52 protein-coding genes and 8 tRNA genes (2 of these 60 running past the window's edge) are annotated in these 57,265 nt (G+C 60.3%); 20 read left to right on the forward strand and 40 right to left on the reverse strand.

What is annotated here, in order from left to right; genetic code table 11:
• Positions 1-739 carry the end of a DNA cytosine methyltransferase gene (locus tag D8U73_RS18325; RefSeq protein ID WP_130905346.1) on the forward strand. 824 nt of this gene lie to the left of the window's left edge, so 739 of the gene's 1,563 nt are visible here — the last part of the coding sequence; its start codon lies off the left edge, out of view; it ends in the stop codon at positions 737-739.
• Here the strand turns inward: D8U73_RS18325 and D8U73_RS18330 are convergent.
• Both D8U73_RS18330 and D8U73_RS18335 read right to left on the reverse strand, forming a co-directional pair.
• A complete protein-coding gene (locus tag D8U73_RS18330) occupies positions 723-1,001 on the reverse strand; it encodes a hypothetical protein (RefSeq protein WP_130905347.1) in 279 nt (92 codons plus the stop codon). The two genes, D8U73_RS18325 and D8U73_RS18330, sit on opposite strands and share 17 nt — an antisense overlap.
• Before the next feature lie 108 nt (positions 1,002-1,109).
• Positions 1,110-1,391 (reverse strand): hypothetical protein, encoded by a 282-nt coding sequence (locus D8U73_RS18335; protein ID WP_130905348.1) that lies wholly within the window; start codon positions 1,389-1,391, stop codon positions 1,110-1,112.
• 89 nt (positions 1,392-1,480) lie between these two features.
• Between D8U73_RS18335 and D8U73_RS18340 the strand changes: the two genes are divergently transcribed.
• The 9 genes from D8U73_RS18340 (at position 1,481) to D8U73_RS18385 (ending at position 6,170) form a co-directional block, all read left to right on the forward strand.
• A complete protein-coding gene (locus D8U73_RS18340; protein ID WP_130905349.1) occupies positions 1,481-1,885 on the forward strand; it encodes a DUF1937 family protein in 405 nt (134 codons plus the stop codon).
• Positions 1,886-1,896: 11 nt separating this feature from the next.
• Positions 1,897-2,352, forward strand: coding sequence for a hypothetical protein (locus D8U73_RS18345; RefSeq protein WP_130905350.1), 456 nt, complete (start codon positions 1,897-1,899; stop codon positions 2,350-2,352).
• Positions 2,349-2,645 carry a hypothetical protein gene (locus D8U73_RS18350; protein WP_130905351.1) on the forward strand — a complete coding sequence of 99 codons (297 nt, stop codon included), beginning with the start codon at positions 2,349-2,351 and terminating at the stop codon, positions 2,643-2,645. Before D8U73_RS18345 ends, D8U73_RS18350 begins: the two co-directional genes overlap by 4 nt.
• A gap of 409 nt (positions 2,646-3,054) precedes the next feature.
• Positions 3,055-3,492 carry a hypothetical protein gene (locus tag D8U73_RS18360; protein ID WP_130905353.1) on the forward strand — a complete coding sequence of 146 codons (438 nt, stop codon included), beginning with the start codon at positions 3,055-3,057 and terminating at the stop codon, positions 3,490-3,492.
• Positions 3,493-3,541: 49 nt separating this feature from the next.
• Positions 3,542-3,739: a hypothetical protein gene (locus D8U73_RS18365; protein WP_130905354.1), complete on the forward strand. Its 198-nt coding sequence runs from the start codon at positions 3,542-3,544 to the stop codon at positions 3,737-3,739.
• A 50-nt stretch (positions 3,740-3,789) separates the two neighbouring features.
• Positions 3,790-4,035, forward strand: a complete 246-nt coding sequence (locus D8U73_RS18370) for a hypothetical protein (protein ID WP_130905355.1) — start codon at positions 3,790-3,792, stop codon at positions 4,033-4,035.
• Positions 4,032-4,757: a hypothetical protein gene (locus D8U73_RS18375; RefSeq protein WP_130905356.1), complete on the forward strand. Its 726-nt coding sequence runs from the start codon at positions 4,032-4,034 to the stop codon at positions 4,755-4,757. The genes D8U73_RS18370 and D8U73_RS18375 overlap by 4 nt, the downstream gene beginning before the upstream one ends.
• A 40-nt stretch (positions 4,758-4,797) precedes the next feature.
• Positions 4,798-5,031, forward strand: a complete 234-nt coding sequence (locus D8U73_RS18380) for a hypothetical protein (protein ID WP_130905357.1) — start codon at positions 4,798-4,800, stop codon at positions 5,029-5,031.
• Positions 5,031-6,170: a tyrosine-type recombinase/integrase gene (locus tag D8U73_RS18385; protein WP_130905358.1), complete on the forward strand. Its 1,140-nt coding sequence runs from the start codon at positions 5,031-5,033 to the stop codon at positions 6,168-6,170. The genes D8U73_RS18380 and D8U73_RS18385 overlap by 1 nt, the downstream gene beginning before the upstream one ends.
• Before the next feature lie 112 nt (positions 6,171-6,282).
• Here the strand turns inward: D8U73_RS18385 and D8U73_RS18390 are convergent.
• Positions 6,283-6,359: transfer RNA gene (locus D8U73_RS18390), tRNA-Val, on the reverse strand.
• A 183-nt stretch (positions 6,360-6,542) separates the two neighbouring features.
• On the opposite strand from D8U73_RS18390, the gene D8U73_RS18395 reads away from it, so the two are divergent.
• A complete protein-coding gene (locus D8U73_RS18395) occupies positions 6,543-7,826 on the forward strand; it encodes an FAD-binding oxidoreductase (RefSeq protein WP_130905359.1) in 1,284 nt (427 codons plus the stop codon).
• Between the two features lie 75 nt (positions 7,827-7,901).
• On the opposite strand, the gene D8U73_RS18400 is transcribed toward D8U73_RS18395, so the two are convergent.
• From D8U73_RS18400 to D8U73_RS18420, 5 genes are all read right to left on the reverse strand, one after another.
• A complete protein-coding gene (locus D8U73_RS18400; RefSeq protein ID WP_130905360.1) occupies positions 7,902-8,873 on the reverse strand; it encodes an XdhC family protein in 972 nt (323 codons plus the stop codon).
• 1 nt (position 8,874) lies between these two features.
• Positions 8,875-10,110, reverse strand: coding sequence for a cytochrome c (locus D8U73_RS18405; RefSeq protein ID WP_130905361.1), 1,236 nt, complete (start codon positions 10,108-10,110; stop codon positions 8,875-8,877).
• 2 nt (positions 10,111-10,112) lie between these two features.
• Positions 10,113-10,652 (reverse strand): (2Fe-2S)-binding protein, encoded by a 540-nt coding sequence (locus tag D8U73_RS18410; protein WP_007982256.1) that lies wholly within the window; start codon positions 10,650-10,652, stop codon positions 10,113-10,115.
• Entirely contained in the window at positions 10,645-13,476 is a 2,832-nt protein-coding gene (locus D8U73_RS18415) for a xanthine dehydrogenase family protein molybdopterin-binding subunit (protein WP_130905362.1), read from the reverse strand. The genes D8U73_RS18410 and D8U73_RS18415 overlap by 8 nt, the downstream gene beginning before the upstream one ends.
• A 175-nt stretch (positions 13,477-13,651) precedes the next feature.
• The gene (locus D8U73_RS18420) at positions 13,652-14,593 is read right to left on the reverse strand and encodes a LysR family transcriptional regulator (RefSeq protein ID WP_056853690.1); all 942 of its coding nucleotides are present in this window, start codon (positions 14,591-14,593) and stop codon (positions 13,652-13,654) included.
• 124 nt (positions 14,594-14,717) lie between these two features.
• Between D8U73_RS18420 and D8U73_RS18425 the strand changes: the two genes are divergently transcribed.
• Genes D8U73_RS18425 through aldA form a run of 4 tightly spaced genes read left to right on the forward strand, consistent with a single transcriptional unit; the run spans position 14,718 to position 19,499 of the window.
• Entirely contained in the window at positions 14,718-16,013 is a 1,296-nt protein-coding gene (locus tag D8U73_RS18425) for an MFS transporter (protein ID WP_056853691.1), read from the forward strand.
• 32 nt (positions 16,014-16,045) lie between these two features.
• A complete protein-coding gene (gene rhmD, locus D8U73_RS18430) occupies positions 16,046-17,230 on the forward strand; it encodes an L-rhamnonate dehydratase (protein ID WP_130905363.1) in 1,185 nt (394 codons plus the stop codon).
• Positions 17,231-17,244: 14 nt separating this feature from the next.
• Positions 17,245-18,045: an HpcH/HpaI aldolase/citrate lyase family protein gene (locus tag D8U73_RS18435; RefSeq protein WP_130905364.1), complete on the forward strand. Its 801-nt coding sequence runs from the start codon at positions 17,245-17,247 to the stop codon at positions 18,043-18,045.
• Between the two features lie 20 nt (positions 18,046-18,065).
• Positions 18,066-19,499, forward strand: a complete 1,434-nt coding sequence (gene aldA / locus D8U73_RS18440) for an aldehyde dehydrogenase (protein WP_130905365.1) — start codon at positions 18,066-18,068, stop codon at positions 19,497-19,499.
• A 117-nt stretch (positions 19,500-19,616) separates the two neighbouring features.
• On the opposite strand, the gene D8U73_RS18445 is transcribed toward aldA, so the two are convergent.
• From D8U73_RS18445 to D8U73_RS18455, 3 genes are all read right to left on the reverse strand, one after another.
• Positions 19,617-22,040 (reverse strand): TonB-dependent receptor, encoded by a 2,424-nt coding sequence (locus tag D8U73_RS18445; protein ID WP_130905366.1) that lies wholly within the window; start codon positions 22,038-22,040, stop codon positions 19,617-19,619.
• Between the two features lie 67 nt (positions 22,041-22,107).
• Positions 22,108-23,052 (reverse strand): FecR domain-containing protein, encoded by a 945-nt coding sequence (locus tag D8U73_RS18450; protein WP_130905367.1) that lies wholly within the window; start codon positions 23,050-23,052, stop codon positions 22,108-22,110.
• Positions 23,049-23,558: a sigma-70 family RNA polymerase sigma factor gene (locus tag D8U73_RS18455; RefSeq protein WP_056853697.1), complete on the reverse strand. Its 510-nt coding sequence runs from the start codon at positions 23,556-23,558 to the stop codon at positions 23,049-23,051. Before D8U73_RS18455 ends, D8U73_RS18450 begins: the two co-directional genes overlap by 4 nt.
• Before the next feature lie 29 nt (positions 23,559-23,587).
• On the opposite strand from D8U73_RS18455, the gene D8U73_RS18460 reads away from it, so the two are divergent.
• Positions 23,588-23,767, forward strand: a complete 180-nt coding sequence (locus D8U73_RS18460; RefSeq protein WP_130905368.1) for a hypothetical protein — start codon at positions 23,588-23,590, stop codon at positions 23,765-23,767.
• A gap of 33 nt (positions 23,768-23,800) precedes the next feature.
• Here the strand turns inward: D8U73_RS18460 and D8U73_RS18465 are convergent.
• From D8U73_RS18465 to leuC, 19 genes are all read right to left on the reverse strand, one after another.
• Positions 23,801-23,877, reverse strand: a tRNA-Asp gene (locus D8U73_RS18465).
• Between the two features lie 94 nt (positions 23,878-23,971).
• Positions 23,972-24,048 (reverse strand) — tRNA-Asp (locus D8U73_RS18470).
• 53 nt (positions 24,049-24,101) lie between these two features.
• Positions 24,102-24,177, reverse strand: a tRNA-Val gene (locus D8U73_RS18475).
• A 129-nt stretch (positions 24,178-24,306) separates the two neighbouring features.
• Positions 24,307-25,080 (reverse strand): SDR family oxidoreductase, encoded by a 774-nt coding sequence (locus D8U73_RS18480; RefSeq protein WP_056853698.1) that lies wholly within the window; start codon positions 25,078-25,080, stop codon positions 24,307-24,309.
• Positions 25,077-26,288 carry an O-succinylhomoserine sulfhydrylase gene (locus D8U73_RS18485; RefSeq protein ID WP_130905369.1) on the reverse strand — a complete coding sequence of 404 codons (1,212 nt, stop codon included), beginning with the start codon at positions 26,286-26,288 and terminating at the stop codon, positions 25,077-25,079. Before D8U73_RS18485 ends, D8U73_RS18480 begins: the two co-directional genes overlap by 4 nt.
• A 132-nt stretch (positions 26,289-26,420) precedes the next feature.
• Positions 26,421-27,926 (reverse strand): amidophosphoribosyltransferase, encoded by a 1,506-nt coding sequence (gene purF, locus D8U73_RS18490; RefSeq protein ID WP_034150926.1) that lies wholly within the window; start codon positions 27,924-27,926, stop codon positions 26,421-26,423.
• 41 nt (positions 27,927-27,967) lie between these two features.
• On the reverse strand, positions 27,968-28,528 hold the full coding sequence (locus tag D8U73_RS18495) for a CvpA family protein (protein ID WP_056853700.1): 561 nt from the start codon (positions 28,526-28,528) through the stop codon (positions 27,968-27,970).
• Positions 28,529-28,626: 98 nt separating this feature from the next.
• Positions 28,627-29,319, reverse strand: a complete 693-nt coding sequence (locus D8U73_RS18500; RefSeq protein WP_130905370.1) for an SPOR domain-containing protein — start codon at positions 29,317-29,319, stop codon at positions 28,627-28,629.
• Positions 29,303-30,610: a bifunctional tetrahydrofolate synthase/dihydrofolate synthase gene (gene folC / locus D8U73_RS18505; RefSeq protein ID WP_130905371.1), complete on the reverse strand. Its 1,308-nt coding sequence runs from the start codon at positions 30,608-30,610 to the stop codon at positions 29,303-29,305. Before folC ends, D8U73_RS18500 begins: the two co-directional genes overlap by 17 nt.
• Positions 30,607-31,527 (reverse strand): acetyl-CoA carboxylase, carboxyltransferase subunit beta, encoded by a 921-nt coding sequence (accD, locus tag D8U73_RS18510; RefSeq protein ID WP_056853703.1) that lies wholly within the window; start codon positions 31,525-31,527, stop codon positions 30,607-30,609. Before accD ends, folC begins: the two co-directional genes overlap by 4 nt.
• A gap of 238 nt (positions 31,528-31,765) precedes the next feature.
• Complete coding sequence (locus D8U73_RS18515; protein WP_130905372.1) at positions 31,766-32,392, reverse strand: phosphoribosylanthranilate isomerase; 627 nt, start codon at positions 32,390-32,392, stop codon at positions 31,766-31,768.
• Positions 32,393-32,455: 63 nt separating this feature from the next.
• A complete protein-coding gene (truA, locus tag D8U73_RS18520) occupies positions 32,456-33,280 on the reverse strand; it encodes a tRNA pseudouridine(38-40) synthase TruA (protein ID WP_130905381.1) in 825 nt (274 codons plus the stop codon).
• 332 nt (positions 33,281-33,612) lie between these two features.
• Positions 33,613-36,339 (reverse strand): FimV/HubP family polar landmark protein, encoded by a 2,727-nt coding sequence (locus tag D8U73_RS18525; RefSeq protein ID WP_130905373.1) that lies wholly within the window; start codon positions 36,337-36,339, stop codon positions 33,613-33,615.
• 205 nt (positions 36,340-36,544) lie between these two features.
• A complete protein-coding gene (locus D8U73_RS18530) occupies positions 36,545-37,555 on the reverse strand; it encodes an aspartate-semialdehyde dehydrogenase (protein ID WP_130905374.1) in 1,011 nt (336 codons plus the stop codon).
• 190 nt (positions 37,556-37,745) lie between these two features.
• Positions 37,746-38,858, reverse strand: a complete 1,113-nt coding sequence (gene asd / locus D8U73_RS18535) for an aspartate-semialdehyde dehydrogenase (protein WP_056853708.1) — start codon at positions 38,856-38,858, stop codon at positions 37,746-37,748.
• Between the two features lie 68 nt (positions 38,859-38,926).
• The gene (gene leuB / locus D8U73_RS18540; RefSeq protein WP_130905375.1) at positions 38,927-40,009 is read right to left on the reverse strand and encodes a 3-isopropylmalate dehydrogenase; all 1,083 of its coding nucleotides are present in this window, start codon (positions 40,007-40,009) and stop codon (positions 38,927-38,929) included.
• 69 nt (positions 40,010-40,078) lie between these two features.
• Entirely contained in the window at positions 40,079-40,846 is a 768-nt protein-coding gene (locus D8U73_RS18545) for a class I SAM-dependent methyltransferase (RefSeq protein ID WP_056853710.1), read from the reverse strand.
• Between the two features lie 151 nt (positions 40,847-40,997).
• On the reverse strand, positions 40,998-41,642 hold the full coding sequence (leuD, locus tag D8U73_RS18550; protein WP_056853711.1) for a 3-isopropylmalate dehydratase small subunit: 645 nt from the start codon (positions 41,640-41,642) through the stop codon (positions 40,998-41,000).
• A 10-nt stretch (positions 41,643-41,652) separates the two neighbouring features.
• A complete protein-coding gene (leuC, locus tag D8U73_RS18555; protein ID WP_056853712.1) occupies positions 41,653-43,071 on the reverse strand; it encodes a 3-isopropylmalate dehydratase large subunit in 1,419 nt (472 codons plus the stop codon).
• A gap of 147 nt (positions 43,072-43,218) precedes the next feature.
• On the opposite strand from leuC, the gene D8U73_RS18560 reads away from it, so the two are divergent.
• The 3 genes from D8U73_RS18560 to D8U73_RS18570 all read left to right on the forward strand — a co-directional run bounded on the left by D8U73_RS18560 (position 43,219) and on the right by D8U73_RS18570 (position 50,086).
• Positions 43,219-44,109 carry a LysR family transcriptional regulator gene (locus D8U73_RS18560; RefSeq protein ID WP_130905376.1) on the forward strand — a complete coding sequence of 297 codons (891 nt, stop codon included), beginning with the start codon at positions 43,219-43,221 and terminating at the stop codon, positions 44,107-44,109.
• A gap of 66 nt (positions 44,110-44,175) precedes the next feature.
• The gene (locus D8U73_RS18565; RefSeq protein WP_056853714.1) at positions 44,176-47,454 is read left to right on the forward strand and encodes a PAS domain S-box protein; all 3,279 of its coding nucleotides are present in this window, start codon (positions 44,176-44,178) and stop codon (positions 47,452-47,454) included.
• 355 nt (positions 47,455-47,809) lie between these two features.
• Positions 47,810-50,086 (forward strand): nitric-oxide reductase large subunit, encoded by a 2,277-nt coding sequence (locus D8U73_RS18570; RefSeq protein WP_130905377.1) that lies wholly within the window; start codon positions 47,810-47,812, stop codon positions 50,084-50,086.
• Between the two features lie 51 nt (positions 50,087-50,137).
• On the opposite strand, the gene D8U73_RS18575 is transcribed toward D8U73_RS18570, so the two are convergent.
• The 10 genes from D8U73_RS18575 to gltX form a co-directional block, all read right to left on the reverse strand.
• Entirely contained in the window at positions 50,138-50,584 is a 447-nt protein-coding gene (locus D8U73_RS18575; RefSeq protein WP_056853716.1) for an Hsp20 family protein, read from the reverse strand.
• Between the two features lie 132 nt (positions 50,585-50,716).
• Entirely contained in the window at positions 50,717-51,676 is a 960-nt protein-coding gene (locus tag D8U73_RS18580) for a tRNA-dihydrouridine synthase (protein WP_130905378.1), read from the reverse strand.
• A gap of 75 nt (positions 51,677-51,751) precedes the next feature.
• Positions 51,752-52,189, reverse strand: a complete 438-nt coding sequence (locus tag D8U73_RS18585) for a thioesterase family protein (protein WP_056853718.1) — start codon at positions 52,187-52,189, stop codon at positions 51,752-51,754.
• Between the two features lie 48 nt (positions 52,190-52,237).
• Complete coding sequence (locus D8U73_RS18590) at positions 52,238-53,071, reverse strand: alpha/beta hydrolase (protein ID WP_056853719.1); 834 nt, start codon at positions 53,069-53,071, stop codon at positions 52,238-52,240.
• 29 nt (positions 53,072-53,100) lie between these two features.
• A complete protein-coding gene (locus D8U73_RS18595; RefSeq protein WP_056853720.1) occupies positions 53,101-53,640 on the reverse strand; it encodes a TetR/AcrR family transcriptional regulator in 540 nt (179 codons plus the stop codon).
• A gap of 184 nt (positions 53,641-53,824) precedes the next feature.
• Positions 53,825-53,900 (reverse strand) — tRNA-Glu (locus D8U73_RS18600).
• Positions 53,901-53,980: 80 nt separating this feature from the next.
• Positions 53,981-54,056: transfer RNA gene (locus tag D8U73_RS18605), tRNA-Ala, on the reverse strand.
• A gap of 53 nt (positions 54,057-54,109) precedes the next feature.
• Positions 54,110-54,185 (reverse strand) — tRNA-Glu (locus tag D8U73_RS18610).
• 79 nt (positions 54,186-54,264) lie between these two features.
• Positions 54,265-54,340: transfer RNA gene (locus tag D8U73_RS18615), tRNA-Ala, on the reverse strand.
• A 201-nt stretch (positions 54,341-54,541) separates the two neighbouring features.
• A complete protein-coding gene (gene gltX / locus D8U73_RS18620; RefSeq protein ID WP_056853721.1) occupies positions 54,542-56,023 on the reverse strand; it encodes a glutamate--tRNA ligase in 1,482 nt (493 codons plus the stop codon).
• Positions 56,024-56,243: 220 nt separating this feature from the next.
• Here gltX and D8U73_RS18625 point away from each other — a divergent pair, with 220 nt between their 5' ends.
• A protein-coding gene (locus D8U73_RS18625; RefSeq protein WP_130905379.1) for an HlyD family secretion protein crosses the window boundary here: on the forward strand, positions 56,244-57,265 show its 5' portion. The gene runs 67 nt beyond the window's last position; only the first 1,022 of its 1,089 coding nucleotides appear in the window; its start codon is at positions 56,244-56,246; its stop codon lies beyond the right edge, outside the window.

The raw sequence follows: 57,265 nt of genomic DNA on the forward strand, positions 1-57,265 counted from the left end.
GCACAGCCTGGTTGGGTCGATCGAGCAGGCGGCGACGCTCACCGCAAAGGACACCCGCATGGACATGGAAAGCGAGACGTTCTTCGTCGCACCGACGCTTGCCGGAGGTGCGCGCAAGTCTGGCGGATACAGCTACGACGATGTGCCCTGCGTTGCCGCGACACTCGACGCGAGCTATGGCCGGCTTCAGGGCTGCTCGGGTCAGGATGCGAACCACGGCCACAGCCACCTGGTTGTGCACGGCACGCAAGATCCCTGCATCAACATCGATCAGGCACACGCATTGGGCCGGAATAATGGTCAGGAGAACGCGGTGCTGGCATTCACCCAGAACAGCCGCAGCGAGTTTCGCAAGATCGGAGGTGACGGCCAAGTTGTCGGGGCGCTCGCCGCCGAAGCTGGCGCACAGCAGCAAAACTACCTCGCCTACTCCACAAAGCTGCACCACACCTCAGCCTGCGGCGCCGGCAAGCTCTACGAGGAATACACCGCGTCGCTCGATGCGTGCAGTCCTCCGCCTGCATTACTGATCCCATCGCAGGTCCGGCGCTTGGTTCCGCGTGAGTGCGAGCGCCTCCAAGGTATGCCAGACGACTACACGCTGATCCCTTGGCGCGGCAAGCCTGCCGAGGATTGCCCGGACGGACCGCGCTACAAGGCGATCGGGAACAGTAAGGCGGTCACTGTCGTTCGCTGGATTGGCCGACGCATCCTGCGGCAGATTACTCCGGATCGATGAGCAGCTCCCGATCATAAGAGTTAAGCGTCGGCTCTAAATCCTGAGGACGGTTTGGATCTTGCGGTCCTCGCCTCTTTTGTTCTCGATCTGCATCGAGGCGCTCCCTAGACCGGTCAATATCAAAGACCTTTCCTTCGAGATATGTCTCAAGAGTGGAGGAAATTCTAAAAAATCCACCACATGGCTGGCAATGGAAACGCAGCCCGCCGCCAAACGTTTGATGTTCAACAGCCGCTTCGTTTCCGCAAATTGGACAGGCCATACCACAACTCCTTTTTGTTGATCGCTGAACTGTAGCTGATTCCTCACCTCCCTCCACCGCCCGGGCATGACCCGGATAGGGGGCCCAGCAGATATAAAATCTTGGGTTTTAGGGCCATATCAGCGGAATGCCGGCAAGCGCGGCCTGGGCCAAAGCGGCAATGGCCGCCGATATTGCCGCATACCCACTTACTTCGCTTTGCTTGCGGGCACTTGCCAACTCGCAGATATCAACGCCTTTGTGGGTGTAAATGGCTTGGACATGCATTGTAGATGCCTTGCTTGCCGGAACTTTCAACCTGGCCGAATAGATCCATAGCGCGCATGACATAAGGCCGAAGCAGGCCGCCGCAACTCCAAGCCACATCTGAACAACCTTTATCTCTTCCATTCATCAGTCTCTGAATCTCTCCGACACATGTCGGACCTGCGGAACCTACCCCACACCCACCTTTTCCGCCACCCTGGCGAGGTATCCCCATGCCCACAAAAAACAAAATTCCGGTCATCTATGTGGCCGGGCCTTACCGAGCCGCGACCCGCGAATTGATCGTGGAGAACATCGCAGTGGCCAGGTCAGTTGCCGTAAGCACCGCGCGCCTCGGCTGGTTCCCAATCTGCCCGCACACGAACACTGCGCACTTCGACGACGACTTGCCGGATCAGGATCAGTACTTCCTCGATGGCACCCTGGCGCTGATGGAGCGGTGTGATGCAGTAGTGTTGATAAATGGCTGGCGATACAGCGCCGGCACCCTGGGTGAAGTCCACCGCGCCCGCGAGCTTGGCATGCCGATCTTTGCCTGCCTGGAAGATCTACCGAGCGCGGCCGAGTTCAGCGGGGCCAAGGTCCCTTGGCGCACCTACACGGGTACGGACAATTGAAGGGGTTCAAAGTGAGCGAGCCAAAAATTACTTACCTTGGCCCGGCGGGCGAGGCTGATACCAGAGATCGCAGAATGAACACACAGTGGAAACTGGTGCCGGTTGAGCCGACCAGCGAACAGCGGCTTGCAGTATGCATGCACCCTGATCTTGCTGCTGCCCTGTACCGCTCGATGATCAAGGCCGCCCCTGAGCCTGCTGGCGCGCAGCCGGAAGTGGTCGCTGTGATCGATGAGGAAGGCGAGCACTTCAAGGAAACAGTTGTGGTGCATCGCCCGGGTATTGACGCGCTGCCTGTTGGTACCGAGCTCGTCGACCGTGCCCATGTCACCCGACTCACCGCCGAGCGTAACGCCCTTCAGCAGCTCCTGAACGCAGCGGATCAGCGGGTTGATGAGCTGACCGCAGAGCTCGCAAAATTCCGCCAAGGCCCTTGCAAATTGATCGTCGGGGACGAACTGCCATGACCCACAAAAGCTACAGGCTCGACCCGAACATGAGAACCATCACCGACCTGGTGACTGATGAGCAGGTCCAGAGCTCATTCCAGGGCACCAACTTCGGCCACGATGACTTTCGCGGGCTACTGGCCCAGGGTTGCATAAAGGCGCTGGCCGGTTGGCATCAGGGTCACACACTCACCAGCATCCTCGAAGAGCTGCGGCTGATCAGCTGGAACCGGCAGATCGGCAAGATCAAGGTCACCGCCAAGGGTCGACACTACATTTGGCTCGCCTTCAAAGGCCGCCCGGGCGTCTAATTTCGCCAAGAGTACATCTGTACTCCACCCACAAATCTACTCCCTCCCCTTTCAAAGTCAGCCGCTATAGCGGCAAGGGCTCTGTCTCAGGGATAGGGTACAAAATCTCCCAACCACTCTCGGGCAATTGGGACTGCGTATTCAAGCAGCTCAAGCGGGACATCCTGTACGAACAGGGTTACCTCAAAACGAAGCGTTTCGTCGTTTCGAAAGATTTCAAACAACGGGCCGTTATTACCTCTCCAGCACTCCATCGCAAGGCCATCGTGCCCTTCGACAACGCTTGAAGCGCAGCAAAACCGGTATTCAACTCCGTGTACTACCACATCCACCTCCACCTATTTGTGGCTGTAACGATACCTCTCCCTTACGTGAAATTCATAGCTGCTATAGCGGCAAGGACGAAGTCATGACCAAAGAACAACTCGCAGCAGAACTGAACGGCATCCAGTACCCAGCGCACCGCGCAATCACCAAAGACCAGATCGCGGCCGCCAAAGCTGCCGGCCTCGTGATCGTCTTTGGCGCCAGCGATGACCTCATGGAGTTTGAAGGCGCCATCCGCGATGAGTTCGGCTGCTATAACGGCGGCACAGCCTGGGTGGACGCCAACGGCCTACTCGACAGATCCCAAATCGACGATGGGGACGACGATGCGATTGCCGATTTCGTCCAGCGCAGAACGACCGCAGAGTCCATCCAGGCAATTTGGGATCAGGACGGGTTCAGCTGGATCTACGAGACAAATATTCCTCATGCCACATTCAACGTGATGGACAGCGAAGACAGCTACTGCCGCGGCATTGTCTTCGCGGTGGTTGATCTGAAATCTCAGGTGACACCATGATCGCCCTCGCCTGGTTCGCCTACGTGTACTGCTACAAGGGGCCACGGCGATGAAGCTGATCTACTGGCTCAACCGAAAGCTGCCATTCCCTTGGCTGCCGATCGCACGCATACAGATCGGCAACGAGACCTGCACCCTGCGCAAAGACGGTTGGGTGATTATCTCCGACGGCAAAAGCACCGACGCTCTGCCGATCACCCTCTGCGCCCCGGCGATCGTCGAAGCGTTCAACGCCCAACTCGCATAACCCCTCTTCCACCTACCAGCCTGCCGGTGAACGGCGGGCGAGGACTGCGCGTGAATATTTACCGACACACCTTCGCAGCCGTCTGCCCGTCCGACGGCGAATTGATCATCTATCGGCTGGAAGTTCGGTCGCCAACGATGATTCATGTCGAGCACATCAAGGCGGCAACCGCACTGATCAAGAAAGGCTGGCACGAACAGATTGCCGATCGCCTGGCCGAAGGCATTGGCGGCGATCAAACAATCATTGCCACGCACCAGGGCGTCGAAATTGAAACCGTGAGGCTCAGCGGATGATTCATTACCACGGCACGCCTGTCGGCGGTAAGCGCGAGGACGCGGCTAAGTTCCTGACCGGCCGGCACGCGCTGGTGCCGTTCCCACGCAAGGACGATCTCGGGATTGTCGCCGATGTATGCAAATCGTTTGTTTTCGATAACGGCGCATTCACAGTGTGGAAAAAAGGCGGCCAGGTAGACGTCGACGGCTACACACGCTGGGTCGAAGACTGGCACCGACATCCTGGATTCACTTGGGCGCTCATTCCAGACGTCATCGACGGCGATGAAGAGGCCAACGACGACCTCGTTCGTCAATGGCCAGAGGAGCTTCGCGGCGTGCCTGTCTGGCACTTGCACGAATCGCTTGAGCGGTTGCAGCGGCTGGCGAGGTGTTGGCGTACGGTCGCATTGGGCAGCTCTGGGCAATGGGCTTCACCGGGTACTGGAGCATGGTGGAAGCGGATGGGCGTCGCGATGGATGCCATCTGCGATGACCAAGGCCGTCCAGCTTGCAGACTTCACGGCCTGCGAATGCTCGACCCTGCAATATTTCAGCACCTGCCCTTCGCCTCCGCCGACTCCACGAACGCAGCAGTGAACGGCGGGAGCATCAGTCGCTTCGGCATGTATGCCCCGCCGACCGCCGGCCAGCGCGCCAATGTCATCGCTGACCGCATCGAATCGCACAACAGTTCGCCGATCTGGCAACGAGAAACCCAGGCCGAGATGGTCATCTAATCCCCACCTTCTGCCGCCACGCGCGGCATGGAGCATCATCATGGCAAAAGTCATTGCCCAGATTACGGTAAAGCTCCCGCGCCTGATGGAGGTGAGTGAGTACAGGAAGTTGCGCTATGCCGGCGGCAAGCCGAGCGTGCAGCAATTGAAGAAATGGATTGAGGAAGGCGAAGTGATTGGAGAGGTAAAGGGCGGGATGTATTTCGTGGACCTGCAGGCGGCCGTGATGGGGTCGAATGATCCCCTGCTGGCCAAGATGTTGGAGGTGGGCTGATGGCGCCCCCGCGGGAGAGGACCGTTAAAAATCGGCATCTGCCAGCCAACCTCTACCCGAACGGCAAATACTGGCAGTACAAGAACCCGATCACCGGCAAGAAAATCAGCATCAACAAGCCAATGGCCGAGGCCATCAAGCTGGCGAACGCCGCCAACGCGAAGCTGCTTCCTCTGCTGGCTGACGACGGCTCTCTACTGGCGATGATCACCGGTGACGCGGCGCCGAAGTTCAGCGGCTGCCTCGACCGCTTCGAAAAGGAATGGCTGCCCACCAGGACCTATGCCGCCAGCACGCTGAAAGAGATCAAATTCAAGCTGGCCCGGTACCGCGAGGACCTGGGTGAACTGATGATGGGGCAGCTGGATGTGCTGACAGTCGCCGACTACCTGGATGGTTTCGAGAACAATGCCTACACGAAGCACCGAGGCCTGCTGGTCCAGGTGTTTGCCTTCGCCGTGGCCAAAGGCCTGTGCGAACGCAACTCGGCGGAACTGACCCTGGTGAAAAAGGAGGCTGAGAAGAAGCGCCAGCGGCACACGGTCGAGGGTTTGAACAAGATTCTGGAATACGTGGGGACGCCGATCTGGCTGAAGCGCGCCATTCGGTTGGGGTTACTGAGTCTTCAGCGGCGGGAGGATATCGTGGTGTGGCCGAAATCGGCAGTGGACCTCGACCAGAACACCATCAAGGTGTCGCCCGGGAAGACCCAGAACTACGAGAAGCCCGTGCACTTGGAGATTGTGATGGGCCAGGCGCTTCGGGAGGTGGTGATGGAGTGCATGAAGTCGCCGGTCGTCTGCCCGTACCTGATCCATTACTCACCCAAGGCGCGCAAGCGAACCCAGCTGGATGCCAAGCTGCATTGGAACGCGGTGACGGCCGACTACCTGACCAAGTCTTTCGCCCAGGCGCGGGACGATTCGCAGGCCTATGCCGACATCCCCGCCGGCGAGCGCCCGACCTTTCACGAGATCCGTGCGCTCGGCGCCTGGCTGTACGAACAGCAGGGTTTCGACCAAGAGTACATTCAAGGATTGATGGGGCACGCGGACGTGAAGATGACCGAGCACTACCAGGCGGGGCACGGCGAAGACGCGGTGGTTTACATGAAGGTCAAAGCCGACCTGAAGGTATAGCGCGGTGGTCGTTTGCCCAAAATATTCCCAAAGTTTGCCCAAAGGGAAAAAGCAAAAAGGGGTTACCGTTTCCGGTAACCCCTCTAGACCGCCCAGCAGAGCGGATTTTGTTTGGTAGGCGCGATTGGACTCGAACCAACGACCCCCACCATGTCAAGGTGGTGCTCTAACCAACTGAGCTACGTGCCTGCTGTGAGGCGGCATTCTACGGAATTCCGGAGGGGTGTCAACACCTTTTTTCGAGCTAACCCTATGAATATGCAAAATATTTAATTTTGCCGCTGCAAAGAAGATTTTCCGGTGGCTGGCGGTGGATTTTTAACTCGGGTAGGATCGACGCACTCGTAAAATATATTAAACAGAGGCTGCAGGATGGCGCACACCCCCTACCCAGAGTCCTACTACGCTGCGTCGGCCAATGCGGTTCCGCCTCGCCCGGTGCTGCAGGACGACGTTGAGACTGATGTCTGTGTAATCGGTGCCGGTTATACCGGTCTGTCCTCTGCCCTGTTCTTGCTGGAGAACGGTTTCAAGGTCACGGTACTGGAAGCCGCCAAAGTCGGTTTTGGTGCGTCCGGGCGAAACGGTGGCCAGATCGTTAACAGCTACAGCCGCGATATTGATGTGATCGAGCGCAGTGTCGGCCCCAAGCAGGCTCAGTTGCTGGGGCAAATGGCGTTTGAGGGCGGGCGGATCATTCGCGAGCGCGTGGCCAAATACAATATCCAGTGCGACTTGAAGGACGGCGGCGTGTTTGCCGCCATCACGCCCAAGCAAATGGGTCATCTCGAATCCCAGAAGCGTCTGTGGGAACGTTTCGGTCACACGCAGCTGGAGTTGATGGATAAAAGCCGTATCCGTGAGGTGGTGGCCTGTGATCAATATGTCGGCGGTATGCTCGACATGAGCGGCGGACATATTCACCCGCTTAACCTGGCGCTGGGCGAAGCGGCGGCTGTGGAGTCTCTGGGTGGCGTCATTTATGAGCAATCGCCGGCGATACGCATCGAGCGCGGCGCCAATCCGGTGGTGCACACGCCGCAAGGCAAAGTCCGGGCAAAATTCATCATCGTGGCGGGCAACGCTTATCTGGGCAATCTGGTGCCGGAGCTGGCGGCCAAGTCGATGCCTTGCGGCACCCAGGTCATCACCACCGAGCCCTTGGGCGACGCGTTGGCGAAAAGCCTGTTGCCGCAGGATTATTGCGTCGAGGACTGCAATTACCTGCTCGATTACTACCGACTGAGCGGCGACAAGCGCCTGATATTCGGTGGTGGCGTGGTGTACGGCGCGCGTGACCCGGCCAACATCGAAGCGATCATTCGACCGAAAATGCTCAAGGCTTTCCCGCAGCTCAAGGATGTAAAGATCGATTACGCCTGGACCGGTAATTTCCTGCTGACGTTGTCGCGTCTGCCGCAAGTGGGGCGGCTGGGTGACAACATCTATTACTCCCAGGGTTGCAGCGGCCATGGCGTGACGTACACACATCTGGCGGGCAAGGTCCTGGCCGAAGCGTTGCGTGGCCAGGCCGAGCGTTTCGACGCGTTCGCCGACCTGCCCCACTACCCGTTCCCCGGCGGGCAATTGCTGCGCACACCGTTTGCGGCGTTGGGCGCCTGGTATTACGGGCTGCGGGATAAGTTCGGATACTAATGCAAAAAAAGGGTCGCTGAATGCGGCCCCTTTTTTGTAGGAGTAAGCCTGCTCGCTCCTACAAGGGATCAGTGATTACAGCTTGTCCCGTGCGATACCACTGCGGATTCGCAGGATGTCGGCCAGTACCGCAAGAGCAATTTCCGCTGGCGTCTTGCTGCCCAGGTTCAAGCCTATTGGCGCATGAATCCGCGCCAGTTCGGCATCGCCCAAGCCACCAATGCGCCGCAAGCGCTCGAAGCGCTTGCGCGAAGTCTGCAGCGAGCCCATCACGCCGATGTAGAACGCCTCGGTGCGTACCGCTTCCATCATGGCCAAGTCGTCGATACGCGGGTCGTGGGTCAGCGCCACCACGGCCGTGTCGCTGTGGCAGCCACCATCGGCGATGAACACTGACGGCAATTGACGACGAATCTCTACGTTTTCCAAGACCACGCCTTCCAGCACTTCATCCCGCGGATCGCACAGAATCACTTCGAAGCCCAGGCCCACGGCAAACTCCGCACAGGTCTGGGCCACGCTGGAGTAGCCGGCGAGCAACAAGCGCTGAGCGGCACCGATGCGCAGCCGCACACGGTCGACCTCACGCTCGACGCGAACACCCTGCTCGCGATCATCGAGCAGACTGCGCGCCCCACTGGCCAGATCGACTTCACGGATCAAGCGGCGTCGGCCCAATAGCGCCGACTCCAGCTCCCGCAAATGCGCCTGAACATCGCAATCAGATTCAAGCGTCTCTACCAGTACGTCGAGCACGCCACCACAGGGCAAGCTGACCCGCGAGCGCGGATCGTCACCTTCGCCGTAACGCACGACGCCGACGGCGTCGTCAAACGCGCCCTCGGCGACGCGTTCAAGAAAGTCTTCCTCGACACAGCCGCCGGACAGCGAACCGATCCACTGGCCGTCGGTATTGACTGCCAACAGCGAACCCGGCGCACGGGGCGCCGAGCCGTAAGTGGCGAGCACCGTGCACAGCCAGACGCGTTGCCCGGCCAACGACCACTCCAGCGCCCGCCGCACCACTTGCAGATCGAGATGCTGCATGTCAGTGCGCCTTGTGCTCGAGCGGCGCATCGGCCCGCAGCTTCTGCACGTCGTTTACCGCCAGGTCGCCCGGCAGACCACCCCAACCCTGACGCAGGTAGTTCAGCAAGTCGGTGAGTTGTGCATCGCTGAGTTTTTCGATGAAACCGGGCATCGGTTGCATGTGCTCGAACCCGGAGAATTTCTGTTCACCGATACCGTCGTCGATTACCCGCACCAGATTGCGCGGATCTTCCAGGCGCAGCGTGGTATTGCCGCGCATGGCCACGGCGATGTGTGGCTTGCCTTCGCCATCGACCGCGTGGCAACCGGCACAGACGTTCAAGTAGTCCTGACGCCCGCGCTGGGCGCTGGCGCTGAGTTTTTCCAGTGGCACGTCGGTCAGCACTTTTGCCGCTGGCGGCTGATCGCCGAGCAGGAAGGTGGCCATGGCGGCCAGATCCGGGTCAGTGAGGCCCTGAGTGCTGTTGTGGAACACCGGGAACATCTCGTTGAACATCGTGCCCTGGGCGCTCATGCCGTGCTTGAGGAACGAGCTCAGGTCCTGATGATTCCAGCCACGCGCGGCCAGGTCAGTGGCCAACAGGCTCGGCGCCAGATAGCCATTGAGAACGCCACCGGTCATGCGCTTGTCCATCTGCATCGCACCAGGCAAACCGCGTGGCGTGTGGCACTCGCCACAGTGACCGAGCACGTCGACCATGTACTGGCCGCGCTTCCAGGCTTCGCTCTTGCCTTCGGCGGATTCCAGCTTCACGTCCTTGCCGTACATCATGTTCCAGCCCATCAGACCAGGACGCACATTGAACGGAAAGCTCAGGCTAGTGACCGGTGCAGCGCGCTCGATCGGCGCGATGGTTTTCAAGTAGGCATGAATCGCGTCGGAGTCTGCACGCGGGATCAAATGATACGAGGTGTACGGCATCGCCGGGTACAGGTTCGCCCCATCGCGGCGCTTGCCTTCGGTCAACGCAGCGAAGAATTCGTCATCGTTGTACAAACCGATGCCGTGCTCTTTGCTCGGCGTGATGTTGGTGCCGTAGATCGTGCCGAACGGCGAGACGATCGGCAGGCCGCCCGCATACGGCGCGCCACCCGGCGCGGTATGGCACGCCATGCAGTCGGCGGCACGGGCCAGGTATTCGCCCTGCTTGACCTGCGCATCGTCAGCGTGAGCCAGCAACACAGGCGCTGCCAGGCCGACCGTCAACGCGAGACGGCTAAGTAGTTGTTTCATGCTTAACCCTCCTTGACCAGGCCGAGATCAGTCAGCACGTTGCGCGTGGCGCTGTAGTAGCGCACGTAGCCGGTGCAACGGCAGATGTGATGACCGAGGCTGTCCTCGATGACTTTTTCCAGTTGGCTTTTGACGATGGGCTGTCGCTGCAGCTTCTCTACCAGCACCGTCGCGGCATTGACGAAGCCAGGCGCGCAGTAACTGCACTGGAAGGCGAATTCGTCGACGAAGCGCTGCTGGATCGGGTTCAGTTCAGTGACCTTGCCCTGCTCGTCGCGGGTCGCGTGGCCTTCGATGGTGCGCACCTTCTTGCCTTCGAAATAGTGCGCGCCAGTAATGCAGGTGCGCACTTCTTCGCTGGTGCCGTCCGGGTTATCAACGATCACCACGCAGGCGTGGCAAATGCCCTGGCCGCAGCCCAGGCGCGAACCGGTGAGGTTCTTGTACTCGTGCAGGTAATCGATCATCGGCAGGTCATCAGGGATGTCCACCGGGCCGACGGATTGACCGTTGAGGGTCAGTTGAAGCGGACGGTTAGCCATTGAGGGCCTCCTTGATGCGGGCAGAAGTGATAGGCAAGTCACGGACACGTTTGCCGATGGCATGGGCCACAGCGTTTCCGATGGCACCGACCACCGGGATCATCACCACTTCGGCGATGCCCTTGGACGGGTCGCTCGGCGACAATGGCGGCAGGATTTCCGCGGTCTGTTTCCACACCGCAACGTGACGCGCCATCGGCAGGCGATAACGGTTGAAGTTCCAGTCACCCTCCCCCGGCCCGCCTTCGTACAGCGGCATTTCTTCCATCAGCGCATGGCCGATGCCCATGGCGATGCCGCCTTCGAGCTGACCCTTGACCAGTTCCGGCACCAGTACCCGACCGCACTCGACCCACGAGTGATGGTTGAGCACCGACACTTCGTGCGAACCCTTGTTGACCTTCACTTCCACCAGCGTCGCCACCGGGCTGTAGTAAGTCACCGCCGCGTTGTTCAACTGAGTCGCCGGGTAGGCGATGTTCTGCCGGTCCAGCAGATGGAAACCAGCGCTGTTCATCTGCGCTTTCTTTGCTTTCGGCGCACCGTCGCCGTACTTCACCGCCAGGCCATCGAGCGGCAGACGCTCGCGCACGCCATCGATGCTGAACTCGGCCTCGGCCCAGCTCCAGCGGTTGAAACCATGGACCGTCGCGCCAGTGACCAGACCGCGCTCGTGAGCACGCTTGGCTAGCACTGCAAAGGGCAAAGGTTCCATGCCGTTGGCGGTGAGCTTGCCGTCGACCCAATGGGCGTCTTCACGGCGTACCACATAAGGGTTGGCCTGGCCGCCGTAAGGGCCTTGGCGCCAGATCTCCAGCGCCGCTGGCCACAAGCCGTGGTTGAACAGCACACGCGCCGCTTCACGGGTGGCGTGGCTGAAGTAGTACGCCGAGTTGGTGGCCGACGACGCCGAAGCGACCTTGCCGACCCAGCGCGGGTTGCGCAGGAAGTTGTCCTGCTCGGCCTGGCTCATGATGTAGGGGTTGCCGCCGCTGATCAGCTGCAACTCCTTCCATTCGGTTTCGCCAGTCTTCACTTCGTGTGCCGGGTTGCCGAGGAAATCGGCCACCACCATTGCCTGGGAAGTGGACATGCCGGTGCCGATTTCGATACCGATGTGGCGCAGGGTGATACGACCGTCAACGGTGTATTCGATGCTGGCCATCGGCGCTTCCGAACCGGTGCCGAAGTCTTTCTGGCAGATGGCGAAACCGATGCCATACCAGTTGTCCGGGTCGGCTGATTCGCGTTGTTGCTTGATCGCGTGACGATTTTTCCAGGTGTCGTGAACGGCAGCCTTGTCGAGAATTTCATGCAGGCGCAAGGCACCGGCCGGGATCGCGCCCTGGGTGTTTTTCATGCCCGAACGCAGCGCATTCTTGCGCCGCAATTCAATGGCATCGACACCGAGGCGATCGGCGATTTCGTCGACCATCATCTCGGTGGACGCCATGCTTTGCAGGGTGCCGTAGCCACGCATCGAACCGGCTTCCACCGCGCGCGAATGATAGGCCGTGACCTGCAAATCGTTCTGCGGCATGTAGTAGATCGACTGCGCCGCCGTAGCGCCAACCGCTGCCACGGATGGGCTGTAGTTGACACGTCCACCGCCGTCGACGCTCATCTCGGCGCGGAAAATCCTGAAGCTGTGATCGGTCTTGTCCACGGCCAGTTGATAGCGGATATCGAATGGATGGCGCTTGATGCCGCTCTGGAATTGCTCGTAGCGGTCGTTGGCCAGGCGTACCGGTACACCGGCGCCGTACAACGCTGCGAGGGCGGCGTAGTAGACGAAAATGTTGTGGTCTTTGGAGCCGTAACCAACGGTGTAGCCCGGGTGCATGTTCAGGTTGGCCAGGCCGAAACGCGACGGCGCGATCATCTTCGCGGTCTCGGTCGCGGTTTCCAGCGGACATTGGGTAGCGACGACAAAGTGCAGGGTCTTGGTGGCCGGGTCGTACCAGCCGTTGCCGTTGTCCGGTTCCATCGCGGCCGGTTCGATCGACGGCGTCTTGTAGCGCTCGTCGAACACCAGCCAGTTATCCGGCGGGGTGTCGATCTGCTGCTTCATGCGCTCGGCGTAGAACAAGCCGCGCTCGGTCAGATTGCCGTGCAGGTTCGGCTGGGAATTCCACACCGGCCGACGGTTTTTCAGCATCGGAAACAGGATCGAGTCCTTGAGGCTGGCGAATTCGTCTTCGTCCGCCGAGGTCGGCCCGCCCACGCGCACATAGCGGAAGCTGCCGTAGGGATCGCCTTCGTAATACGGCACCTTGGCACCGTAACGAATCGCTTTGTCATTGAATTTGAGTTGAGCCTTGGCCTTGCGGAACCGCTCGAAATCGTTCCAGATCAGGATCGCCACCGGGTGACCGATGAACATCGGCACCTTGCCTGCCGGCAGCAGCGGATCCGGCGCGTGTTCTTCAGGGAACACGATGCCGTCCTTGACCAGGTCTTCGGCGGTGACGATGCGATCCGGTTGCAGATCGGCGCCAAGCCACGCCAGGTCGATGCCGGCAAAGATGTGGTCGGCCTTGATGGTTTTCAGCAGCATGGCGTGGCCTTGCTGCTGCGGCCAGCCCGGCATGTCCTTGGCGCGGATGTCGCGGGCAAAAACCTTGCTGCCGCAAACCTTGGACAAGGCATCGTTACGGGCGCGCGCCTGGCCATTGTTGCCGAGCCACTGCTCGGACGGCACGGTCACGCTGTTTTCCATCAAGGCGGCCAGCGCCTGGCTGCTCAATGGCGTGAGCGTCACGCTCACACCCGCTACCAGCCCGCCCTGAAGGAACGAGCGCCGGGATATATCACGGTTGGACATGGATCATCCTCTGGGCGGTTATGGGGTCCGCCCTTCTGGTTATGTACTGGGAATCTCGAGTCTTGCAGAAGCCCTTCTTGACGATGCAAAGGGCTGTGTCGACAGTGCAAAGCTGACCGAAAGGTTAACTTTAAAGGTTTATGCGCGCGCGGAAAACAAAAAACTGACCATGAGATCAAAAAACCGCGGCTTTTCGCCGCAGCAGGTCAATGAACAAACCCAACTCCCGACTGATGTGCTCCCCCTTGCGCAACAACAGTCCGAATGGCGCCAATTGCACATCCAGCTCCACCGGCAGCGCCACCACCAGGCCCATTTTCAGGTAGTCGCGCAGTGCGGTTTCCGACAGCACCATGATCGCGTCGGTCAGTTGAATCAGTTGCTGCATCGAGTACACCGAGCTGCATTCAATAATGTCTGCCGGCAGCGGCAGCGCCAGGCGCTGCAAGGCTTGATCCAGGCCGATGCGCGCCGGACTGGTTTCAGGTTGCAGAATCCAGGGCCAGCCGTTGACCAGTTCCGCCATTTCCAGCTTCTTGCGTCGGGCCAGCGGATGGCCGGCGTGCACCACCACCAGCAAACGTTCATTGCCCAGTTGTTCGAAGACGTAGTGCTCACTGTCGGTGGCGGCGTTGCGCCGGGCGATGGCGAGGTCGATACGGCCCTGTTCCAGCAACTGGATCACCTGGTCACTGGTGTCTCCCATGATGCGAATCCGCAATTGCGGATTGAGCGACTTGATCTCGGCAATCGAATCCATGACCAGATCCGGCGCTGCGCCCATGATGGTGCCGATCGACAAGTAGCCGTAACCGCCCTGCTGCCGCGCCATCAGGTCCTCGGCGCAACGGTCGAGACCGCTGAGGGCCGATTCGGCAAAACGCACCAGTTCCTGGCCCAGCGCCGTCGGTCGCATGCCCCGGGGCAAGCGTTCGAACAGGTCGCAACCGAACATGTCTTCAATTTCATGGAGCATGCGCGTGGCCGCCGGTTGCGACATGTTCAGGCTTTGCGAAGCGCGGTGCAGGTTCTGGCTGGTGCTGAGCGTCACCAGCATGTGCAGATGCTTGTAGCGCAGGCGATTGAGCAGGCTGCGGGAGATGATCGGCGTGGTCATGGCAAACCTTTTTATCGATACCCTCAAGGTATCAGTTGTGAGCTAGATTCGATTTGTAACGCATCGATCAGCGGCCGTACAGTCTTCCCCATAAGAACAAATGCCCTACCAAAGGAAAACTGCGATGAAGACTCTACCTGCGCCTCTGCTCGCCAAAATTTCCTGGCGGCTGCTGCCGTTTCTCTTGTTGATGTACATCATGGCCTTCCTCGACCGCGCCAACGTCGGGTTCGCCAAGCAAGCCTTCCAAGCCGATACCAACATCAGTGATGCCGCGTTCGCCTTTGGCGCCGGGGTGTTCTTTGTCGGTTATGCGCTGCTCGAAGTACCGAGCAACCTGATCCTGCACCGCGTCGGCGCCCGTTTGTGGATGTGCCGGATCATGGTCACCTGGGGCCTGGTTTCTGCAGCCATGGTCTTTGCCCACAACGAAACCACCTTCTACGTCCTGCGCTTTTTGCTGGGCGTGGCCGAAGCCGGGTTCTTCCCCGGGGTGATCCTTTACCTCACCTACTGGTTCCCCAGCGCTGTGCGCGGCAAGGCCATGGGTTTCTTTTACTTCGGTGCGCCGCTGGCGTTCATCTTCGGTAGCCCGTTGTCCGGTCTGCTGCTGGAACTGGACGGCTTTGCCGGGTTCCACGGCTGGCAATGGCTGTTCGCCGTTGAAGGCTTGATGGCCTCGGCAGTGGGCGTCTGGGCCTACTGGTATCTGGACAATCGCCCGGCCGATGCCAAGTGGCTGACCGTCGAAGAGCGCCAACAAGTGCAGAGCCTGCTCGATCAGGAAGATAGCCATAAACAGAACCACGGCCGCAGCCTGCTCAACGTGATTTGCCAGCCGTCGATACTTTACCTGTGCCTGATCTACCTGCTGATCCAGGCCAGCGTCTACGGCGTGGTGTTTTACCTGCCAACCCAGGTCGGTGGACTGCTCGGCACCAAGGTCGGGCTGATGGTTGGACTGGTCACCGCGATCCCATGGATCTGCGCTCTGATCGCGGCCTACCTGATTCCCGGCTACAGCGACCGTACCGGCGAACGTCGCCGCACCGCATGCCTGACTTTGCTCATGGCCGCCGCCGGGATCGCCTGCTCGGTAACCTTCAGCAACCCGCTGCTGGGCATCATCGCCCTGTGCTTCGCTGCTTCAGGTTTCATCGCCGTGCAACCGGTGTTCTGGACCTTCCCTTCCAGCTACCTCGCCGGCAGCGCCGCCGCGGCCGGGATCGCCCTGATCAACTCGTTCGGCGCCCTCGGCGGCTTCATCGCCCCGGTGCTGAAGAACTGGGCCGAAGGCGCTTTCCATTCACCGGCAGCCGGCTTGTATGTGCTGTCCGCTACCACTGTCATCGCCGCGTTGCTGGTGCTGGGCGTACGTGCGCCCGGGCATAAAGCCTCGAACAAACCGGCCACCATCTAACCTGACCGCCGTTTAAAAAAAGGAATCACACCATGGGCATTCCAACCATCAAACACGTCCGCGCTTTCACCCTGCGCGGCGGTGGCGCGGATTATCACGATCAAGCGGACGGCCACTGGATCGACGATCACATCGCCACGCCAATGAGCAAATATCCCGAGTACCGCCAGAGCCGCCGCACCTTCGGCATCAACGTGCTCGGCACCTTGGTGGTCGAGATTGAAGCCAGCGACGGCACCGTCGGTTTCGCCGTGACCACGGGCGGTGAGCCTGCCGCTTACATCGTCGAGAAACACCTGGCGCGCTTCCTCGAAGGGGCTCGCGTCACCGACATCGAAAAAATCTGGGACCAGATGTACCAGTCGACCCTGTATTACGGGCGCAAGGGCATCGTCATCAACACAATCTCCGGCGTCGACCTGGCGCTGTGGGACTTGCTCGGCAAGATCCGCCATGAGCCGGTGCATCAGTTGCTCGGTGGCGCGGTGCGCGACGAATTGCAGTTCTATGCCACCGGCGCCCGCCCGGACCTGGCGCAGAAAATGGGCTTCATCGGCGGCAAGATGCCGCTGCACCACGGCCCCGCCGAAGGCGAGGAAGGCTTGCGCAAGAACCTCGAAGAACTGGCGACCATGCGTGAACGCGTTGGCCCGGACTTCTGGCTGATGCTCGATTGCTGGATGAGCCTGGACCTCAACTACGCCACCAAACTGGCGGTCGGCGCCCACGAACATGGTTTGAAGTGGATCGAGGAAGCCCTGCCACCGGACGATTACTGGGGCTACGCGGCGCTGCGCAACAACGTGCCCAAAGGCATGCTGGTGACCACCGGCGAACACGAAGCCACGCGCTGGGGCTTCCGCATGCTGCTGGAGATGGGCTGCTGCGACATCATTCAGCCGGATGTCGGCTGGTGCGGAGGCCTCACTGAACTGGTGAAAATCTCGGCCCTCGCCGACGCGCACAATGCGTTGGTCATTCCGCACGGTTCCTCGGTGTACAGCTATCACTTCGTCGCCACTCGCCATAACAGCCCGTTCGCCGAGTTCCTGATGATGGCGCCCAAGGCAGACGAAGTGGTGCCGATGTTCCATCCGCAATTGCTCGGCGAACCGGTGCCGGTCAATGGCCGCATGCGTCTGTCGGAACTTGATCAGCCCGGTTTCGGCGTGACACTCAACCCCGAATGCCAACTGCATCGGCCCTACAGCCGCTGAGAAAGGAGCTCGACATGAACATGCCGCACAACGCTTTCAAGGCTGCGCTTAACAAACCCGCGACCCAGTACGGCATTTGGGCCGGGTTCGCCACCGGCTACGCCGCCGAGATCGTCGCCACCACCGGTTACGACTGGATGCTGATCGACGGCGAGCACGCGCCGAACACCGTGCCCGGCGTACTGACGCAATTGCAGGCAGTCGCCCCCTACTCCACCGCGCCAGTCGTGCGCGCGGTGAATGGCGATGCCAACCTGATCAAGCAACTGCTGGATATCGGCGCGCAGACACTGATGATCCCGATGGTTGAAACCGCCGAACAAGCCCAGGCACTGGTGCGCGCCATGCGTTACCCGCCCCACGGCATTCGCGGTGTCGGCGGCGGCCTGACCCGCGCCACACGCTGGGATGGCGTACCCGACTATCTCAATACCGCCCACGAACAGCTGTGCCTGATCGTGCAGGTGGAATCGCGGATCGGCGTGGAAAACGTCGAAGCGATTGCTGCCGTCGAAGGCGTGGATGCGGTGTTTATCGGCCCGGCGGATCTGTCGATTGGCCTGGGCCACGCCGGCAATCCTGGCCATCCGGACGTTCAGCAACGTATCCGCCACGCGGTGGACGCCACGCTCGCGGCGGGCAAGGCCTGCGGCATCCTCGCCCCCAACGAAGAAGACGCCCGTCGCTACCAAAGCTGGGGCTGCCAGTTCATCGCGGTAGCCATCGACATCAGCTTGCTGCGTCAGAGCGCCATGGCCACCCTCGCCCGTTACCGCGAACCCGCCAGCACTCAAGCGCCTTCACGCACTTACTGAACTGCCAAGGAGTCGTCCCCATGTCGTCCGTGCCTGTTTACGAAAACTTCATCAACGGCCAGTTCGTGGCCAGCGCTGCCCACATCGATGTGATCAACCCGGCTACCGGCGCCGAGCTGTCGAAAGTCCCCGCCTCAACCGCCGAAGACGTCGAACGCGCCCTCGCCGCGGCCCGTGCGGCGCAAAAGGACTGGGCGCGCAAACCGGCCAATGATCGCGCCGGCTACCTGCGCCGCATCGCTGCCAAATTGCGGGAAAACGTCTCGCACCTGGCACGCACGATCACCTTGGAACAAGGCAAGATCAATGGCCTGGCCGAAGTCGAGGTCAACTTCACGGCCGATTACCTCGACTACATGGCCGAATGGGCGCGGCGCATCGAAGGTGAAATCATCACCAGTGACCGCCAGAACGAAAACATCTTCCTGTTCCGCAAACCGCTGGGCGTGGTGGCCGGGATTCTGCCGTGGAATTTCCCGTTCTTTCTGATCGCCCGCAAAATGGCCCCGGCGCTGTTGACCGGCAACACCATCGTCATCAAACCCAGCGAAGAAACCCCGAACAATTGCTTCGAATTCGCCCGCCTCGTGGCCGAAACCGACCTGCCGCCCGGCGTGTTCAACGTGGTATGCGGTGACGGCCAGGTTGGCGCGGCATTGAGCGCGCACAAAGGCGTGGACATGATCAGCTTCACCGGCAGCGTCGCCACCGGATCGCGCATCATGGCCGCCGCCGCGCCGAACATCACCAAGCTCAACCTGGAACTGGGCGGCAAAGCCCCGGCGATTGTACTGGCTGACGCTGACCTCGATCTGGCGGTCAAAGCCATCCGCGACTCACGCATCATCAACAGCGGCCAGGTGTGCAACTGCGCCGAGCGGGTGTATGTAGAGCGCAAGGTTGCGGATCAATTCATCGAACGCATCGCTGCGGCGATGAGCGCGACTCGCTATGGCGACCCAATCGCACAGCCCGACGTCGAGATGGGACCGCTGATCAATCGCCAAGGCCTGGATAGCGTCAACCGCAAAGTCCGTACTGCGTTGAGCCAGGGTGCAAACTTGATCAGTGGCGGACAGATGGCCGATCTGCCCAATGGTTTCCACTTCCAGCCCACTGTTTTAGCCGGTTGCCGCGCCGACATGGAAATCATGCGCGAAGAGATTTTCGGTCCGGTGCTGCCGATCCAGATCATCGATGACCTGGACGAAGCCATCGCCTTGGCCAACGACTGCGACTATGGCCTGACCTCGTCGATCTACACCCGTGACCTTGGCAAAACCCTGCATGCCATGCGCGAGCTGGATTTTGGCGAAACTTACGTCAACCGCGAGAACTTCGAAGCGATGCAAGGCTTCCATGCCGGTGTGCGTAAATCCGGGATTGGCGGAGCGGATGGCAAGCATGGGCTGTATGAGTACACCCATACCCATGCGGTTTATTTGCAGGGCTGAACGTTGCTTTGAACCTGTGGCGAGGGAGCTTGCTCCCGTCGGGGTGCGAAACGCCCCATGCGGGGACTGCTGCGCAGTCCAGCGCGAGCAAGCTCCCTCGCCACACTTGCTCAGTGCTCAAAAATCCACAGTCGCCGACAGCAAATAGGTCCGCGGCGTCGACAGCGTCAACCCAGGCTCGCTGTCGTCCGAAGCCCCGGCCGAACTCCAGTAACGCTTGTCGGCCACGTTCTCGACATTGGCCCGCACGGTAATGGTCTTTTCGTCGACCCTGAACGCATAGCGTGCGCCGACGTCGAATCGCTCCCAAGAGTCGATTTCTTTGTTGTTGGACTGATCCAGATACTGCGAACTGGAATAGATCCCGCGACTGGTCAAAGTCAGGCCCTGCACGTTTGGCACGTCCCACTCGGCACCGAGGTTGACGTTGTATTTCGGCGTCGCGGGCGCCCGGTTGCCGTCAAATGTGCCATTGGTGGTATCGGTCAACTCGCTGTCGATGTACATCACACCGCCGAGCAACCGAAACCCCTTGAGCGGTTCGCCAAAGACGCTCAACTCGACACCCTCGTTATTGCGTTTGCCATTGGGGCCAAAGACTCGCGTCGTGGCGTTGGTTTCGTAGGCCGGCTGCTTGATGCGAAACACCGCAGCGGTGACGGCGAATGCTCCGGCGTCGTACTTGGCACCGACTTCGACCTGGCGACTGATGAACGGCGGGAAAATCTCGTCCTCGTTCACCGAGGTCGACGGCGCGATCTTGCCCTGGCTCAAGCCTTCCATGTAGTTGGCGTACAGCGACAGCTTGTCGGTCGCCTTGAACAGAACGCCGCCCGATGGCGAGAACTTTTCTTCGTCGTAGGCGGTATCGCCTTTGACGTCATCCGACCAGTCATCAACCTTGACCCGCTGCCAACGGCCACCGAGTGTCAGCAACACTCGATCATCAAAAAAGCCCAGGGTGTCGGACAACGCAATGCTGCTGAAGCGGTTCTCGGTATAGACCTCTGGATCGAAACGCGTCGGCCGCACAGGTGTAGGTGTTTCCCGAGGATTGTAGAGGTTGCTCGGGGCTGCCGCATAACGCGCGCCGCCATTTTCGAAGTCCATGTAGAAATAGCTGGCCGCCAGGTTGACCTGATGGCTCACCGGCCCGGTATGGAACCAGTTGCGCACGCCCGCCGTGGCCGTGCGGACATTTTCGTCGCGGGTAAAGTCACGCGGCTGAACACTGAAATTGCCAGCGTCATTGGTGACCGCAACGGCATGCCGGAGGAAGTCATGGTTGCTTTTGCGCGCCCCCACGCCGCCGTACAGCATGACTGAATCGCTGACATCGAACTCGCCGTTCAGCGTGCCGAAGGTGTCCGTGGTTCGCGCCTGACTCCAGGGCTGCGCATAGTTGTCGCGGACATCGTTGGCATTCGGCACCTTTGCATTGGGGCCGATTTGCACGCGCTCTTGCGGGGCATCGGTATCGCGCTCAGTGTGGCCGATGTCAGTCGAAAGCCGCAGGCGCTCACCGCGAAAATCCAGACCCAGCACGGCCATTTCGCGGTCGACGCTCTGGTGATCCCAGTCGGTGTCGCCAGACTGTTTCACGCCATTGAAGCGAATGCCGAACATGTCACCTTCGCCAAAGCGCCGCCCGACATCCACGGCACCGCCGAGTTGGTTATCGGATGCATAGCTGCCGGTAAACGATGTGATCGGCTGGTCAGTGGCGCGCTTGGGCACCACGTTGATCCCGCCGCCCACGCTGCCTCGCGGCGAGATGCCATTGATCAGTTGGCTCGGGCCTTTGAGAATGTCGACGCGGTCGGCCATTTCCATATCGATCGTATAGGTTGGCAAGACGCCGTAGAGACCGTTATAGGAAACGTCGCTGTTGAACAGGCTGAGCCCGCGAATGGTGAATTGCTCGTAACGCCCGCCAGCCGGGTTGGTGGTGCGCACTGATGGATCGCTGGCGACCAGGTCGCCCAAGGTCCGTGCCTGTTGGTTTTTCACCGTTTCACTGGTGTAGGTGGTCATGCTGAACGGTGTTTCCATGAAATCCTGCGAGCCCAGCAACCCTTGCGACCCTCGGCGCGCGACCTGGCCGCCGACATAGGGGTCGCCATGTTCGGAATCAACGGCACCGAGGATGGAAGTCGCGCCCAATTGCAGGCTGCTACCTGATGGTGCCGGAATCAGAATGTAGGCGCGTTCGCCCACTGGCTGCAGTTGCAAGCCCGAGTTCTGCAACAAGCGGGCAAAGCCCTCTTCCACTCCGAACTCACCGGACAAGCCGGCGCTGCTGCGACCGCTGACCAGCGCCGGATCGACCGACAGATTGACTCCCGCCAAACCGGCGAACCGTGTCAACGCATCGCCAAGGCCTCCGGCGGGCACCTGGTAACTGCGACGGGCGGCGTCATCGGCCCAACTGCTGTTCATCAAAAGCGGGCTGGCACTGAGGCTCAACATCAGGCTCAGGCGCAACAACGGACGCAGACCGGACGACACCGGGCGCGGACAGCAGGACTTTACTGCGGGCATTTGAAGAAGCTCTCTTGTTCGTTCAGTTGCCTTGAATGACAAGCGAGTCGAGAAAAGGGGACAGACCTCACACAACTTTTTTGCGTGGCAGCAACGTCACCCAATAGCGGGTCCGCATTTGCACTTCCAGCGGCAGACTCGCAGAGAGCAGCGCGAGAATGCGATCGGTATCGTCCAGCCGAAAACTGCCGGTCACACGCAGCGTTTCGAGTTCCGGCTCCCAGCGCAAGACACCTGGCCGATAGGTGTCGAGTTCACGCAGGAAATCCCCCAACGGCTGATTGTTGGCCATCAGTACGCCTTCACGCCAACCGGGTTGGAGCACGTCAAAGGCTTGCACCGCTCCGGCACCTGACGCTCGCAAATTGGTTTGCTGACCGGCCCCAAGCGTGAGCAAGGCGCCCTGCAAAGGTCGCAACTGCACTGCACCGCTAAACACCGACACCCGGCAGCCCAGGGCATCCTGACGAACACAGACTTCGCTTTGATCAACGAGCACCTGACCGAACCGGGTCTGGATCGTCAGCGGTGAGACACCCGACACCTTCAACGACATTTCGCCCTCCACCAATTTCACATGGCGATTCGGCATGTCCACATCGACGGCGCTGGCGGTATTGAGTTGCAATTTGCTGCCATCGGCCAATTGCACCTGTTTGCGCTCGCCGGTGGCGGTGTGCAAATCGGCACGCCAGATTTCCAGCGGCAACTGCCGACTGATCAGCCAGGCCGCTGGCACCAAAGCCACCGCGCCCAAGGCACGCTTGAGCACCACGCGCCGTCCGGGATCAGGGCGGTCGAGCGTGCTCAGGGCCAATGCCGGTGGCAGGTCGGTAAAGCGTTGACGCAAGGCCTGTGCCTTCTGCCACGCGTGCTCGTGACTGGCCGAGGTTTCGCGCCACCGCTGCAGATTCGCGCGATCCTGCTCGGTGGCTGCGCCGGACTCCAGCAACGCCAGCCATTGCGCAGCGGCACGGACCACTTGGCGGGCGTCGGGCGCGGCACTGTTCACAGTTCCACCAACAGGCAGTGCTCGTAGGCCTGTGCCATGTAGCGCTTGATCGTGCGCTGCGACACTTTCAGGCGCTCGGCAATGTGCTGATAGCTCAAACCTTCAAGTTGACTCCAGAGGAACGCCCTGCGTACTGGGCGCGGCAATCCGTCGAGCAACTCGTCCAGCGCTTGCAGGGTTTCCAGCAACAGCCAGCGCTGTTCCGGGGACGGCACGCAGTCTTCAGGCAGCAATGCCAGCGCGTTCAGGTACGCCTGCTCCAGGCTACGTCGCTTGTAGAAGTTGCTCAGCAGGCGCTTGCCCACCGTCAGCAAATAGGCACGGGGTTCGTGCAGATCGGCAATCCGCTGAGAACTGGCGAGCAAACGCAAAAACGTATCCTGGCTGAGATCCGCCGCATCGCAGGCATTGCCCATGCGCCGCCTCAACCAGCCTTCAAGCCAGCCACGGTGATCGCGGTACAGGTCGTGAAGGGTTTGCTCCTTCGGCATCGCTGCATCACTCATCTCAAGAAGCCCTGTGCCAGGAGTCGTAAATGAGAGTGATTCTAATTAATGTTGCAGCGACGAACCAAGTGCTTTATGCAGCAAGTGCGCAGAAAGATCAGCAGCCAGGAGAAAAAGACAGAAAAAGCCAAATTTCAGACACAAAAAAACCCGGTCTTTCGACCAGGGTTTTTGCTATCGACTCGAAGCAACCAGTGGTTTCTTCGTAGCGCCAAGGCGTTCAGTGGGCCTTGGTGCGGATATGGCGCAGCGGACGGGACTCGAACCCGCGACCCCCGGCGTGACAGGCCGGTATTCTAACCGACTGAACTACCGCTGCGTATCGCTTTGGACTTTCGCCCAAGTAACTCGTTTGACTGAAAGCTTCGGTGCTTTTCAATCGCGAACCAGACCTTGATCTGCTTCGTAAATAATGGCGCAGCGGACGGGACTCGAACCCGCGACCCCTGGCGTGACAGGCCGGTATTCTAACCGACTGAACTACCGCTGCGCGTCGGTGGAGGCATTTCAGCCTACCTCTTGCTTTCGCAAGTTTCTCGGAAGTGGTGGGTGATGACGGGATCGAACCGCCGACATTCTGCTTGTAAGGCAGACGCTCTCCCAGCTGAGCTAATCACCCGTTTGCATCTCCGAGGCCGCGAAATTTACGCAGGTAGCGAACCTAAGTCAATAGCAGGATTGAAGTTTTTCTGAAAAAGACAAAATCGTTTCAATCCGGACAATCTCGCCAACAGTCCGACCGCTGGAGTTACTCGCTGTAAATCATCTTCTTGGTCATGCCGCCATCGACCACGAATTCCTGCCCGGTGACAAAACCGGCGTTCTTCGATAGCAGCCAGGCCACCATCGCCGCCACGTCCTCGACCGTCCCTACCCTGCCCGCTGGATGCTGGGCATGATCGGCGTCGGTCAACGGCTCGGCACGGCGCACGGACGGGTCACGTGCATCGATCCAGCCCGGGCTGACGGCATTGACCCGAATCTCCGGGCCAAGGCTGATGGCCAGTGCATGAGTCAGGGCCAGCAAACCGCCCTTGCTCGCCGCGTAAGCCTCGGTATCAGGTTCCGATTGCCCGGCGCGGGTCGAGGCCAGGTTGACGATCGACCCGTTGTGAGCACGCAGATACGGCGCACAGTGCTTGGCCAATAGCATCGGCCCACTGAGATTCACTGCCAGCACCCGATTCCAGTAAGCCAGGTCGAGGCTTTCCAGGGTGATGTTGTGCGGATCGGCCACCGCCGCGTTGCACACCAGCGCATCCAGCCGCCCGAACTGCCCCAGCACTTCGGCCACGCCCAGGGCCACCTGACCTTCGTTGGAAACGTCCATGGCGATGAACCAGGCGTTGTCGCCGAGCGCTTTCGCCACTTTCGAACCGCGTTCACGATCCAGATCCGACAGCACCACTTGCCAGCCTTCGCTGATCAACCAGGCCGTGATACCCAGGCCAATGCCCCGCGCAGCGCCGGTCACCAGCGCCACGCGGCCGTTGGAGCCGGTTGGCGTCGACAGCTCGATCACAAGGCAGCCAACCCGCGCGCCAGGTCGGCTTGCAGGTCTGCCACGTCTTCCAGACCGACCGCGATGCGGATCAGGCTGTCACGGATACCCGCCGCTTCACGCTCTTGCGGCGCCAGACGGCCGTGAGACGTGGTGCTCGGATGGGTAATCGTGGTCTTGCTGTCACCAAGGTTGGCTGTGATGGAAATCAGGCGCGTCGCATCGATAAAGCGCCAGGCGCCCTCTTTGCCGCCCCTGACCTCGAAACTCACTACAGCCCCGAAACCTTTCTGCTGCCGCAGCGCCAGCTCGTGTTGCGGATGGCTCTTGAGGCCGGCGTAATGGACTTTTTCGATACCGTCCTGTTGCTCCAGCCATTCGGCCAGCTGTTGGGCGTTGGCGCAATGCGCCTTCATCCGCAGGTTCAGGGTTTCCAGGCCCTTGAGGAAGATCCAGGCGTTGAACGGGCTGAGAGTAGGCCCGGCAGTGCGCAGGAAACCGACCACTTCTTTCATCTGCTCGCTGCGACCGGCTACCACACCGCCCATGCAACGACCCTGGCCGTCGATGAACTTGGTCGCCGAGTGCACGACGATGTCCGCGCCCATTTTCAGCGGCTGCTGCAACGCCGGGGTGCAGAAGCAGTTGTCGACCACCAGCATTGCGCCTTTGGCGTGGGCGATTTTCGCCAGTTCGGCGATATCGACCAGTTCGGCCAGCGGGTTGGACGGCGATTCTACGAACAGCAGCTTGGTGTTGGCCTTGATTGCCGCATCCCAACCGGACAAGTCAGCCAAGGCTACATAATCGACTTCAATGCCAAAACGCTTGAAGTACTTCTCGAACAGGCTGATGGTCGAACCGAATACGCTGCGCGACACCAGCACATGATCGCCAGCGCTGCACAGGCTCATCACCACCGCCATGATCGCCGCCATGCCCGTGGCAGTGGCCACGGCTTGCTCGGCGCTTTCGAGGGCGGCGATGCGCTCTTCGAAGGCGCGTACGGTCGGGTTGGTGTAGCGCGAGTAAACGTTGCCCGGCACTTCCCCGGCGAAACGCGCAGCGGCATCGGCAGCGGTGCGGAACACGTAGCTGGATGTGAAGAACATCGGATCACCGTGTTCGCCTTCCGGCGTACGGTGCTGACCGGCACGTACGGCCAGGGTATCGAACGCTACGCCTTCGAGGTCGCTGTCCAACCGACCGGCATCCCAATCCTGACTCATGCTGTCACTCCTTGCCCTATTCGATGGTAGATACAAAACCGGCCCGCAGGAGCGAGGCTTGCCCGCGAAGAGTCCCTTGGGGACGCCAAAAGCTTCGCGGGCAAGCCTCGCTCCTACAAGGCCGGTTCTTACTTAGTTGTTGTACAGGTCGATGATCGCGCTGACTGCCTGGGTCTTGACCTTGGAGGCATCGTTGCGTGCCTGCTCGATCTTGTTCAGATAAGCCTCGTCGACATCGCCAGTCACATACTGGCCATCGAACACAGCGCAATCGAACTTGTCGATCTTGATCTTGCCGCCACCGACCGCTTCGATCAAGTCAGGCAAGTCCTGATAGATCAGCCAGTCGGCGCCGATCAGGTCGGCCACGTCCTGGGTCGAACGGTTGTGGGCGATCAGTTCGTGGGCGCTCGGCATGTCGATGCCGTAGACGTTCGGGAAACGCACGGCCGGTGCAGCCGAGCAGAAGTAGACGTTCTTGGCGCCCGCTTCACGAGCCATCTGGATGATCTGCTTGCAGGTGGTGCCGCGCACGATCGAGTCGTCCACCAGCATCACGTTCTTGCCGCGGAATTCCAGTTCGATGGCGTTGAGCTTCTGGCGTACGGATTTTTTCCGTGCAGCCTGGCCCGGCATGATGAAGGTCCGGCCGATGTAGCGGTTCTTCACGAAGCCTTCGCGGAACTTCACGCCCAAATGGTTGGCCAGTTCCAGGGCCGCGGTGCGGCTGGTGTCCGGAATCGGGATAACCACGTCGATGTCATGCTCAGGACGCTCGCGCAGAATCTTCTCGGCGAGCTTCTCGCCCATGCGCAGGCGGGCCTTGTATACCGAAACACCGTCGATGATCGAGTCAGGGCGCGCCAGGTAAACGTGTTCGAAAATGCACGGTGTCAGGGACGGGTTGGTCGCGCACTGACGGGTGTGCAGCTTGCCGTCTTCAGTGATGTAGACCGCTTCGCCCGGCGCCAGGTCGCGAATCAAGGTAAAACCGAGCACGTCGAGGGAAACGCTTTCGGAAGCAATCATGTACTCAACGCCTTCGTCGGTATGACGCTGGCCAAACACGATCGGGCGGATGCCGTGCGGATCGCGGAAGCCGACGATGCCGTAGCCGGTGACCATCGCCACGACAGCGTAACCACCGACGCAACGGTTGTGCACGTCGGTCACGGCAGCAAACACGTCTTCTTCGGTCGGCTGCAACTTGCCGCGCTGGGCCAGTTCGTGGGCGAACACGTTAAGCAGTACTTCCGAGTCAGAGCTGGTGTTGACGTGGCGCAGGTCAGATTCGTAAATCTCCTTGGCCAGCTGTTCAACGTTGGTCAGGTTACCGTTGTGCGCCAAAGTGATGCCGTAAGGCGAGTTGACGTAAAACGGTTGAGCTTCGGCCGAAGTCGAGCTGCCCGCGGTCGGATAACGCACATGGCCAATGCCCATGTGGCCGACCAGCCGTTGCATGTGACGCTGATGGAAAACGTCACGTACCAGGCCATTGTCCTTGCGCAGGAATAACCGGCCATCATGGCTGGTCACGATACCGGCAGCGTCCTGGCCGCGGTGCTGGAGGACGGTTAGCGCGTCATACAGCGCCTGATTGACGTTCGACTTACCGACGATACCGACGATGCCACACATGCGACGCAACCCCTACTTAATGGATCTGAACTGAACACAACTCACTGAGGCGTTTTGGCCGTCGGCAAGAGGTGCTCCTTGAACGGAATATCAGCGGGTACGCTGATTCCGCTGGCAAGCCACTGACTGCTCCACCCGAGGATCAGGTTTTTGGACCAGTCGGCGACCAATAGAAATTTTGGCACGAGCTGTGACTGCTGCCACCACTCGTCCTGCTGTACCGGCCCCAGGCTCAACAGCCCGACCGCCACGACCACCAGCAACACGCCACGCGCGGCGCCGAAGGCCATGCCGAGAAATCGATCGGTCCCGGACAACCCGGTGACCCGTACCAATTCGCCGATCAGATAATTGATCATTGCGCCCACCACCAGGGTGGCGACAAACATGATGGTGCAGCCCGCGATCACGCGAGCCGATGGCGTCTGGATATATCCGGCGAGGTACTCGGACAGTGAGCCACCAAACATCCAGGCAACAGCTCCTGCGATGATCCAGGTCACCAGCGACAGTGCTTCTTTGACGAAGCCGCGGCTCAGACTGATCAATGCAGAGATGGCGACGATTGCAACGATCGCCCAGTCAACCCAGGTAAATGGCACAGTGCAGCCTACAGACGGATAAGGCGGCGCATTTTAGCAGAGCCCATGCTTATCGGTAAGCTGCGATTGTCAGTGCATTTCAAATCGCTGCGATAGATTTAGCCGCGTTCTGGCTGAAAGCGCACCACGAACCCCTTGAGGTTCTGCTGGCGATTCAACAAGTCGCGCAGACGATCGGCTTCGGCGCGTTCGATCAGCGGCCCGACAAACACCCGATTCTTGCCGTCGGCAGTGCGGATATAGGCGTTGTAGCCTTGGCTGCGCAGGGTTTTCTGCAGCTTTTCCGCGCTTTCACGGTTGGCCAGACTGGCCAGTTGCACCGACCAACTCACCGACAGACCATTGGCGTCGACACGGCTTTGCGTGGTGTCTGGCTTACCCGGTGCCGCGCTGATTGGTTGGGACGGCGCAGTCGCCGGCTTCGCGGCCAATGCCGGAACCGGTGCCGGCGCAGGCGTCGTGACCGGTTTTGCCGTTGGCGCGGGAGCGACCGGTGCAGCCGGTGCAGCCGGTGCAGCCGGTGCAGGCGCTGTAACCGGTAGTTCTTGCTGGGCGATTTCGTCGTCGCTCGGCACAGGTTCTTGCGGCAAGGCTTGCGGCTCGGGCACTACGACCGGCTCCACTTGAACCTGCGGCATCGCTGGCGCCTGAGGGGCGGACGGGGCTTCGACCGTTACCTGGCGCTGCTCATCCTGACGGGAGAACAGCATCGGCAGGAAAATCACGGCCAGTGCGACGAGTACGAGCGCGCCAACCATGCGCTGTTTGTAGGCCTTATCCAGCAATGCCATTTGCCGCTTCCTCCGTGGAGCGCCGAGCCAGCCACTCAAGGGCCTCGGCGACACAATAAAATGATCCGAACAACAATATTTCATCGTCGCTCGTTGCCAGCGCGCACTGCCCTTCCAGGGCGGCCGCCACGCTGTCATAGCATGCTACCGACGCACCGCGCTTGAGTAGCGCATCTTGCAGATCGGCCACCGGCCGCGCCCGTGGCGAATCCAGCGGAGCGACAGCCCAGTGCTCGACACTAGCATTCAATTCGCCAATAACACCATCCAGATCCTTGTCGGCCAGCAATCCGAACACCGCCAGGCGTTTGCCAACCGGAGGACGACTGGCCAATCGCCGGGCCAGATACTCCGCCGCATGGGGGTTATGCCCCACGTCCAGTAACAGATTAAGACGCTTGCCCTGCCAGTTGAACTGCCGGCGATCGAGACGACCGACCACCCGCGTCGCTTGCAGCGCCTGGACAATCTGCGCATCGACCCACGGCAGACCCAGCAACAGATACGCCTGCAAGGCGAGCGCCGCATTCTCCATCGGCAAATCGAGCAGTGGCAGGTCGTGTAACTCGACGGCGTGCCCCTGAATGTCCAGGCCGCGCCATTGCCAGTTGTGATCGGTGACCCCGAGATCGAAATCGCGCCCACGCAGGAAAAACGGGCAGGCAAGCTCGCGCGCTTTGTCCAGCAGGGGTTGCGGGGGATTGAGGTCGCCACACAGCGCAGGCGCGCCCTGGCGGAAGATACCGGCCTTCTCGAAGGCCACGGATTCGCGGGTATCACCCAGGTAATCCGCATGATCGACGCCAATGCTGGTGACCAGCGCCATGTCGGCATCGACCACATTGACCGTATCCAGGCGCCCGCCCAGACCGACTTCCAGCACCACAGCATCGAGCCCGGACTGTTGAAACAGCCAGAACGCGGCCAATGTGCCCATTTCGAAGTAAGTCAGGGAAGTGTCACCACGCCCCGCCTCCACCGCAGCGAAGGCCTGGCACAGTTCGGCGTCAGTGGCTTCGACGCCATTGACCTGCACCCGCTCGTTGTAACGCAGCAGGTGCGGAGAATTGTAGACACCGACTTTCAGGCCCTGGGCGCGCAGCAATGAAGCCACAAACGCACAGGTGGAGCCCTTGCCGTTGGTGCCGGTGACCGTGATCACCCGAGGCGCCGGCTTGCCCAGTCCCATACGGGACGCTACCTGTTGCGAGCGCTCAAGGCCCATGTCGATGGCCGAAGGGTGCAACTGCTCAAGGTAGGCGAGCCACTCGCCAAGGGTACGTTGGGTCATATATTGGCAGGCACCGGTGGGACGACGATCGGTTCGATTGGTGCAGCGACGAATTTCGGCGTCGGCAGGCCCATCATTTGCGCCAGCAGGTTACCCAGGCGTGGGCGCAGTTCCTGACGGTGAATGATCATGTCGATCGCGCCGTGCTCCAGCAGGAACTCGCTGCGCTGGAAGCCTTCCGGCAGTTTTTCGCGCACGGTCTGCTCGATCACGCGCGGACCGGCAAAGCCAATCAGGGCTTTCGGTTCGCCGACGATAACGTCGCCGAGCATCGCCAGACTGGCAGAAACACCACCGTAGACCGGATCGGTCAGTACCGAGATGAACGGAATGCCTTCTTCACGCAGACGCGCCAGCACCGCGGAGGTCTTGGCCATTTGCATCAGGGAAATCAGCGCTTCCTGCATCCGCGCACCACCGGAGGCGGAGAAGCAGATCATCGGGCAGCGTTTTTCCAGGGCGTAGTTGGCGGCGCGCACGAAGCGCTCACCGACGATGGCGCCCATCGAACCGCCCATGAAGGAGAATTCGAACGCCGACACCACGACCGGCATGCCCAGCAGCGTACCGCTCATGGACACCAGCGCATCTTTTTCGCCGGTCTGCTTTTGTGCAGCGGTCAGGCGATCCTTGTACTTCTTGCCGTCACGGAATTTCAGGCGGTCGACCGGCTCCAGGTCCGCACCGAGTTCGGTACGGCCTTCGACATCGAGGAAAATATCGATACGGGCGCGGGCGCCGATACGCATGTGGTGGTTGCACTTGGGGCAAACGTCCAGGGTCTTTTCCAGCTCCGGACGATACAGCACAGCCTCGCAAGACGGGCATTTGTGCCAAAGACCTTCAGGCACCGAGCTCTTCTTGACCTCGGAACGCATGATCGAAGGGATCAGTTTGTCTACTAACCAGTTGCTCATGCTTTCTTTCTCCAGTACCGGCGGCCCGAACGCTCTGGTTCGCAGCCCCGCGTATGCCCTTGAGCTAAATTCATATGTGTGGCGATGATCGTCGAGCGCACACGGTCAGCGCGAAACTTGACCTGCGTGCAACTGCGAAAACCCTCAGCCCTGCCTGCTTTTTGCAAGTGCAGTTAAAGACGGCGGCAGTGTGCCAGCCGTCACATCGCAAACCGGATCAAAAGATCGCAGCCTGGTTTCACTCGACAACCCCTGCAACAGCCTTGATGAAAGCGTGAATCTTTGCATGATCCTTGATGCCCTTGCTCGCCTCTACCCCGCCGCTGACATCCACGGCGTAGGGCCGGACCCGCGCCACTGCCTCGGCGACGTTATCCGGGGTCAGTCCACCCGCCAGAATAATCGGCTTGCTCAAGGCTTGCGGTATCAATGACCAGTCGAAGGCTTCGCCGGTTCCCCCGGGGATGCCTTCGACATAGGCATCGAGCAAAATACCGCTGGCACTCGGGTAAGCGTCGCAAGCGGCCGCAATGTCATCACCGGCCTTGACCCGCAACGCCTTGATATAAGGACGCCGCCAGCCTTCGCAATGCGCTGCTGTTTCATCGCCATGAAACTGCAACAGGTCCAACGGCACCGCATCGAGGATCTCAGCCAGTTCGGCGTGACTGGCATCGACGAACAATCCAACAGTCGTGACAAACGGTGGCAGTGCCTTGATGATCGAGCGCGCCTGCTCCAGCGTCACAGCCCGCGGGCTTTTTGCGTAAAACACAAACCCTATGGCGTCGGCCCCGGCTTCGACCGCTGCCAACGCATCTTCTATGCGGGTAATCCCGCAAATCTTGCTGCGAACGGCTGACATGTCGTTAAAACCTCACGGCAAATCCGAGAAAGTCCCGGATGGTAACAAAAGCGTTCGAGGGCGTCAGCCGTCAAGTTCGGAGAACCCGGTAAGGAAATGCGGCCCGATGTAACGCTCGGGCAGTTCGAACTCATCGTGGTACTCGACTTGCACCAGATAAAGGCCAAACGGATGTGCCGTCACCCCGCCCGTTCGACGGATACGGCTCTCCAGTACTTCCTTCATCCACTCCACCGGGCGCTCACCGGCACCGATGGTCATCAGCACACCGGCGATGTTGCGCACCATGTGGTGCAGGAAGGCACTGGCGCGGATATCCAGCACGATCATCTTGCCGTGGCGCGTCACGCGCAGGTGATGCAGCTCCTTGATCGGCGACTTGGCCTGGCACTGACCGGCGCGGAAAGCGCTGAAATCATGGGTGCCCACCAGGTACTGCGCCGCCTCGGCCATACGCTCGACGTCCAGCGGACGGTGGTTCCAGGTGATCTCTTCGTTCAGGTGCGCCGGGCGGATCTGGTCGTTGTAGATGACATAGCGATAACGGCGAGCGATGGCTTTGAACCGCGCATGGAAGTGCGCCGGCATGGCCTTGGCCCAGCTGACGCTGACATCGTGGGGCAAGTTGATGTTGGCGCCCATGACCCAGGCTTTCATCGATCGCTCGACCTGGGTATCAAAATGCACCACTTGCCCGCAGGCATGCACACCGGCATCGGTTCGCCCGGCGCACAGCAGCGAAACCGGTGAATCGGCGACTTTGGACAAGGCGTTTTCGAGGGTTTCCTGCACGGTGAGCACACCGGAAGCCTGGCGCTGCCAGCCGCGATAACGCGAACCTTTGTATTCAACGCCCAGTGCGATCCGGAAAAAGCCGTCGGCCGCCATTTCAGCAGCCGGGTTATCAATATTTGCCAAGGGGGAACAGCCTGCTGAAGTACGCAAAGGCAGGCATTATAAGGTGCTTGGACGGGGATGCCAGTGGATATCCTGTGACTGTTCCGGCCTCATCGCGGGCGAGCCCGCTCCCACAGGGATTTATGTCAACCGCAAAACCTGTGGGAGTGGGCTTGCCCGCTCCCACAGGGATTTATGTCAACCGCAAAACCTGTGGGAGTGGGCTTGCCCGCGATGAGGCCCTGAAAGACAACATCGAAACGACCGCCTGAAACAAAAACGGCAGCCTCGAGTGGGCTGCCGTTTCATTTGCAACGATTGACTCAAGCCAAACGCGAAAGCATTTCCTTGGCTTCGCTCTTCTGACCGTCATCACCTTCGGTCACCACCTCATTGAGGATGTCCCGGGCGCCGTCGTTGTCGCCCATGTCGATGTAGGCCTGGGCCAGATCGAGCTTGGTCGCGACCTCATCGGTACCGGACAGGAAATCGAAGTCCGGCTCGTCGTCCACTGTGGCCAGGGCATCGTCCACGGTGAAGGTTGGCTCACTGATGCTCTGTGACAGGCGATCCAGCTCGGCGTTGACGTCATCCAGCTCGGATTCGAATGCATCCGGAGTGGTTGGAGCGTCCATCTCATCGGCCAATGACAAGTCGAAATCGGCTGGCAGTTCCAGGTCATCCAGCGGAGCTTCGGCCACTGCGGGAGTGTCGACCGATGGCAGGTCCTTCACGTCTGCGTCCAGATCCAGCAGGAAATCGTCTTCCGCCAGCAGGGCCGGAGACGGCTCGCCACCGAGATCCATGTCCAGGTCGAAATCCGACAGGTCGCCCAGGTTGTCCTTGATTTCCGTCTGCTGCTGCAACACCGACTCGAAGCTCAGATCGTCGTCCAGCGGGAAATCTTCAAGTTCGTCCAGGGTCGCGGCCGGCTCAGGCTCCACCACAGGTGCTGGCGGAGCGGCTACCGGGGTGATGTTGTCCAGATCATCGAGACTGAGGTCGAAGGCGCTGTCGAGATCGTCACCAGCCGGCGCTGGGTCGGCTGGGGCCGCTACCGGCGCCACGTTTTCCAGATCGTCGAGGCTCAGATCGAAAGCGCTGTCGAAGTCATCGTCGGCCGGTGTCGGTTCTGGTGCTTGCGGCTCGTCCAGCAACAGGTCCTTGACGTATTGTGCGTCCAGTTCGGCAGCGGCCGCCGCCGCGGCGATACCGCCCGCCGCAACCAGCGCCATGGCCGGGAAACGGCTTTTCAGTTTTTCGACCTGGGCGAAGTTGTCGCCGTTGGCCACCAGTTGACGTTCCTGAACCACGAAGGCATCGCGGTCGCCCTGCAAACCGTAGACTTCCATCAGTTTGAGGCGCAGATCACTGCGCTGCGGCTCTTGCTTGACGCCCTCTTCCAGCAACGCGGCAGCCTGATTGAGACGACCGGCTGCGATGTGCGACTGGGCTTGACCCAACACGTCGTCGGAGCGCTCGGCCGCCGGCGAGACCAGTGGCGCGGCAATCGGTGGCGTTACCACGACCGGCGTAATCACCGGGGCTGGGGCTGGGGTTGGTGCGGGTGCCGGAGCAGTCGCAAGATTCACGCTTGGCGGTGGAACCTCCAGGCCTTCGAAGCTGCTTTCAGGCAAGTCGAGATCAGCAGAAAACTCCTGCTCTTCGGACAAGGCGCGAGCCATGCGCAGATGTTTCTCGGCTTCCTGTTGAGCTTTGCGGCGACGGGCCAGCAACAGCAGCAAGAGCAACACAACCACTGCCCCGCCACCCGCCAGGCCCAACAACCACGGATTGGTCAGCAGTTCGTTGAATTTCTGCTCGTCGGAGACAGCAGGCGCCGGCTCAACCGGTTGCTCGGTTGGCGCTGGAGCGGTTTCAGGCGCAGCCGCTGCAGGTGCTGGTGCCGGGGTTGCTTCGGCAGGTGCCGCCGCCGGGTCCGCCGCCAGTTCCGCCGTGATGGCAGGCGCTGTTGCCGCAGCCGGCGCACCCGCTGCGCCTTCGGCTTGCAACTTGGCCAGTTGATTGTTCTTCAGTTCGATCAGACGCTGCAGCTTGTCCAACTGGCTTTGCAGGTCGCTCATGCGGCTCTTCAGTTCGGCATTGTCACGACGCGTCGTATCAAGGCTTTCCTGGGTGACCGCGAGTTTGTTACTCAGGGCCTTGGCATCGCCTGCCGGCCCCTTGCCCGCAGCCTTGCCGGATTCAGCGGAAACCAGGCTCAGGTTGTCCCGGCCGGCTTGCGTGGGCACGGCTTCGCCACGGCCACGATTAGTGGCATCAAGTTGCTGCTGCCCGGTTCCAGGCTTCGCTACATAGCGGCGGCCCTGGCGCCAGGCGGTGTTCTGCGCAGCGACTTCGGCCATGGCTTTGGGTTGCGCCAGGCTGGTGCTCTGCGCCTGATCCGGCAGACGCAACACTTGGCCGGTTTTAAGCCGGTTAATGTTGCCGTCAATAAAAGCGTCCGGGTTCAGCGCCTGGATGGCCAGCATGGTTTGTTGAATCGAACCGCCATTACGCGCCTTCGCCGCGATTTCCCACAGGGTATCGCGCGATGTGGTGGTGTATTCGGACGGTTTGGTCGCAGCGGTGACCGGCGTGGTGCCGGTCGGTGCAGGTTGCGCAGCCGCTTCAGCGGTCTGCGGCGAGAATTTGGAAGGATCGAGCAGCACGCTGTAATCGCGTAGCAGGCGACCGTTTGGCCACATCACCTGAACCAGGAATTTCACCATCGGTTCAGAGAGTGGTTTGCTGGAGGTCACACGCAGGATGCTTTTGCCGCTGGCGTTCAGCACAGGGGTAAACGTCAGGTCGTTGAGAAACGCCTGGCGATCGACACCGGCCTTGGCGAAATCTTCAGGTGAAGCCAGGCTCGGCACCACTTCGGCAGCGGTGAGTTCCTTGACGTCCAGCAATTCGATTTCCGCCACCAACGGCTGGTTCAGCGTCGATTTCAGGGTCAGCTCCCCGAGCCCGAGGGCATGCGCCATACCGGAGGACAGCGCCGAGGCGGCCGCTATTGCTAACACCAGTTTGCGAACTTGAACCATAGCTCATCCTTAGTTTGAACATTCCTCGGCCAGCGAGAAGGTGTTGATAGTCGCTGCCGTAAGGCATTGCGCGCGGCGACGAAGGGTCGTCGCGCGCGATTGTTTCGTGCATGCCCCGGAAAGCCCCGCAGGGTGGCTGACCTTCAGCATCCCGGCAAGCATGACGCCGACCCGGAATCATTCGAAAATTGTTGCCAAGTATCTTTTACAGCAGGTCTTTTATCAACAATTCGGCCAGCTGCACAGCATTGAGCGCGGCCCCTTTGCGTACGTTATCTGACGTCAGCCACAAATTAAGTTCCGACAGGTCGTCGATACCGTGGCGAACCCGACCAACGTAGACCACATCCTGCCCTACCGCATCGCCGACCGGTGTCGGGTAATCACCCGCCTCGACCAGTTCGATACCGGGTGCATCCTCCAGCGCGGCATTGACTTTCACCAGATCGATAGCGCTTGCAGACTGCAGGGTCACGCTAAAGCTATCGCCAAAAAACACCGGGGCTTGAATGCAAGTGACAGAAATTTTCAGCGACGGCAGCGCCAGCACCTGACGCAGTTCACGCACCAGGCGTTTTTCCAGCAGTGTATGGCCCTGCTCGTCCGGCTTGCCGACTTGCGCCAGCAAATTGAAAGCCATCTGCCGATCGAAGAATTTGGGTTCCAGTGGACGCACGTTGAGCAGTTCGGCGGTCTGTCGCGCCAGTTCGCTCACCGCTTCACGGCCTTGGGCAGACACTGCCAGGCTGGCGGTCAGGTTGATGCGCTGCAAGTCGAGCAAATCCAGCAGCGGCGCCAGCACCACCGCCAATGTGGTGGCCGACGGACTCGGGCTGCTGACCTGAAACGGTTTTTTCAGGCCAGCCAGCACTTGGGCATTGGCTTCCGGCACCACTTGCGGCGCCTGATCGGCGGGCAAGGCGCCGGACAGGTCGATGATCGAGCAACCGGCCGCCGCGGCACGGGAGGCGAAACTCAAGCTGGCCGCCGGACCTGCGGCGAAGAACACCAGCTGCACCTTGCCGAAGTCGAACTCATCGACCTCTCGCACCCGCACGTTCTTGCCCCGGAACGGCACCGAACTGCCAGCGGACTCACTGCTGGCCAACAGGTGCAGGTCGCCGACCGGGAAATCGCGCTCTTCGAGTATCTGCACCAGCGTTTCGCCAACAGTACCGGTGGCGCCGATCACGGCAATATCAATGGACTGGCTCATGGTTCTACCTCTGGCGAAACGGCGGGAGCGGCACTTTACCGGGTGGTGGGTGTACAGGCAATTTCTGCCCACCACGATCGTTCCCGCGCTCTGCGTGGGAACGACCGGACGCGGGGCGTGGGAATGATCGGTGGGGATAAAAAAACCCGCACCTCCTTCAAGGCGCGGGTTCTTTCATTGCAGCTATCGATCAACGCTCAAGCAGAATCCGCAACATGCGACGCAGCGGCTCGGCCGCGCCCCACAGCAGTTGGTCGCCAACGGTGAACGCGCCGACGAACTGCGAGCCCATGTTCAGCTTGCGCAGACGGCCAACCGGAATGTTCAGGGTGCCGGTGACCTTGTTCGGGCTCAGCTCCTGGATGCTCGCATCGCGGTTGTTCGGCACCAGCTTGACCCATGGGTTGTGCTGGCTGATCAGACCTTCGATATCAGCAATTGGCACGTCTTTGTTCAGCTTGATGGTCAACGCCTGGCTGTGGCAGCGCATGGCGCCGATGCGCACGCAGATGCCATCCACCGGGATCGGGCTCTTGAAGCGACCGAGGATCTTATTGGTCTCGGCCTGGGCTTTCCACTCTTCGCGGCTTTGACCGTTTGGCAGTTCCTTGTCGATCCACGGGATCAGGCTGCCGGCCAACGGTACGCCGAAGTTTTCGGTCGGGTACGCGTCGCTGCGCATGGCTTCGGCCACTCGACGGTCGATGTCGAGGATCGCGCTGGCCGGATCGGCCAGTTGATCAGCGACAGCGGCGTGGGTTGCGCCCATCTGCTTGATCAGCTCACGCATGTTCTGTGCGCCGGCACCGGAAGCCGCCTGGTAAGTCATGGCGCTCATCCACTCGACCAGACCGGCTTCGAACAGGCCACCCAGGCCCATCAGCATCAGGCTGACGGTGCAGTTGCCGCCGATGTAGTTCTTGGTACCCGCGTCCAGCTGCTGGTCGATGACCTTGCGGTTGACCGGGTCCAGTACGATGACCGCGTCATCCTGCATGCGCAGGCTGGAAGCGGCGTCGATCCAGTAACCCTGCCAGCCGGCTTCGCGCAGTTTCGGGAAGACTTCGCTGGTGTAGTCGCCACCCTGGCAGGTCAGAATCACGTCGAGGGTTTTCAGCTCTTCAATGCTGTAAGCGTCCTTGAGCGGAGCAATGTCCTTGCCCACGGACGGGCCTTGGCCACCGACATTGGAAGTGGTGAAAAACACCGGCTCGATAAGATCGAAATCCTGCTCTTCCAGCATCCGCTGCATGAGCACGGAACCGACCATACCGCGCCAACCGATCAGACCTACACGTTTCATCGCAACTACACCTTCTTGAAATGTGGGCCGCTGCTTTCGGGGGTGAAATGGGCAGCGGGCCCGAGAGATTACAGATTCCGCAGCGCGGCGACTACTGCGTCACCCATTTCCTGCGTCCCGACTTTAGTGCAACCGGCCGACCAGATGTCGCCCGTGCGCAAACCCTGATCCAGCACCAGGCTGACGGCTTGTTCGATGGCATCGGCCGCGGCCTGCTGGTTGAAGCTGTAACGCAGCATCATCGAAACCGACAAAATGGTCGCCAGCGGGTTGGCAATGCCTTTGCCCGCGATGTCCGGCGCCGAACCGTGGCACGGCTCGTACATGCCTTTGTTGTTGGTGTCCAGGGACGCCGAAGGCAGCATACCGATGGAACCGGTGAGCATCGACGCCTGGTCGGACAGAATGTCGCCGAACATGTTGTCGGTGACGATCACATCGAACTGCTTGGGCGCACGCACCAACTGCATGGCGGCGTTGTCGACGTACATGTGGCTCAGTTCGACTTCAGGGTAATCCTTGGCCACTTCCTCGACAATTTCACGCCACAGTTGGCTGGACGCCAATACGTTGGCCTTGTCCACCGAGCACAGCTTCTTGCCACGCACCATGGCCATGTCGAAGCCGACGCGGGCGATGCGGCGGATTTCGCTTTCACTGTACGGCAGGGTGTCGTAGGACTGACGCTCGCCGTTTTCCAGGGTGCGGGTGCCGCGTGGCGCGCCGAAGTAGATGCCGCCGGTCAGCTCGCGAACGATCAGGATGTCCAGGCCGGCAACGATTTCCGGCTTCAGGCTGGAGGCCTCGGCCAATTGCGGGTACAGGATCGCCGGGCGCAGGTTACCGAACAGGCCCAATTGCGCACGGATTTTCAGCAGACCACGCTCAGGGCGGATGTCACGCTCGATGGTGTCCCATTTTGGGCCGCCAACGGCGCCCAGCAGCACGGCATCGGCTGCGCGGGCACGCTCCAGGGTTTCGTCGGCCAGCGGCACGCCGTGCTTGTCGATGGCCGCGCCACCGATCACGTCATGGCTCAGCTCGAAACCCAGGTCGAACTTGTCGCTGGCCAATTCCAGCACTTTGACCGCTTCGGCCATGATTTCCGGGCCAATACCGTCGCCTGGGAGAATCAGAATCTGCTTGCTCATGCTTTCCTCATGTCTTCTGTCGGCGCGCCATCAACCGGCGCGCCCGGAAAAATGCTTATCGTTCGACGCCTATCGTTCAGCCATCAGCACCAGCACATCGGTGCTGAACGAACCATCGGCCTCAATCTGAAAATATTCGCGTACTTCGTTGCCCATCGATTGCTGCAATTCGCGGATCGCCGCGCGCATCACTTCAGGTGTACGCATGCGCTCGACCCAGCTGTTGTATTCCAGACGTAGCCGCTGACGACTAGTGCTGCGGGTATGCAACCCCGCCTCGCTGACCTGCCGCAACCACTCGCCAGCAGAATAATCGCGCACATGGCTGGTGTCGCGCAGCACTTCGACGCTTTGCAGGTAAGTGTCGAACAACGGGCTGCCCGGTGACAACACGTCGACGAACGCCGCCACGCCACCCGGTTTCAATACCCGGCGCACTTCGCGCAAGGCCAGGCCAAGATCGCTCCAGTGGTGCGCCGAATAACGGCTGAACACGAAGTCGAACTCGCCATCGGCAAACGGCAAGCGTTCGGCGGCGCCGTTAACCGTGATCACGTTGCTCAAGCCACGATCGACGGCAGCGGCAGCGACCACGTCGAGCATCTGCTGCGACAGGTCGTAGGCCACCACTTCTTTCACCAGCGAAGCGACGTGAAAACTGACGTGGCCGGCGCCGCAGCCCAGATCCAGCACCCGGGCATCGCCCTGCCCCACCAGCTCGGCCTGTAGCAGCGCAAATTCAGTGCCTTGAGCGTGGACGGCGCTGCTCAGGTAGGCGGCGGCCTGTTCACCGAATTGCTTCTGGACTACCTGACTGTGCTGGGCGGTGCTGGTCATGGGGACTTCCTTTTTCGGGGTCTAGTCTTGTAGTGCCTGGGCCGTCGTCATCGCGAGCAAGCTTTGCTCCTACAAGTCTGTGGCGCTCACAAAACCTGTAGGAGCTGAGCTTGCTCGCGATGAGGCGGGCCCTGGCTACATCGATTTCGGATCAAGCGTCGCGGAACAACCACGGCTGGCTCACACGGTGTTTGGCTTCAAACGTTGCAATCGCATCGCCGTCCTGCAAGGTCAGGCCGATATCGTCCAGGCCGTTGAGCAGGCAGTGTTTGCGGAACGCGTCGATTTCGAAACTCAACACCTTGCCATCCGGGCGGGTCACGGTCTGGGCTTGCAGATCGATCTGCAACTGATAACCCGGTTCGGCTTCGACCTGCTTGAACAGTTCATCGACTTCGGCATCGCTCAAGATGATCGGCAGCAAGCCGTTCTTGAAGCTGTTGTTGAAGAAGATGTCGGCGTAGCTTGGCGCGATGATGCTGCGGAAACCGTACTCTTCCAGCGCCCATGGCGCGTGTTCACGACTGGAGCCGCAACCGAAGTTCTCGCGGGCCAACAAAACGCTGGCGCCTTGGTAACGCTCGGCATTGAGCACGAAGTCCTTGTTCAGCGGACGCTTGGAGTTGTCCTGATACGGTTGGCCCACATCCAGATAACGCCATTCATCGAACAGGTTCGGACCGAAACCGGTGCGTTTGATCGACTTCAGAAATTGCTTCGGAATGATCTGGTCGGTGTCGACGTTGGCACGATCCAGAGGCGCGACAAGTCCAGTGTGCTGGGTAAAAGCTTTCATGCTGCGCTCCTTAGATCAATTCACGGACGTCGACGAAACGACCGTTCACAGCGGCGGCGGCGGCCATGGCCGGGCTGACCAGGTGAGTACGACCACCGGCACCCTGACGGCCTTCGAAGTTACGGTTGGAAGTCGAGGCGCAATGCTCGCCACTTTCCAAACGGTCCGGGTTCATCGCCAGGCACATCGAGCAACCCGGCTCGCGCCATTCGAAACCGGCGTCGAGGAAAATCTTGTCCAGGCCTTCCGATTCAGCCTGCGCCTTCACCAGACCCGAGCCCGGCACCACGATGGCCTGCTTGATGGTCGAAGCCACCTTGCGGCCCTTGGCGATCACGGCCGCAGCGCGCAAATCTTCGATGCGCGAGTTGGTGCAGGAGCCGATGAATACGCGGTCGAGCTGAATGTCGGTGATCGCCTGATTGGCGGTCAAACCCATGTACTTCAAGGCGCGTTCGATGGAACCACGCTTGACCAGGTCCATTTCCTTCGCAGGGTCCGGCACGTTCTGATCCACGGCCAGCACCATCTCGGGCGAAGTGCCCCAGCTGACTTGCGGCTTGATCCGGGTTGCATCGAGTTCGACGACGGTGTCGAACTTGGCATCGGCGTCAGACACCAGGTCTTTCCAGGCTTCGACGGCCAAGTCCCATTCCGCGCCTTTCGGAGCGAACGGACGGCCCTTGACGTAGGCCACGGTTTTTTCGTCGGCGGCCACCAGGCCTACACGAGCGCCGGCCTCGATGGACATGTTGCAAATGGTCATGCGGCCTTCGACGGACAGGTCGCGAATCGCGCTGCCGGCGAATTCGATGGCGTGACCGTTACCGCCCGCGGTGCCGATCTTGCCGATGACGGCAAGAACGATGTCCTTGGCGGTCACGCCGAACGGCAATTGCCCTTCGACACGCACCAGCATGTTTTTCATTTTCTTGGCGACCAGGCACTGAGTGGCAAGCACGTGCTCGACCTCAGACGTGCCGATACCGTGGGCCAGAGCGCCGAACGCGCCGTGGGTCGAGGTATGGGAGTCGCCGCAGACCACGGTCATGCCCGGCAAGGTTGCGCCCTGCTCAGGGCCGATGACGTGGACGATGCCTTGGCGGACGTCGTTCATCTTGAACTCGACGATGCCGTATTCATCGCAGTTGTCGTCGAGGGTCTGAACCTGCAAACGCGAGACCTGGTCGGCAATGGCTTCGATGCCGCCCTTGCGCTCCGGAGTGGTCGGTACGTTATGGTCCGGGGTCGCGATGTTGGCATCGATGCGCCATGGCTTGCGCCCGGCCAGACGCAGGCCTTCGAAGGCTTGCGGCGAGGTCACTTCGTGGATGATGTGACGATCGATGTAGATCAGCGCAGAGCCATCGTCGCGCTGCTTGACCAAATGCGAATCCCAGAGCTTGTCGTAGAGCGTTTTGCCGGCCATCAGACGTTTCCTCATCAGCTTGTTTCTATGCCCCGGGCTTTGAGATTTTCAATAACCCTTTGGCTTGTGAGGCTGATCCTATGGGGTTACATTAAATAACTCAAATTCATATTTTTTATGCTTTGGATAACCAACTGGAATGTGACCATGGACCTGGCCAACCTTAATGCCTTTATTGCCATTGCCGAGACAGGTAGCTTCTCCGGCGCGGGAGAACGGCTGCACCTGACGCAACCGGCGATCAGCAAGCGCATCGCCGGGCTCGAGCAACAACTGAAGGTGCGCCTGTTCGACCGGCTGGGCCGCGAGGTCGGGTTGACCGAGGCCGGTCGCGCCCTGCTGCCGCGGGCGTACCAGATATTGAATGTCCTCGATGATACGCGCCGCGCCCTGACCAATCTCACAGGCGAGGTGACCGGTCGTCTGACCCTCGCCACCAGTCACCACATCGGCCTGCACCGTTTGCCTCCCTTATTAAGGGAGTTCACCCGGCGCTATCCCGCAGTGGCATTGGATATTCAGTTTCTCGATTCCGAAGTGGCCTACGAAGAAATCCTCCATGGCCGTGCCGAACTGGCGGTCATCACCCTGGCGCCGGAGCCCCATGGGCTGGTCAAGGCCACGCCGGTGTGGGATGACCCGCTGGACTTCGTGGTCGCCCCGGAGCATTCGCTGCTCAACAATGGCGCAGTCAACCTGGCGGATATCGCCCGGCACCCGGCGGTTTTCCCCGGGGGAAACACCTTCACCCACCACATCGTCCAGCGTCTGTTCGAAGCCCAGGACCTGACGCCGAACATCGCCATGAGCACCAACTACCTGGAAACCATCAAGATGATGGTGTCGATCGGCCTGGCCTGGAGCGTGCTGCCACGCACAATGCTCGACGATCAAGTTGCGCGGATACCTTTGCCGGGCATACAACTGTCTCGCCAGCTAGGCTATATCCTGCACACAGAACGGACGTTGTCGAATGCGGCACGGGCCTTCATGGCCTTGCTGGATGCTCAGATCGATCTGCCAGGGACTCACGGCTAACTTGTGCTACTCCTATAGAGCCGCGAAATCCCGTGCCCTATGTTCAATTCAGCCTAAGGCTTGCCAATGCCGAAATCTGTTGACCGTGTTCCGCCGATGCCGCGTATCCAGGCACTTGACCCCAAACGCTCCGAGCAGAGCTGGGAAAGTGCCCCGCAATTACTGGCAGCCCTGAACGGCGCGCGTTTGGGTGCCTGGTATTGGGACATCGAACGGGGACAGATCAGTTGGTCGCGGGGTACGCAGGCCCTGTTTGGCTTCGATCCCCGGCAACCGCTGCCGGAAGACCTCGAATACCTCGATTTGCTGCCGCCCGAAGACCGGGCGAAAACCGTGCGCGCCTTCCACGCGGTGATTGCCGGCGCACCACTGGAACAGGCGATGCACCACCGCATTCGCTGGCCCGACGGCAGCCTGCATTGGCTGGAAATCAACGGCAGCCTGTTGCCGGACAAACACGGCCGGCCCCGGATGATCGGCGTGATCCGCGAGATCACCCACCAGCGCCAGCGCGAACAGGCGCTGAGCAGCTCGGAAAAACGTTTCGCCACACTGTTTCACCTGTGCCCGAACATGGTCCTGCTGACCCGCCAGGAAGACGGTTTGATCACCGAAGCCAATCAATATTTCGAAAGCCTGTTCGGTTGGCCGGTGCAAGATGCGATCGGCCGCACCACACTGGAACTGGGCCTGTGGGTGCACCCCGAACAACGGGCGGAGCTGGTCAAGGCCACCAAGGCCAAAGGCGAGTTGACCAGCATGGAGGTGCAATTTCGCGCCAGCAACGGGCAGATTCATGACGGTATCCTCAGCGCGCAAAAGGTCGAACTCGAAGGCCAGCCCTATTTGCTGAGCACGTTCCTCGACACCACCGACCGCAAAGCCGCCGAGCACGCGTTGAAGGACAGCCAGGAACGCCTCGACCTGGCGCTGGACTCTGCGCAACTCGGTACCTGGGACTGGCACATTCCCAGCGGCATGCTTTACGGTTCGGCCCGCGCCGCACAGTTGCACGGCCTGGACGCCAAGCCCTTCCATGAATCCTTCGACGAGTTCTTCGAAGGCGTGCCGGGCGAAGAACGCGACACCATGCGTGACGCCTATCGCAGCCTGCGCGAAGGCCCGGCCGGCAACTATCAGCTGACCTATCGCGTGCAACTGCCGGATGGCAGCTCGCGTTACCTGGAAAGCCGCGCCCGCCTCTACCGCGATGAAAACGGCCTGCCACTGCGCATGGCCGGCACCCTGCTCGACATCACCGATCAGGTCGAACGCGAACAACGACTGGTGGCCTCCGAGGAGAAATTCGCCACGCTGTTCCAGGTCAGTCCGGACCCGATCTGCGTGACCCGCCAGGACACCGGACAATTCATCGAGATCAACTCCAGCTTCACCCAGACCTTCGGCTGGACCACCGCCGATGTGATCGGACGCAGCGCCGATGAAATAGGCCTGTGGGACGCCTCGGCAAAAAGTTTGCAGCGGATCGAACAGGTGATTCGCGAACAAGGCCTGAGTAACGTAGCGATTGTCGTCCAGCACAAAAACGGACAAACCCTGACCTGTGTGATTTCCAGCCGGCAGATCAGCGTCGGTGACCAGCCGTGCATCGTTACCACCCTGCGCGACATCACCCAGCAACAGCGCTCGGAGGCGGCGCTCAAGGCCAGCGAAGAGAAATTCGCCAAGGCGTTTCACTCCAGCCCCGATGCCATCACCATCACCGAGCGCGACACCGGGCGCTACCTGGAGGTCAACGACGGTTTCTGCCGCCTGACCGGTTACCGCGCCGACGAGGTCATTGGCCGCACGGTGTATCAGGTGGGAATCTGGGCCGAAGAGAAACAACGTTCGGCGTTGCTGGCCGAGTTGCAGATCAAGGGTCGGGTGCATCACCAGGAAATGCTCGGACGCAACAAGCGCGGCGAGTTGCTCACCGTCGAGGTCTCGGTGGAACCGATCACTCTCAACGAAACCGCGTGCCTGCTGCTGACCGCACGGGACGTCAGCTTGCTGAAAAACGCCGAGGCGCAAATCCGTCACCTGGCCTACCACGACCCGCTGACCAACCTGCCCAACCGCGCCTTGCTGATGGATCGGCTCAGCCAGCAGATTGCCCTGCTCAAACGCCACAATTTGCGTGGCGCGCTGATGTTCCTCGACCTCGACCACTTCAAGCACATCAACGATTCCCTCGGCCATCCGGTGGGCGATACCGTGCTGAAGATCATCACCGCACGCCTGGAAGCCAGTGTGCGCATGGAAGACACCGTCGCGCGGCTGGGCGGCGATGAATTCGTGGTGTTGCTCAGCGGTCTTGAAGGCTCGCGCAACGACGTCAGCGCCCAGGTGCGGCAACTGGCCGACACCTTGCGCGAATTGCTGTCGGAACCGATGTTCCTCGACGGCCAGCGCCTGCAAGTGACGCCGAGCATCGGCATAGCGCTGATTCCCGACCACGGCTCCACGCCCACCGACCTGCTCAAACGCGCCGACATCGCCCTTTACCGCGCCAAGGATTCGGGGCGCAACACCGCGCAGATGTATCACAACACCATGCAGAAGGCCGCAAGCGAGCGCCTGCGCATGGAAACCGACCTGCGCCTGGCGCTGTCCCGCGGTGAGTTTCGCGTGCATTACCAGCCGCAACTCGATGCCCGCGACAACCGCATCGTCGGCGCTGAAGCACTGGTGCGCTGGAACCATCCGGAGCTTGGTGCGCAATCGCCCGCAGAGTTCATCAAGGTGCTGGAGGACAGCGGATTGATCCTCGAGGTCGGCACCTGGATTCTCGACGAAGCCTGCCAGGCTTGCCGACTGATGATCGCCAACGGCCTGGTGGACCCGCTCGATTTCAGTCTGTGCGTGAACATCAGCCCACGGCAATTCCGCCAGGCCGACTTCGTTGAGCGCGTCGAAGAAAGCCTCACCCGCTACGGCCTGCCTTGCTCGCTTTTGAAACTGGAAATCACCGAAGGCATCGTCATCCAGAACCTGGAAGACACCATCAGCAAAATGCGTCGCCTGAAAAAACTCGGCGTCAGTTTCGCCATGGACGACTTCGGCACCGGTTATTCATCTCTGACCTATCTCAAGCGCCTGCCGGTCGACACCCTGAAAATCGACCAGTCGTTCATCCGCGACGCCACCACCGACCCCAACGACGCCGAGATCATCCGCGCCATCGTCGCCATGGCCCGCAGCCTGGAATTGAAGGTGATCGCCGAAGGCGTGGAAACCGCTGAGCAATTGGCGTTTCTGCAGGGATTGGGCTGCCACTTTTATCAGGGGTATTTGCATAGCCAGCCGTTGCCGGTTGAAGAGTTTCAAAAACTGCTCAGGTAACACCTCTTTCTCGTAGGAGCATGGCTTGCCCGCGATGGCGATTTCATGGGTGTCATCGCGGGCAAGCCATGCTCCTACAGTGCTCTGCACGCTTTCATACCTCTGTATGAATGGTTAAAACCAATACATCACCCCACTGAACCTGTGTAGGAGAGACGCCGCACCGGTGTGCGCCGTACATTGATCCCACGCATTCGGTCCGCGGACAAACGTCCTGCACCGCTAGTCAAATGATCGCGACAACCGATCATTTTCCCGAAGCAACACCCCGGCGTCTCTTCCCGATCACACGGCCGGGTTTTCTGCGCCCGCATACTCGTTATGCGGGCGCTTTTTTTTGACATAAAGGTGCTCCATGGGTGAATACCGCAAATTATGGTGGTCGCTGATTGGCGTCCTCGGCGTGACCTTCTGCCTGCTCGGCTGGTTCGGCCACGAGATTTACCGGCAGGCGCCACCGATCCCGGAAACTGTACAAAGCGTCGAGGGCAAAACCCTGTTTCGTGCCAGCGACATCCTCGACGGCCAGACGGCCTGGCAGGGCATCGGTGGCATGCAGCTGGGTTCGATCTGGGGCCATGGTGCCTATCAGGCGCCGGACTGGACCGCCGACTGGCTGCACCGCGAACTGCTCACCTGGCTCGACCTGGCGGCGCAGCAGAATTATGGCAAGCCTTACCAGCAAATCGATGATGATCAGCAGGCCCTGCTGCGTCATCAACTCAAACGCGAATACCGCGGCAATCGACTGGTTGACGGCACACTGGTGCTCAGCGATCGCCGCATCCAGGCCATCGCGCACACCGCCGAGTATTACCATGCCCTTTTCGGCAATGACCCGGCGCTGCATCACAGCCGCGAAAGCTTTGCCATGAAAGAAAACACCCTGCCCGATAGCGCCCGGCGCCAGCAGCTCACGCGCTTTTTCTTCTGGACGGCCTGGGCTGCCGCCACCGAGCGCGAAGGCCAAAGCGCGACATTCACCAACAACTGGCCCCACGAGCCGCTGATCGACAACCACCCGACCGCCGAAAACATGGTCTGGTCCATCGTCAGCATCGTCGTACTGCTGGCGGGTATCGGTTTTCTGGTCTGGGGCTGGGCGTTTTTGCGCAACCACGACGAAGGCCAACCCAAGGTCCCGGCCCAGGACCCGCTGAGCCTGATCAGACTCACGCCTTCGCAAAAAGCCCTGGGCAAATACCTGTTGCTGGTCGGAGCGCTGTTCGGTTTTCAGGTGCTGATGGGTGGCGCGACCGCGCACTACACAGTCGAAGGCCAGGATTTCTACGGACTGCCGCTGTCGAAATGGTTTCCGTACTCACTGACCCGAACCTGGCATTTGCAAAGTGCTATGTTCTGGATCGCCACTGGTTTCCTCGCGGCGGGGCTGTTTCTGGCGCCGTTCATCAATGGCGGCAAAGACCCCAAATGGCAGAAGCTCGGAGTGGATGTGCTGTTTTGGGCGCTGGTAATGGTGGTCGTGGGTTCCTATGCCGGCAACTTCCTCGCCATCGCCCAATTGATGCCGGCGCAATGGAGCTTCTGGCTGGGGCACCAGGGTTACGAATACGTTGATCTGGGCCGTCTGTGGCAAATCGCCAAGTTCGCCGGGATCGTGTTCTGGCTGGTGCTGATGTTGCGCGCAATGGTGCCCGCCTTGCGTCAGCCGGGCGATAAAAACCTGTTGGCTCTGCTGGCCGCGTCGGTGGTGGCGATCGGTCTGTTCTATGGCGCTGGCCTGTTCTATGGTGAGCGCACCCATCTGTCGGTCATGGAGTACTGGCGCTGGTGGGTCGTGCACCTGTGGGTCGAAGGCTTCTTCGAAGTGTTCGCCACCACCGCCCTGGCCTTCATTTTCACCAGCATGGGACTGGTCTCGAAACGCCTGGCCACCAGCGCCACTCTCGGCTCGGCCTCGCTGTTCATGCTCGGCGGTGTACCCGGGACTTTCCACCACATCTACTTCGCCGGGACCACTACGCCGGTGATGGCGGTCGGCGCAACCTTCAGCGCCCTGGAAGTGGTACCGCTGATTCTGCTCGGACATGAAGCCTGGGAAAACTGGCGCCTGAAGGAACGCGCGCCGTGGATGGCCCGGCTGCGCTGGCCGTTGCAGTTCTTCATCGCCACCGCGTTCTGGAACATGCTCGGTGCCGGGGTGTTCGGCTTCCTGATCAACCCGCCGATTGCGCTGTATTACATTCAGGGCCTGAACACCACGCCGCTGCATGCCCATGCGGCGTTGTTCGGGGTTTATGGCTCGTTGGCACTGGGCTTCAGCCTGCTGATCCTGCGCTATCTGCGACCTAACCTGCAGTTCAATGACCGACTGATGAACACCGGTTTCTGGTGGCTCAACGGCGGGCTGATGCTGATGATCGTTACCAGCCTGTTGCCGATTGGCATCCTGCAGTTTTACGCCAGCGCCAGCCAAGGGCTGTGGTACGCCCGAAGCGAAGCGTTCATGCAGCAAGACCTGCTGCAAACCCTGCGGTGGGTGCGTACGTTCGGCGATGTCGTGTTTCTGGTCGGCGCGTTTGCGCTGATCTGGCAGATCGCTGGCGGCTTGCTGTTTTCGTCGCGCCATCCCCGTGGAATCGAAGCAGCGGCAGTCAAGGGCCAACGTTAAATTGCAGGCAGTAAAAAGGGCGCCGTTGGCGCCCTTTCCTGTTGCTCTGGATTAGTGTTGCAGAGCCGGTTTTTGCGTCCCGTTGATCGGGATACGCTTGGCTTTCGCCTCTTCTGGCACTACCCGCAGCAAGTCGATGCTCAACAGACCGTTGCTCAGGCCAGCGGATTTGATCTCGATGTGGTCCGCCAGACGGAACGACAATTTGAAGGCCCGCTGGGCGATGCCTTGGTGCAGGAAGGTCACGCCTTCGTTGCCGTCACGTTTGCCGCCACTGATGGTCAGCACACCCTTCTCGACTTGCAACTCCAGGTCTTCTTCCTGGAAACCCGCCGCGGCCACGACGATGCGGTATTGGTCGTCGCCGTGTTTTTCCACATTGTAGGGTGGATAGCTGCTGCCTGGCTCGTTACGCAGGGCGGTTTCAAACAGGTCGTTGAAACGGTCGAAGCCTACCGAGGAACGGAACAGAGGCGCCAGGGAAAATGCAGTAGTCATGATTCAAATCTCCTGAAAACAATCAGCAAGGTTTTGTGTCTCCGCGACCCGAATTCGGCATCGCGTAACCCATACATAGGGACCACTGATTGCTTTTCAAGAGCGCATTTTCTGCTTTTTTAATAAAGAGCTTCAGGCCGCTTCGGCCACCGGCAGACCCAGCAAACGCGATACGTTATCCAGCTCGGTCTCACGCCGCAGCACCGTGAACAGCTCGACAGCCTCGGGATAATTGCGCGTCAACATCGCCAGCCATTGCTTCAAGCGGCCAGGCGATTGCCGCGCAGTCATCTGCGCCTTGGCTTGCAACCAGAAATCCTGGATCAACGGCAACAGCTCGGTCCAGGTCATTTCCACGACCTCTTCACCCGCTCGTGCGGCGGCGATTTGCCTGGCCAGATCGGGACGCGAAACCAGGCCGCGGCCGAGCATGATGTCTTCCACACCGCTGATTTCGCGGCAACGGCGCCAGTCGTCGACGCTCCAGATATCACCGTTGGCGAACACCGGCACCTTGACCACGTCCTGCACCCGCGGAATCCATTCCCAGTGCGCTGGCGGCTTGTAGCCATCCACTTTGGTCCGGGCATGCACCACGATGTGTTCCGCCCCGCCTTCGGCCAGCGCCGTGGCGCAAACCAGCGAGCCGTCCGGGCTGTCGAAACCCAGGCGCATTTTCGCGGTAACAGGAATGTGCGCCGGAACGGCACGACGGACATGCTCGACGATCCGGTTAAGCAGCTCGGGCTCTTTGAGCAGCACCGCACCGCCACGGGATTTGTTCACGGTCTTGGCCGGGCAACCAAAGTTCAGGTCGATCACCTCGGAACCCAGCTCACAGGCCAGCGCGGCGTTTTCCGCCAGGCATACAGGGTCGGAACCGAGCAGTTGCACACGCAGCGGTACACCGGAGGCCGTGCGGGCGCCGTTGAGCAGCTCTGGGCCGAACTTGTGGAAATAGGCCGGCGTGAGCAACTGATCGTTGACCCGAATGAATTCGGTCACACACCAATCGATGCCACCCACTCGGGTCAGCACGTCGCGCAGGATGTCGTCGACCAACCCCTCCATGGGCGCCAAAGCAATTTGCATGAAAAAACACACTCAACGAAAAAACGTGCGGCAGTTTACTGGATTATCGAGCGAAAGACTTGCCACACAGTCTTGTCAAATCAGGACCTGTAAGGCCGGGCCATAGCCTTCGATGAACTCGGCCGGCATGCGCTTGGGCTTGCCGCTGGACAGCTCAATGCAGACGAAGGTGGTTTGCGCCCGCAACAAGGTCGAATTGTCACTTGGACGCTTGAGCTGGAAATGCCGGGTCATTTTGAGGCGCTGATCCCAATCGACGATCCAGGTCGCCAATTGCAACTCATCACCTTCATAGGCGGCAGCCAGGTAATCAATTTCGTGCCGTACCACTGCCATGGCCCGATCCAGGCGACGGTATTCGACCAGATCCAGGCCAAGGCGCTGGGAATGGCGCCAGGCACAGCGTTCGAGCCAGGTCACGTACACCGCATTATTGGCGTGGCCCAAACCGTCAATGTCCTCGGCGCCCACTTGCAAATCAATGATGAACGGCGTTGCCCGATCCCAGCCCATGCCCCACTCCCGGTCAGATTATTTCGACCGGGGCAGTGTAACGGAAGCTCAGGCCGATTGGCGCGATTGCAGGCTGCGACCGGCCAGCAGTGATAACACGCCATCAATCACCCGAGGGTCGGCCAGCACTCGCTGATGACCGCCCTCCGGCAAGCGCAGCAAGCGACTGTCGAACCAGGCTTCGTGGATCAGCTGCGACTCCCTGACCGAGACAAAGTCGTCGTCTTCGGCGTGAACGATCAGGCCAGGCATGTCGAGTTGATAGTGGGCGACATCCAGCATCGCAGCGCGCATCCCGACATCTTTCTCGACTTGGCGAATAAACGCCGAACGGGCTTTGGGCGGCAGGCCCACATACCGGGCAAATCCGCGCAACACGCCAAGAATGCGAGCCGGAGCGCCAATAGTGACCAGCGTTTCGGTGCGCAAGCCCAGTTGCACCGCAAGCATGGCACTGGCGCCGCCCATTGAATGCCCGATGACGGCCTGCAACGGCGGCAGCTCGGCGGCCGCTTCCAGCATGGCGCGGGCGAACAACACGACGTTCGCTTCACTGCCGGGTGAGCGACCGTGGGCCGGACCATCCAGGGCAACCACCGAGTAACCGGCGTCGACCAGCGCAGTAATCAAACTGGCGAACTGTGTCGGCCGCCCTTCCCAGCCGTGCATCAGCAATACCGCCGGGCCTTGCCCCCAACGCAACGCCGACAGGCCAAACCGCAAGGTAATCCGCTCGGACCTCGCCAGCAGCGGAAGCTCCCAATCACGGGGCGGCAAATCCCTTGGCGTCATGAACGCCAGTCGCATCTTGCTTGCCACCAGTTTCGGTGCAAACCAACCCAAGGTGCCATTCACGCCACGAACCCACTTCAACGTGCTCATCGCATTCTCCCCAGGCCGCAGCCTTCAGGTCACAGCACCGCTGATTTGGCGGCGCGAAGTAAACGATCGGACAACTCTCCCGGCCCCAGCGCCCGCGCCAGAGCCAGACCTCCCACCATCAACGCCATATCAGCCAAGGCCTTGTCGGTGTCTTCCGGGCTGGCCGCCAACTGCGCGACCATCATTTCCACGTGTTCATTCAGGGCGATTCGAAATGCTTCCGGCAGTCGCCCCAGCTCACCGACGGACGCCGGGATCGGGCACGCCGATTCCGACGAGTCCCGGTGTTTGCGCGACAGATAAAACGCCGCCACCAACGCGCGACGTTCTTCACCGGTCAATTCGGCATCCATATCGGCAATCAGGCCTCGGCGATGACCGAGCAACTGCTTGAACGCCTCCAGCATCATTGCGTCCTTGCTTTCGAAGTGCGCATAGAAGCCGCCAACCGTCAGACCGGCCGCCCCCATCACTTCACCCACGCTCGGTTCCGCCGGGCCACGCTGAATCAGCGCTGCACTGGCGGCCTTGAGAATGCGTTCGCGGGTTTGAGCTTTTTTATCGTTCATCGTTGCCTCCGAATATTACGATTAGAATATTATTCTCATAATAATATTCTGCAAGTGGTGGATGTGACCGCTGGTCTGAAGAACAGTTTGAAAGAATTGGGGAGATTTGGCCAAACGCCAGACAAACAAAAGGGCCATTCAATAATTGAATGACCCTTATAAAATCCCGCAGAGCGGGTAATCGTGGCGTCCCCTAGGGGACTCGAACCCCTGTTACCGCCGTGAAAGGGCGGTGTCCTAGGCCACTAGACGAAGGGGACACAAACCCTTCTATACAACTGATCAGTGCTGAGAGCTGATCGATTCAAGGCCGGTGTGGCCAGACCTTGAACTGTAAAATTGGTGGAGCTAAGCGGGATCGAACCGCTGACCTCCTGCATGCCATGCAGGCGCTCTCCCAGCTGAGCTATAGCCCCGGATTTTTCGCCTCGCGGCGGAGTGACATCTTTCAACATCACTTCTGTGAAACTGGCGTCCCCTAGGGGACTCGAACCCCTGTTACCGCCGTGAAAGGGCGGTGTCCTAGGCCACTAGACGAAGGGGACGCAAACCCTTCTATACAACTGATCAACGCTGAGTGTTGATCGCTTCAAGGCCGGTGTGGCCAGGCCTTGAAGTGTAAATTGGTGGAGCTAGACGGGATCGAACCGTCGACCTCTTGCATGCCATGCAAGCGCTCTCCCAGCTGAGCTATAGCCCCTCATCGTTGATGTCATCGCTGAGGACGGGGCGAATCTTAAGGGCGTATCGGAAGCCTGTCAAACTTATTTTTCAAAAAATTTAAAATTTTTTGCCGACATAACAACCACTTACCGCCCTCCCCCCGAAAATCCGGGGGAAGCGCCGAAGATCGGGATCAAAAGATCGCGGCCTTCGGCAGCCCCTGCAGAGTCAAACGCAATCAGGCAATAGCGCCCAAGAGCTTTTCCCACTCCTTGTTTTCTTTCTTCGACACGCCACCGAGCAGGTCAATGGCCTGGCGCAGACGGAAACGGGTCAGGTCAGGTCCGAGGATTTCCATCGCATCGAGCACCGATACCGAACTGGCCTGACCGGTAATCGCAGCGAACATCAGCGGCATGGCGTCACGCAGCTTCAGCTCCAGGGACTCGACCACGGCCTGAATGGTCGCGGTGATGTTGTCCTTCTCCCACTGACGCAGGCTTTCGAGCTTCCAGAGGATCAACTGCATCAACTGCCGAACCTGATCACCCGACAGCTTTTTCGATTCAAACAGTTTGGCATCCGGGTTGACACCACCGGCAAAGAAGAACCCCGCCAGCGGTGCGACCTGACTGAAGGTTTCAACCCGGCCCTGCACGTGCGGGGCAATCTTCATCATGTATTCGGAGTTGAATGCCCACTTCTGCACGCGCGCGGCGAACTCTTCCACCGGCAGGTCACGCAGCCATTGGCCGTTTAGCCACGACAATTTTTCGATGTCGAAAATCGGCCCGCCCAGGGAAACGCGCTTCAGATCGAAATTGTCGACCATCTCCTGCAACGAGAACTTTTCACGCTCGTCAGGCATCGACCAGCCCATGCGCCCCAGGTAGTTGAGCATTGCCTCAGGCATGAAGCCCATGCGCTCGTAGAAAGTCACCGAGGTCGGGTTCTTGCGCTTGGACAGCTTGCTCTTGTCCGGGTTACGCAGCAGCGGCATGTAGCATAGCTCCGGTTGTTCCCAGCCGAAGTATTCGTAAAGCAGGATCAGCTTCGGAGCCGACGGCAGCCACTCTTCGCCGCGCAGTACGTGGGTGATGCCCATCAGGTGATCGTCGACCACGTTGGCCAGGAAGTACGTCGGCAAGCCGTCGGTCTTCATCAGGACCTGCATGTCCATGCGGTCCCACGGGATTTCAACGTCGCCACGCAGCATGTCCGGCACCACGCAGACGCCTTCGCTCGGCACCTTCATGCGGATCACATGCGGCTCGCCGGCAGCGAGGCGGCGCGCCACTTCTTCTTTGGACAGCAACAGTGCACGGCCGTCGTAACGCGGGGTTTCGCCACGCGCCATCTGCTCGGCGCGCATCTGGTCCAGCTCTTCGGCGGTGCAGAAGCACGGGAAGGCATGGCCCATGTCGACCAGTTGCTGGCAATACTTCTGATAAATATCACCGCGCTCGCTTTGCCGGTATGGACCGTGCGGGCCGCCGACGTCCGGGCCTTCGCTCCAGTCGATCCCCAGCCAGCGCAGGGCGTCGAAAATCTGCTGTTCGGACTCGCGGGTCGAGCGCAACTGGTCGGTGTCTTCGATCCGCAGGATGAACTCACCGCCATGCTGCTTGGCAAAGCAGTAATTGAACAATGCGATGTAAGCGGTACCTACATGGGGGTCCCCGGTAGGCGATGGCGCGATGCGCGTGCGGACGGTGGTCATGGCAAGTCTCGAAAAGAAGATCAAACAAAGGGCGAATGGTAACAGGCGACACCCGTCCCGCTCCAGCGAACAGGGCATTTAAGCCAAGGTTGCGACTACAACGCCCGTACGGTGCGGTGAATGGCCGAATATCAGCCAACGCCATTTACCGTTTATCGGCTGTATGCCAGATTCACCTGCTGATAACTTTTCTTACATATTCTCGACTACAGTTTGCCCCATGCCTGCCCAACTCAAGCGTCGCCTTTCCATTTTCCTGCTGATCGTCCTGCTGATTGCCGGGGGTTTCTTTGCCCAGTGGTTCTTCAAGGGACGGTTTTATGAAAGCACTGACAACGCCTATGTGCAGGGCGAAATCACCCGTGTGTCGAGCCAATTGGGCGCGCGCATCGATCAAGTGCTGGTGCAGGACAACCAGCACGTCGAGAAAGGCCAACTACTGATCCGCCTCGAAGGCGATGACTTCCGCCTCGCTGTCGACCGCGCCAACGCGACCCTCGCCACCCGGCAAGCCGAACGCCTGCAAGCCCAGAGCAAGCTGACCCAGCAAGCCAGCCTGATCGCCGCCAGCGATGCGCAAGTCGCCTCCAGCCAAGCCAGCCTCGGCCGCTCGCAGATTGACCTGAACCGCGCCGAAACCTTGCGCAAACCGGGTTATGTCTCGGAAGAGCGCGTGACTACCCTCTCCGCCGACAACCACATTGCCCGCTCGCAACTGGCCAAGGCCCAAGCGGACGCCCAGGGTCAGCGCCAGCAGATCAACGCACTGAACGCCGAAATCAAACGCCTCGACGCACAGATCGCCAACGCCAGGACCGACCTGGCCCAGGCCGAACTGAACCTGACCCGCAGCGGCATTCACGCACCCATCAGCGGCCTGATCGGCCAGCGCGCCGCGCGCAATGGTCAATATGTGCAGGCCGGCGCCTACCTGCTGTCGATCGTGCCGGATGAAGACATCTGGATTCAGGCCAATTTCAAGGAAACCCAGATTGGCCACATGCAGCCCGGGCAGAAAGCCGAACTGATCTTCGATGCCTACGGTGACACGCCGATCGAAGCGCGGGTCGACAGCCTGTTCGCGGCCTCGGGCGCACAGTTCAGCCTGTTGCCACCGGACAATGCCACGGGCAACTTCACCAAAGTCGTACAGCGGATCCCGGTCAAGCTGACGTTCGCCGTCGACAATCCGCTGCGCGGCAAGATTCGCCCGGGCATGTCGGTCACCGCCAAGGTGAACAT

The sequence above is a fragment of the Pseudomonas sp. Sample_22 genome, from assembly GCF_004307635.1.
Taxonomy (GTDB): Bacteria; Pseudomonadota; Gammaproteobacteria; order Pseudomonadales; family Pseudomonadaceae; genus Aquipseudomonas.

Bases quoted from the DNA above. Each gene is read 5' to 3' on its own strand.
- D8U73_RS18330 (WP_130905347.1), bottom strand. From the start codon at position 1,001: ATGGCCTGTCCAATTTGCGGAAACGAAGCGGCTGTTGAACATCAAACG.
- D8U73_RS18335 (WP_130905348.1), bottom strand. From the start codon at position 1,391: ATGGAAGAGATAAAGGTTGTTCAGATGTGGCTTGGAGTTGCGGCGGCC.
- D8U73_RS18340 (WP_130905349.1), top strand. From the start codon at position 1,481: ATGCCCACAAAAAACAAAATTCCGGTCATCTATGTGGCCGGGCCTTAC.
- D8U73_RS18350 (WP_130905351.1), top strand. From the start codon at position 2,349: ATGACCCACAAAAGCTACAGGCTCGACCCGAACATGAGAACCATCACC.
- D8U73_RS18360 (WP_130905353.1), top strand. From the start codon at position 3,055: ATGACCAAAGAACAACTCGCAGCAGAACTGAACGGCATCCAGTACCCA.
- D8U73_RS18365 (WP_130905354.1), top strand. From the start codon at position 3,542: ATGAAGCTGATCTACTGGCTCAACCGAAAGCTGCCATTCCCTTGGCTG.
- D8U73_RS18375 (WP_130905356.1), top strand. From the start codon at position 4,032: ATGATTCATTACCACGGCACGCCTGTCGGCGGTAAGCGCGAGGACGCG.
- D8U73_RS18380 (WP_130905357.1), top strand. From the start codon at position 4,798: ATGGCAAAAGTCATTGCCCAGATTACGGTAAAGCTCCCGCGCCTGATG.
- D8U73_RS18385 (WP_130905358.1), top strand. From the start codon at position 5,031: ATGGCGCCCCCGCGGGAGAGGACCGTTAAAAATCGGCATCTGCCAGCC.
- D8U73_RS18395 (WP_130905359.1), top strand. From the start codon at position 6,543: ATGGCGCACACCCCCTACCCAGAGTCCTACTACGCTGCGTCGGCCAAT.
- D8U73_RS18400 (WP_130905360.1), bottom strand. From the start codon at position 8,873: ATGCAGCATCTCGATCTGCAAGTGGTGCGGCGGGCGCTGGAGTGGTCG.
- D8U73_RS18405 (WP_130905361.1), bottom strand. From the start codon at position 10,110: ATGAAACAACTACTTAGCCGTCTCGCGTTGACGGTCGGCCTGGCAGCG.
- D8U73_RS18410 (WP_007982256.1), bottom strand. From the start codon at position 10,652: ATGGCTAACCGTCCGCTTCAACTGACCCTCAACGGTCAATCCGTCGGC.
- D8U73_RS18415 (WP_130905362.1), bottom strand. From the start codon at position 13,476: ATGTCCAACCGTGATATATCCCGGCGCTCGTTCCTTCAGGGCGGGCTG.
- D8U73_RS18420 (WP_056853690.1), bottom strand. From the start codon at position 14,593: ATGACCACGCCGATCATCTCCCGCAGCCTGCTCAATCGCCTGCGCTAC.
- D8U73_RS18425 (WP_056853691.1), top strand. From the start codon at position 14,718: ATGAAGACTCTACCTGCGCCTCTGCTCGCCAAAATTTCCTGGCGGCTG.
- rhmD (WP_130905363.1), top strand. From the start codon at position 16,046: ATGGGCATTCCAACCATCAAACACGTCCGCGCTTTCACCCTGCGCGGC.
- D8U73_RS18435 (WP_130905364.1), top strand. From the start codon at position 17,245: ATGAACATGCCGCACAACGCTTTCAAGGCTGCGCTTAACAAACCCGCG.
- aldA (WP_130905365.1), top strand. From the start codon at position 18,066: ATGTCGTCCGTGCCTGTTTACGAAAACTTCATCAACGGCCAGTTCGTG.
- D8U73_RS18445 (WP_130905366.1), bottom strand. From the start codon at position 22,040: ATGCCCGCAGTAAAGTCCTGCTGTCCGCGCCCGGTGTCGTCCGGTCTG.
- D8U73_RS18455 (WP_056853697.1), bottom strand. From the start codon at position 23,558: ATGAGTGATGCAGCGATGCCGAAGGAGCAAACCCTTCACGACCTGTAC.
- D8U73_RS18460 (WP_130905368.1), top strand. From the start codon at position 23,588: ATGAGAGTGATTCTAATTAATGTTGCAGCGACGAACCAAGTGCTTTAT.
- D8U73_RS18485 (WP_130905369.1), bottom strand. From the start codon at position 26,288: ATGAGTCAGGATTGGGATGCCGGTCGGTTGGACAGCGACCTCGAAGGC.
- purF (WP_034150926.1), bottom strand. From the start codon at position 27,926: ATGTGTGGCATCGTCGGTATCGTCGGTAAGTCGAACGTCAATCAGGCG.
- D8U73_RS18500 (WP_130905370.1), bottom strand. From the start codon at position 29,319: ATGGCATTGCTGGATAAGGCCTACAAACAGCGCATGGTTGGCGCGCTC.
- folC (WP_130905371.1), bottom strand. From the start codon at position 30,610: ATGACCCAACGTACCCTTGGCGAGTGGCTCGCCTACCTTGAGCAGTTG.
- accD (WP_056853703.1), bottom strand. From the start codon at position 31,527: ATGAGCAACTGGTTAGTAGACAAACTGATCCCTTCGATCATGCGTTCC.
- D8U73_RS18515 (WP_130905372.1), bottom strand. From the start codon at position 32,392: ATGTCAGCCGTTCGCAGCAAGATTTGCGGGATTACCCGCATAGAAGAT.
- truA (WP_130905381.1), bottom strand. From the start codon at position 33,280: ATGGCGGCCGACGGCTTTTTCCGGATCGCACTGGGCGTTGAATACAAA.
- D8U73_RS18525 (WP_130905373.1), bottom strand. From the start codon at position 36,339: ATGGTTCAAGTTCGCAAACTGGTGTTAGCAATAGCGGCCGCCTCGGCG.
- D8U73_RS18530 (WP_130905374.1), bottom strand. From the start codon at position 37,555: ATGAGCCAGTCCATTGATATTGCCGTGATCGGCGCCACCGGTACTGTT.
- asd (WP_056853708.1), bottom strand. From the start codon at position 38,858: ATGAAACGTGTAGGTCTGATCGGTTGGCGCGGTATGGTCGGTTCCGTG.
- leuB (WP_130905375.1), bottom strand. From the start codon at position 40,009: ATGAGCAAGCAGATTCTGATTCTCCCAGGCGACGGTATTGGCCCGGAA.
- D8U73_RS18545 (WP_056853710.1), bottom strand. From the start codon at position 40,846: ATGACCAGCACCGCCCAGCACAGTCAGGTAGTCCAGAAGCAATTCGGT.
- leuD (WP_056853711.1), bottom strand. From the start codon at position 41,642: ATGAAAGCTTTTACCCAGCACACTGGACTTGTCGCGCCTCTGGATCGT.
- leuC (WP_056853712.1), bottom strand. From the start codon at position 43,071: ATGGCCGGCAAAACGCTCTACGACAAGCTCTGGGATTCGCATTTGGTC.
- D8U73_RS18560 (WP_130905376.1), top strand. From the start codon at position 43,219: ATGGACCTGGCCAACCTTAATGCCTTTATTGCCATTGCCGAGACAGGT.
- D8U73_RS18565 (WP_056853714.1), top strand. From the start codon at position 44,176: ATGCCGAAATCTGTTGACCGTGTTCCGCCGATGCCGCGTATCCAGGCA.
- D8U73_RS18570 (WP_130905377.1), top strand. From the start codon at position 47,810: ATGGGTGAATACCGCAAATTATGGTGGTCGCTGATTGGCGTCCTCGGC.
- D8U73_RS18575 (WP_056853716.1), bottom strand. From the start codon at position 50,584: ATGACTACTGCATTTTCCCTGGCGCCTCTGTTCCGTTCCTCGGTAGGC.
- D8U73_RS18580 (WP_130905378.1), bottom strand. From the start codon at position 51,676: ATGCAAATTGCTTTGGCGCCCATGGAGGGGTTGGTCGACGACATCCTG.
- D8U73_RS18585 (WP_056853718.1), bottom strand. From the start codon at position 52,189: ATGGGCTGGGATCGGGCAACGCCGTTCATCATTGATTTGCAAGTGGGC.
- D8U73_RS18590 (WP_056853719.1), bottom strand. From the start codon at position 53,071: ATGAGCACGTTGAAGTGGGTTCGTGGCGTGAATGGCACCTTGGGTTGG.
- D8U73_RS18595 (WP_056853720.1), bottom strand. From the start codon at position 53,640: ATGAACGATAAAAAAGCTCAAACCCGCGAACGCATTCTCAAGGCCGCC.
- gltX (WP_056853721.1), bottom strand. From the start codon at position 56,023: ATGACCACCGTCCGCACGCGCATCGCGCCATCGCCTACCGGGGACCCC.